The 52,386-nt window shown below is 59.7% G+C and carries 48 protein-coding genes; 31 read left to right on the top strand and 17 right to left on the bottom strand.

Annotated features, from left to right (window positions below; translation table 11 throughout):
- Positions 1-205: 205 nt before the first annotated feature.
- The 3 genes from brnQ to MHX61_RS08580 all read right to left on the bottom strand — a co-directional run bounded on the left by brnQ (position 206) and on the right by MHX61_RS08580 (position 4,904).
- Positions 206-1,606: a branched-chain amino acid transport system II carrier protein gene (gene brnQ, locus MHX61_RS08590; protein WP_239194153.1), complete on the bottom strand. Its 1,401-nt coding sequence runs from the start codon at positions 1,604-1,606 to the stop codon at positions 206-208.
- Between the two features lie 204 nt (positions 1,607-1,810).
- A complete protein-coding gene (locus MHX61_RS08585; protein WP_239194151.1) occupies positions 1,811-2,941 on the bottom strand; it encodes a MalY/PatB family protein in 1,131 nt (376 codons plus the stop codon).
- A gap of 52 nt (positions 2,942-2,993) precedes the next feature.
- The gene (locus MHX61_RS08580) at positions 2,994-4,904 is read right to left on the bottom strand and encodes an ABC transporter ATP-binding protein (protein ID WP_239194149.1); all 1,911 of its coding nucleotides are present in this window, start codon (positions 4,902-4,904) and stop codon (positions 2,994-2,996) included.
- Positions 4,905-5,089: 185 nt separating this feature from the next.
- On the opposite strand from MHX61_RS08580, the gene MHX61_RS08575 reads away from it, so the two are divergent.
- Entirely contained in the window at positions 5,090-5,638 is a 549-nt protein-coding gene (locus tag MHX61_RS08575) for a hypothetical protein (protein ID WP_239194147.1), read from the top strand.
- A complete protein-coding gene (gene idi, locus MHX61_RS08570) occupies positions 5,635-6,171 on the top strand; it encodes an isopentenyl-diphosphate Delta-isomerase (RefSeq protein WP_239194145.1) in 537 nt (178 codons plus the stop codon). Before MHX61_RS08575 ends, idi begins: the two co-directional genes overlap by 4 nt.
- Positions 6,172-6,187: 16 nt before the next feature.
- On the opposite strand, the gene MHX61_RS08565 is transcribed toward idi, so the two are convergent.
- Positions 6,188-7,486, bottom strand: coding sequence for a carboxylesterase family protein (locus MHX61_RS08565; protein WP_239194143.1), 1,299 nt, complete (start codon positions 7,484-7,486; stop codon positions 6,188-6,190).
- A 38-nt stretch (positions 7,487-7,524) separates the two neighbouring features.
- Between MHX61_RS08565 and MHX61_RS08560 the strand changes: the two genes are divergently transcribed.
- Both MHX61_RS08560 and MHX61_RS08555 read left to right on the top strand, forming a co-directional pair.
- Positions 7,525-7,740: a hypothetical protein gene (locus MHX61_RS08560; protein ID WP_239194141.1), complete on the top strand. Its 216-nt coding sequence runs from the start codon at positions 7,525-7,527 to the stop codon at positions 7,738-7,740.
- Positions 7,733-7,972 carry a hypothetical protein gene (locus tag MHX61_RS08555; protein ID WP_204611235.1) on the top strand — a complete coding sequence of 80 codons (240 nt, stop codon included), beginning with the start codon at positions 7,733-7,735 and terminating at the stop codon, positions 7,970-7,972. Before MHX61_RS08560 ends, MHX61_RS08555 begins: the two co-directional genes overlap by 8 nt.
- Positions 7,973-8,009: 37 nt before the next feature.
- Here MHX61_RS08555 and malQ read toward each other — a convergent pair whose 3' ends face one another.
- On the bottom strand, positions 8,010-10,142 hold the full coding sequence (gene malQ, locus MHX61_RS08550; protein WP_239194139.1) for a 4-alpha-glucanotransferase: 2,133 nt from the start codon (positions 10,140-10,142) through the stop codon (positions 8,010-8,012).
- A gap of 85 nt (positions 10,143-10,227) precedes the next feature.
- Here malQ and MHX61_RS08545 point away from each other — a divergent pair, with 85 nt between their 5' ends.
- The 3 genes from MHX61_RS08545 to MHX61_RS08535 all read left to right on the top strand — a co-directional run bounded on the left by MHX61_RS08545 (position 10,228) and on the right by MHX61_RS08535 (position 14,957).
- The gene (locus MHX61_RS08545) at positions 10,228-12,060 is read left to right on the top strand and encodes a long-chain fatty acid--CoA ligase (protein WP_239194137.1); all 1,833 of its coding nucleotides are present in this window, start codon (positions 10,228-10,230) and stop codon (positions 12,058-12,060) included.
- A gap of 252 nt (positions 12,061-12,312) precedes the next feature.
- Positions 12,313-12,993 (top strand): hypothetical protein, encoded by a 681-nt coding sequence (locus MHX61_RS08540; protein ID WP_239194135.1) that lies wholly within the window; start codon positions 12,313-12,315, stop codon positions 12,991-12,993.
- Between the two features lie 551 nt (positions 12,994-13,544).
- Entirely contained in the window at positions 13,545-14,957 is a 1,413-nt protein-coding gene (locus MHX61_RS08535; RefSeq protein ID WP_239194133.1) for a hypothetical protein, read from the top strand.
- A 223-nt stretch (positions 14,958-15,180) separates the two neighbouring features.
- Here MHX61_RS08535 and MHX61_RS08530 read toward each other — a convergent pair whose 3' ends face one another.
- From MHX61_RS08530 to MHX61_RS08520, 3 genes are all read right to left on the bottom strand, one after another.
- The gene (locus MHX61_RS08530) at positions 15,181-16,053 is read right to left on the bottom strand and encodes a hypothetical protein (RefSeq protein WP_239194132.1); all 873 of its coding nucleotides are present in this window, start codon (positions 16,051-16,053) and stop codon (positions 15,181-15,183) included.
- A 228-nt stretch (positions 16,054-16,281) separates the two neighbouring features.
- A complete protein-coding gene (locus MHX61_RS08525; RefSeq protein WP_204611240.1) occupies positions 16,282-17,340 on the bottom strand; it encodes a CNNM domain-containing protein in 1,059 nt (352 codons plus the stop codon).
- Positions 17,340-18,734, bottom strand: a complete 1,395-nt coding sequence (locus MHX61_RS08520) for a hemolysin family protein (RefSeq protein ID WP_239194131.1) — start codon at positions 18,732-18,734, stop codon at positions 17,340-17,342. Before MHX61_RS08520 ends, MHX61_RS08525 begins: the two co-directional genes overlap by 1 nt.
- Before the next feature lie 147 nt (positions 18,735-18,881).
- Between MHX61_RS08520 and hemW the strand changes: the two genes are divergently transcribed.
- The 10 genes from hemW (at position 18,882) to MHX61_RS08470 (ending at position 28,422) form a co-directional block, all read left to right on the top strand.
- The gene (gene hemW, locus MHX61_RS08515) at positions 18,882-20,021 is read left to right on the top strand and encodes a radical SAM family heme chaperone HemW (RefSeq protein ID WP_239194130.1); all 1,140 of its coding nucleotides are present in this window, start codon (positions 18,882-18,884) and stop codon (positions 20,019-20,021) included.
- Between the two features lie 59 nt (positions 20,022-20,080).
- Positions 20,081-21,130: a heat-inducible transcriptional repressor HrcA gene (gene hrcA / locus MHX61_RS08510; protein WP_005324198.1), complete on the top strand. Its 1,050-nt coding sequence runs from the start codon at positions 20,081-20,083 to the stop codon at positions 21,128-21,130.
- Between the two features lie 68 nt (positions 21,131-21,198).
- A complete protein-coding gene (dnaJ, locus tag MHX61_RS08505) occupies positions 21,199-22,350 on the top strand; it encodes a molecular chaperone DnaJ (protein ID WP_239194129.1) in 1,152 nt (383 codons plus the stop codon).
- A complete protein-coding gene (locus tag MHX61_RS08500; RefSeq protein ID WP_239194128.1) occupies positions 22,350-23,108 on the top strand; it encodes a 16S rRNA (uracil(1498)-N(3))-methyltransferase in 759 nt (252 codons plus the stop codon). The genes dnaJ and MHX61_RS08500 overlap by 1 nt, the downstream gene beginning before the upstream one ends.
- Before the next feature lie 23 nt (positions 23,109-23,131).
- A complete protein-coding gene (locus tag MHX61_RS08495; RefSeq protein ID WP_239194127.1) occupies positions 23,132-24,112 on the top strand; it encodes a PhoH family protein in 981 nt (326 codons plus the stop codon).
- Complete coding sequence (gene ybeY, locus MHX61_RS08490; protein WP_239194126.1) at positions 24,109-24,726, top strand: rRNA maturation RNase YbeY; 618 nt, start codon at positions 24,109-24,111, stop codon at positions 24,724-24,726. The genes MHX61_RS08495 and ybeY overlap by 4 nt, the downstream gene beginning before the upstream one ends.
- Before the next feature lie 51 nt (positions 24,727-24,777).
- Positions 24,778-25,626 carry a pyridoxal kinase PdxY gene (gene pdxY / locus MHX61_RS08485; protein WP_239194125.1) on the top strand — a complete coding sequence of 283 codons (849 nt, stop codon included), beginning with the start codon at positions 24,778-24,780 and terminating at the stop codon, positions 25,624-25,626.
- 269 nt (positions 25,627-25,895) lie between these two features.
- A complete protein-coding gene (gene era, locus MHX61_RS08480) occupies positions 25,896-26,933 on the top strand; it encodes a GTPase Era (RefSeq protein ID WP_239194123.1) in 1,038 nt (345 codons plus the stop codon).
- Between the two features lie 6 nt (positions 26,934-26,939).
- Positions 26,940-27,656, top strand: a complete 717-nt coding sequence (gene recO / locus MHX61_RS08475; protein ID WP_239194121.1) for a DNA repair protein RecO — start codon at positions 26,940-26,942, stop codon at positions 27,654-27,656.
- A 10-nt stretch (positions 27,657-27,666) separates the two neighbouring features.
- The gene (locus MHX61_RS08470; protein WP_239194119.1) at positions 27,667-28,422 is read left to right on the top strand and encodes an isoprenyl transferase; all 756 of its coding nucleotides are present in this window, start codon (positions 27,667-27,669) and stop codon (positions 28,420-28,422) included.
- A gap of 25 nt (positions 28,423-28,447) precedes the next feature.
- On the opposite strand, the gene MHX61_RS08465 is transcribed toward MHX61_RS08470, so the two are convergent.
- Both MHX61_RS08465 and MHX61_RS08460 read right to left on the bottom strand, forming a co-directional pair.
- A complete protein-coding gene (locus tag MHX61_RS08465) occupies positions 28,448-28,642 on the bottom strand; it encodes a helix-turn-helix transcriptional regulator (RefSeq protein ID WP_239194117.1) in 195 nt (64 codons plus the stop codon).
- 3 nt (positions 28,643-28,645) lie between these two features.
- Positions 28,646-29,095 carry a hypothetical protein gene (locus tag MHX61_RS08460; protein WP_239194115.1) on the bottom strand — a complete coding sequence of 150 codons (450 nt, stop codon included), beginning with the start codon at positions 29,093-29,095 and terminating at the stop codon, positions 28,646-28,648.
- A 137-nt stretch (positions 29,096-29,232) separates the two neighbouring features.
- Here MHX61_RS08460 and MHX61_RS08455 point away from each other — a divergent pair, with 137 nt between their 5' ends.
- Positions 29,233-29,895 carry a CPBP family intramembrane glutamic endopeptidase gene (locus MHX61_RS08455; protein WP_239194113.1) on the top strand — a complete coding sequence of 221 codons (663 nt, stop codon included), beginning with the start codon at positions 29,233-29,235 and terminating at the stop codon, positions 29,893-29,895.
- 81 nt (positions 29,896-29,976) lie between these two features.
- On the opposite strand, the gene MHX61_RS08450 is transcribed toward MHX61_RS08455, so the two are convergent.
- Both MHX61_RS08450 and MHX61_RS08445 read right to left on the bottom strand, forming a co-directional pair.
- On the bottom strand, positions 29,977-30,396 hold the full coding sequence (locus MHX61_RS08450) for a Fur family transcriptional regulator (protein ID WP_239194111.1): 420 nt from the start codon (positions 30,394-30,396) through the stop codon (positions 29,977-29,979).
- A gap of 69 nt (positions 30,397-30,465) precedes the next feature.
- On the bottom strand, positions 30,466-30,756 hold the full coding sequence (locus tag MHX61_RS08445; protein WP_239194109.1) for a helix-turn-helix transcriptional regulator: 291 nt from the start codon (positions 30,754-30,756) through the stop codon (positions 30,466-30,468).
- A 184-nt stretch (positions 30,757-30,940) separates the two neighbouring features.
- Here MHX61_RS08445 and MHX61_RS08440 point away from each other — a divergent pair, with 184 nt between their 5' ends.
- From MHX61_RS08440 to MHX61_RS08430, 3 genes are read left to right on the top strand one after another with little or no spacing between them, the layout of a single operon-like run.
- Positions 30,941-32,320 carry a glycine--tRNA ligase gene (locus tag MHX61_RS08440; RefSeq protein ID WP_239194107.1) on the top strand — a complete coding sequence of 460 codons (1,380 nt, stop codon included), beginning with the start codon at positions 30,941-30,943 and terminating at the stop codon, positions 32,318-32,320.
- A 2-nt stretch (positions 32,321-32,322) separates the two neighbouring features.
- A complete protein-coding gene (locus tag MHX61_RS08435; protein WP_239194105.1) occupies positions 32,323-32,832 on the top strand; it encodes a hypothetical protein in 510 nt (169 codons plus the stop codon).
- Complete coding sequence (locus MHX61_RS08430; RefSeq protein ID WP_239194103.1) at positions 32,832-33,272, top strand: hypothetical protein; 441 nt, start codon at positions 32,832-32,834, stop codon at positions 33,270-33,272. Before MHX61_RS08435 ends, MHX61_RS08430 begins: the two co-directional genes overlap by 1 nt.
- Before the next feature lie 99 nt (positions 33,273-33,371).
- Here the strand turns inward: MHX61_RS08430 and MHX61_RS08425 are convergent, their stop codons facing one another.
- Complete coding sequence (locus MHX61_RS08425; protein ID WP_239194101.1) at positions 33,372-35,390, bottom strand: TPM domain-containing protein; 2,019 nt, start codon at positions 35,388-35,390, stop codon at positions 33,372-33,374.
- 54 nt (positions 35,391-35,444) lie between these two features.
- On the opposite strand from MHX61_RS08425, the gene MHX61_RS08420 reads away from it, so the two are divergent.
- From MHX61_RS08420 to MHX61_RS08405, 5 genes are all read left to right on the top strand, one after another.
- Positions 35,445-36,032, top strand: a complete 588-nt coding sequence (locus tag MHX61_RS08420; protein ID WP_239194099.1) for a YdcF family protein — start codon at positions 35,445-35,447, stop codon at positions 36,030-36,032.
- A gap of 133 nt (positions 36,033-36,165) precedes the next feature.
- Positions 36,166-36,807 (top strand): ABC transporter ATP-binding protein, encoded by a 642-nt coding sequence (locus MHX61_RS11395; protein ID WP_370658414.1) that lies wholly within the window; start codon positions 36,166-36,168, stop codon positions 36,805-36,807.
- Positions 36,804-38,567, top strand: a complete 1,764-nt coding sequence (locus tag MHX61_RS08415; RefSeq protein WP_239194097.1) for an FtsX-like permease family protein — start codon at positions 36,804-36,806, stop codon at positions 38,565-38,567. The genes MHX61_RS11395 and MHX61_RS08415 overlap by 4 nt, the downstream gene beginning before the upstream one ends.
- A 50-nt stretch (positions 38,568-38,617) precedes the next feature.
- Positions 38,618-39,910 (top strand): deoxyguanosinetriphosphate triphosphohydrolase, encoded by a 1,293-nt coding sequence (locus tag MHX61_RS08410; protein ID WP_239194095.1) that lies wholly within the window; start codon positions 38,618-38,620, stop codon positions 39,908-39,910.
- A 348-nt stretch (positions 39,911-40,258) separates the two neighbouring features.
- Entirely contained in the window at positions 40,259-43,525 is a 3,267-nt protein-coding gene (locus tag MHX61_RS08405) for an immunoglobulin-like domain-containing protein (RefSeq protein ID WP_239194093.1), read from the top strand.
- A gap of 138 nt (positions 43,526-43,663) precedes the next feature.
- Here the strand turns inward: MHX61_RS08405 and MHX61_RS08400 are convergent, their stop codons facing one another.
- Positions 43,664-43,897: a barstar family protein gene (locus MHX61_RS08400; RefSeq protein WP_204611275.1), complete on the bottom strand. Its 234-nt coding sequence runs from the start codon at positions 43,895-43,897 to the stop codon at positions 43,664-43,666.
- A 2-nt stretch (positions 43,898-43,899) separates the two neighbouring features.
- The gene (locus MHX61_RS08395; RefSeq protein WP_239194091.1) at positions 43,900-44,361 is read right to left on the bottom strand and encodes a ribonuclease domain-containing protein; all 462 of its coding nucleotides are present in this window, start codon (positions 44,359-44,361) and stop codon (positions 43,900-43,902) included.
- 211 nt (positions 44,362-44,572) lie between these two features.
- On the opposite strand from MHX61_RS08395, the gene dnaG reads away from it, so the two are divergent.
- Complete coding sequence (gene dnaG / locus MHX61_RS08390; protein WP_239194090.1) at positions 44,573-46,495, top strand: DNA primase; 1,923 nt, start codon at positions 44,573-44,575, stop codon at positions 46,493-46,495.
- An 80-nt stretch (positions 46,496-46,575) separates the two neighbouring features.
- On the opposite strand, the gene MHX61_RS08385 is transcribed toward dnaG, so the two are convergent.
- A complete protein-coding gene (locus MHX61_RS08385) occupies positions 46,576-46,857 on the bottom strand; it encodes a hypothetical protein (protein WP_005324241.1) in 282 nt (93 codons plus the stop codon).
- Positions 46,858-47,013: 156 nt separating this feature from the next.
- Here MHX61_RS08385 and MHX61_RS08380 point away from each other — a divergent pair, with 156 nt between their 5' ends.
- From MHX61_RS08380 to MHX61_RS08365, 4 genes are all read left to right on the top strand, one after another.
- Positions 47,014-47,163 carry a hypothetical protein gene (locus MHX61_RS08380; RefSeq protein WP_239194089.1) on the top strand — a complete coding sequence of 50 codons (150 nt, stop codon included), beginning with the start codon at positions 47,014-47,016 and terminating at the stop codon, positions 47,161-47,163.
- 127 nt (positions 47,164-47,290) lie between these two features.
- Positions 47,291-48,568 (top strand): phosphatase PAP2 family protein, encoded by a 1,278-nt coding sequence (locus tag MHX61_RS08375; protein WP_239194088.1) that lies wholly within the window; start codon positions 47,291-47,293, stop codon positions 48,566-48,568.
- A 103-nt stretch (positions 48,569-48,671) separates the two neighbouring features.
- Positions 48,672-49,853 carry a non-hydrolyzing UDP-N-acetylglucosamine 2-epimerase gene (gene wecB, locus MHX61_RS08370; protein ID WP_239194087.1) on the top strand — a complete coding sequence of 394 codons (1,182 nt, stop codon included), beginning with the start codon at positions 48,672-48,674 and terminating at the stop codon, positions 49,851-49,853.
- A 38-nt stretch (positions 49,854-49,891) separates the two neighbouring features.
- Positions 49,892-50,557 carry a DUF1707 domain-containing protein gene (locus MHX61_RS08365; protein WP_239194086.1) on the top strand — a complete coding sequence of 222 codons (666 nt, stop codon included), beginning with the start codon at positions 49,892-49,894 and terminating at the stop codon, positions 50,555-50,557.
- Positions 50,558-51,278: 721 nt separating this feature from the next.
- Here MHX61_RS08365 and MHX61_RS08360 read toward each other — a convergent pair.
- Entirely contained in the window at positions 51,279-52,043 is a 765-nt protein-coding gene (locus tag MHX61_RS08360; RefSeq protein WP_239194085.1) for a hypothetical protein, read from the bottom strand.
- Positions 52,044-52,386: the final 343 nt, after the last annotated feature.

Below are 52,386 nucleotides of genomic sequence, written 5' to 3'. Positions count from 1 at the left end.
AAACCACGCAAAGCACTCAACTGGCGCACCCCAGCCGAAGTCATGACCAACGCCCTCACACAAACCGGTAGCATCAAACCAAACTAACCATCATCGTTGCAACGACCCCTAGAATCCGCCAACGGTAGGCACACAGAAAACTCCCCTCCGCCTCGGCGCTGCGATGCAGTGCGGAGAGGGAGGGGAGTGAAGCAGGAGAAGGGTACTAAGCCCCGGCGAGGGCCTCAGCCTCGGCCGGTTCTTCCGCTTGTGGGTTGGCGGCGGCGTGCTTCTCGCCGGCCTTGGTGGCGATATCGACAACGAGGCCGATGACTGCCGCGATAGCGGTAGGAACAATCCAGCCCAAGTCCACGGACTGGCCGGGCGCCAGGCTCAAGAGGGGATCGAGTGTGTCGGCGCCCCAGCCCTGGGCGGCGATGACGGACAGAGCCGACCACAGCACCGATACCCACAGCGCCAGGCGGTAGGTCCAGTAAAAGACGACGGACTTCTTTACCACCGGCTGGATCAGGGTGAGGGCGATCAGGGAGATAGCGGGTGGGTACAAGAAGGTGATGAACGGAACCGCGATAGACAGCACCGTATCCAGGCCCTGGAAGGCAAAGAGGATGGACAGCGCGGTAAACAGGCACGCCCATACGTGGTACTTGACCTTGGGCATGAGCATCTCGAAGAAGGCCGAGGTGGAGGTGATAAGGCCCACCGCGGTGGTCATGCAGGCCAGGATGACGATGGCAGAGAAGACTGCCTGGCCGATGGTGCCCATGGTGAGATTGGCGGCGTCGGCAAGCAGGGGCGCTCCCGACTCATAGGACTGGCCGTTAGGAATGGTTTGGCCTACCCACGCCAAGCCTAGATAGATGGCGGCCAGCAAAAAGCCCGCAATAAGCGCGGCGGTGATGGTGCCGTTGACCAGGGACTTGCGGGTCTTAAAACCCTTGGAGCGCAAGGACGCAACAATCACGATGGAAAAGGCCAAGCCGGCAATCGCGTCCATGGTGTTATAGCCCTCGAACAGGCCGGTGACCATGGGGGAAGAAGAATAATCCTCGGTAGGGGTCTGGGGATCGCGGCCGTTGCTAAAAGCGGCCAAAGTGATAAGGACGATCAACAGCGCTACCAGGGCTGGGGTAAGGAACTTCCCCAAGGTATCGATGATGGTGTTCGGGCTCCAGGCCAGCACTAAAGCGATAAGGAAGAAGACGATATTGAAGATGCCATTGGCCATCGTTCCTTCCCAGCCCAGAAGTGGGGTAATGGCGGTTTCCATGGACACGGCGCCGGTGCGCGGCAGGGCGTAGAAAGCACCGATGGCCAGGTAGGCCATCACGGAAAAGACCAAGCCGAAGAGGGCGCCGCCGTTGGAGCTCAAATCGCGCACGGAGCGGCCAGAAATGGCAACGGCAACAATAGCTAGGACCGGAAGGAGCACGCCGGCGGCCAGGAAGCCGAGGACGGCGGGCCAAAAGTTGGTGCCGGCCGAAACGCCCACCATGGGCGGGAAGATGAGGTTGCCGGCGCCGAAGAACATCGAAAACAGCATCAGCGACGCAATTACGATGGTGGCGCCGGGCTTAGAGGTGCTTGACGCAACTGGGGTAGCCATTGTGGCTCCTTAATTTTCCATGTACAGCTAGAATGCGAGGAAGCTTTCCCATTCCGCCGAGGGTGGTGGCGGAGGCGGGGTGCCTCTTCGCGGTCCGAGGTGGCGGGTCACGCCTGTTCGTGTAATGAGACATTACCGCCCACATGGTGAGAAATCAAAGCGTGGGGGTGACGCAGAATACATGGTGGTCCCAGCTGGTTCGGCCTAATCGAGGTCCGCGAAGGCGCGCTCCATGCGGTCGAGCGCTTCTTCCAAGATTTCGCGTGAGGTAGAAAAGTTCAATCGCGCATGACCCGGGCCGCCGGTGCCAAAGGTATCGCCCTCATTAAGCGCTACCTTCGCATTCTCCCGCAACCACTTGGCCGGCTGCGGGTTGCCGCCGATAGCGGTATCGGCAAAATCCAACCACAGGAGGTAGGTGGCGTCCGGCTTGCTGGTCTTTAAGCCGGGGATGCGCTGAGGCAGCTCCTCCACCAACCAATCGCGGGTCTGTCGCAGGTACGCTATTTCTTCATCGAGGAAGTCGCCGCACTTGCGGTAGGCAGTCTCCGCAGCAAGCACGCCTAGAGTGCCCGTGCCATCCTTGGCTACGCCTGTGAGGCCATTCCACGTGTGTACATCGGCCGTGTTGGAGAAAATGATCTGCGCGCACTTCAGGCCAGCTGTATTAAAGGCCTTGGACGTCGCGGTTACCGTGATGGTGCGCTCCGCGGCCGCCGCGCCGAGCGAGGCCACCGGAATATGCCGGCCCTCATAGACCAGCGGGGCATGGATTTCATCGGCCAGGATGCGCGCATCATATTTTTCTGCCAGTTCTACCAGGCCGGTGAGGAACTCCTCATCCAAGACGCGCCCGAGCGGATTATAGGGATTGGCCAGCAAAATAGAGCCCGCGCCCGCCTGGAAGGCACGCTCAATATCGTCGAGCTCCAAGCTGGTCTCGATTTTCTCGCGGCCCGCGGTGCGCGGCAGCTCCAAAAGCGGTGGGTAGGAAGGAACCGGCACAATCACGGGGGAGTCCTCGCGAGTGAAGTACTGTACGCCGAGCAATAGGCCGCGCACCACATCGCCGATCCAGAAAATATGGTCGGAGTTGGGGCGCCAGCCATAGCGCGTGTCATAAAAATCAGCCACAGCCTCGCGCAGCCCCGAGGCCTTGGGTGCTGGGGTATAGCCAAAGGTTTCCTTATCCACCATCTCTTCCAGCGCCTTCTTTATGGCGGGCGCGGTGGGGAAATCGGACTCGGCGATCCACAGTGGCAGGACGTCTTCCTCGAAGACGGTCCACTTGCGGGTTCCGCGGGCTTGCAACTCTTCTAGGCTAGGAAACTCCATGGCCATAACCATAACGCGAAGCCCGCGGCCAACCCAGCGCTTTTATGCGCTTTTATTCATCTGCGTTGTCGGCCCAGCGGGAGGCCTCCTCCGCGTCTTCGGATTCGGAGGCAGGGCCGGAGACAAAACCATACTTCTTCAACCGGCGGCGGTCCGCGGCCGAGGTGGATTGGGTGAGCTTGAGCAACTCGGCATAAATGCCACCGGATTGCGCCAGCTCGGCCGGAGAGCCCATCTCATCAATGCGGCCGCGATCCAGGGTGATGATGGTATCCACATCCGCAATGGTGGACAGGCGGTGGGCAATAATCAGCGTGGTGCGGTCCTTCATTAGCTCATCCAGGCCGGCCTGCACGGCGCGCTCGGACTTGGTATCCAGCGCCGAGGTGGCCTCATCCAGGACCAGGATGGGCGCGTCCTTGAGCATGGCGCGCGCCACGGAGACGCGCTGCTTCTGCCCGCCGGAAAGCTTCAGACCGCGCTCACCAATGACCGTGTCATAGCCGTCCGGGAAGGCTTGGATAAACTCATGGGCATTGGCGCGCTTGGCGACGTCCACGATTTCCTCCTCCGTGGCACCCGGCTTGCCATAAGCGATGTTCTCGCGAATGGTGCCGGAAAAGAGGTAGGACTCCTGGAAGACCACACCCACCGAGGCGCGCAGGCGCGAGGCGGTGAGATCGTCTACCCGGTGCCCCAATACATCCAGGTGCCCGGCCGAGGGGTGGTAAAGGCCTAGCAGGAGATTGACCAACGTGGACTTGCCGCCGCCGGATTCGCCCACGAGCGCCACCTTGTGGCCCTCAGAGGCGGCGAAGGAAATATCCTCCACCACGGGCTTGCCTTCCTCGTAGGCGAAGGAGACGTGGTCAAAGGAGAAGACCGGCGCGCCGGGTGTGGGCTCGAGCGGCGGGATAGGAGTGAGATCCAGTTGCGGGGTATCGGAGCCGGTGGTGGCGGCTACCAGCTCGCGCGAGGCGGTGGGTTCGAGGTCTTCTTCCATGACCTTGAAATAGTCTTTAGAGCCGGCGATCGCGCGCTGGGCAGAGTCGACGATCCAGCTCATCATGAACACCGGCTGCTTGGCCATGGCCACCATCTGCAGCAGCATGACCATGTCACCGAGGGTGAAGTGGCCCTCGAGCGTGCGCCAAAAGACCACCGCATAAATGCCCAAGAAGATTAATGCCATGGCAATCCCGCGGAAGGTATCCATCAAGTGCCACCAGTTGGATTGCGGCTTGGTGGTATCAACCACGCTACGGTAGCGGCGAGCAAAATGGTCGAGCTCGCGGGTCTCGCTCACAAATGACTTGGCCACCTTGACCTGGCCGATGACCTCCGCAAAGCGGCCATTGGCTAAGTCGATATTTTCATTTTTGGTGGCCTCAAATTTCTGCCAGCGCTTCGAAGTCAGCGCCGTAAGCCACATATAGACGGGGAAGAGCAGAGCCAGCAAGATGGCCAGCGGCCAGTAATACCACGCGGTAATGGCCAGCACGGCGACGGTCTGGATGATCATCGTGAAAAAGTTATTAGAAAAGGACTGTACGAATTGCGTGATATTGGCAATCGAGCGATCTAGCCGGGCGATGATCGTGCCGGTGACCTGGTTATCGTAATAGCCTTGGGGAAGTGCCAAAAGCTTGGCAAAGTAGCGGGTGGATAGGATTTGGCGCAAGCGCGCGACCATGACATCGCCGATATAGCCGCCGATATTGCGGAAGAGGGCATTGGCGGCGTCGGCAAGAAAAAGCGCAAAGGCCAAGAGTAAAACGGTGCGCAGCGCAGCGTCGACCGGGCCATCGTTTTGCAGAGCCTCCACGATGGTATCGGTGGCCTGGCGGGTCAAAAAGGGAGAGACCAAAGCCAGCACCGCGGTGACCGCGGCGGCGGCTAGCACGCCGAGATAAAAAGGCCACAGGGCAGAAGCACTGCGGGTGATGCGCAAAATGGAATTCATAAATGACCACACTCAATTCAAAACGGCGGGTAGTGCGCGAATTTAGGAAATAGGAGAGATTTAAGCGACTGCCCAGTATGCCACATGCGGCGTTAACGAGCGTAAATGCCTAAGTTCCGGAAGGAGTAGGCTAAGGTACTTGTGCAGAAATACAACAATCTTCGCGTGCAAAGGATCCATCCACGGTGAAAATTTCTCACACACTCGGCGCGGGCGTGGTCAGCGTTCTCGCCGTGACCCTGACCGGATGTAGCGTTCTCCAGCCGGAAGAAACAGGGCTCGGGGACAATATCACCGTCTCCAGTTCCGAAGAGGCTCCGTATGAGGCCAAGGACACCGACGATAAAGAGGTCACCTCTAACCTGGCCGAACCCGTTGAGGATAAAGGCCTTGGCGTGAGCTGGGAGCTGCAAGGAGTGTATTCCGATAATAACTCCGGTGGCTCCGTGGTGACCATCCTGCTGAAGAATGAAAACGACGTGCCCTTGCCGGTCGACGCCTTTGAAGATCCCACCCTTGAGCGTGCCGACGGCAACGGCGGCTGGGCCAAGATCAACTCCTTGCGCTATGACAAGGAATCTGCCCCAGACGTGGAGCCACCGGGGCTCGATCACCCGTTGGGCGCAGGCGCCTCGGTAAACCTGCAGTATCGCTTTGACGTCACGCCTGGCAACCTGTGGAATGCCCGCTTGCACATTGGCAACGTGACCTGGGTAGGAGACCTTAATCTATGACGGAACTTGTAGTCTTGGCCTCTGCCGCGGGTGAACCCATCGGCACCGCTCCCAAGGCCGAAGTTCATACCACCGATACCCCGCTGCACTTTGCCTTCTCCGCCTGGCTAACCTGCAGCGGCAAGGTGCTGGTAACCCGCCGCGCGCTGGGTAAGCTCACCTGGCCCGGGGTGTGGACCAATGCCTTCTGCGGCCACCCCGCCCCCGGCGAGGAAACCGCCGATGCGGTACTGCGCCGCGCCACCTTTGAGTTGGGTATTGCGCCTGGAGACCTGTCTACCCCGCAGCTTATCCTGCCGGATTTTTCTTATCGCGCCGTGGATTCCTCGGGCACGGTAGAAAATGAAATCTGCCCCGTGTACACGGTGGAGCTTTCTACCGACGCCGCGTGGGAACCCAACCCAGACGAGGTGGATTCCTATCAATGGGTCGAGCCGGCGCAGCTTTTCGCCGCGGCCGATGCCATGCCCGGAGTCTTTAGCCCGTGGATGATTGACGAGCTAGCGGACGATAAATTGCGCGCTGCGCTGTAATTTCGGTGCGCCAGTTTTATAGGTCATCTTCGTCGTAGAAGGCCGCGGCCACATAATCCAAGGTGGCATAGGCTAAGCGGCGCTCGTCCGTATCCAGGTCAAATTCCAGCACGTTATGGTCATCGCCGTAGCTGGGGAATCCGGGCTCGCCAGTGGTGGCAAAGTGGCGCAGCCATTCATTGAGCTCACTGGCGGGGGTTTCCTCGCCGGCCTCGTTTCTGCTTCCGTCAAAAAGAGGGCCCAATTCCGCACAATGCACCGCGGGGGAATGGGTGCGCGTAAACTCCATCATCCACGTCGGGCCTGGGGCATGCGCAGCCACCTGGGCGGCCCACCGGCGCACGGCGGCGTCACCGATGAGACGGCCCATTGGCCGCTGCGGATCCACGTAGTGCGCTAGCTGCCGCCACTGCTTGAAGTGCTCGTGCGATACGCCAAATTTGGGCGAAAGGTAGCTGGTAATAAAACCGGCTAGCGCCATCTTGTCTATGCGCTGCGCGGCGGGCATATCGTAGAACTCATCGCGGGTAGAGGTCACCACGATGGGAATATCCGCCAGCTCCTCGGCCTGCAATGGGGCAGGACCTAAAGCAACGTCGAAGCGGTATTTCTTGCGGAATTTGGCATACCCCTTGGCTAGCGATTCTGGGTCCAATTTCTCCAGAGCTTGGCGCGTTATGGACACACCGAGGCACTTGCGCAGATCCGCCACGCGGTGCTCAAAACGGTCGCGCGGGAATGCTGGCGAGAGTGCCAGTACGCGGCGGAAACCACCCCGGAAGTGATCGCGGCGCGTCAGCCATAGGCTCATCGCTGCACCGGCGGACTGGCCCACCAAAGTGATATTGGTCTTATCCCCGCCAAAGGCCTCGATATTGTCCTGCAACCATTCCAAAGCCAGCAGGCAGTCATCGATGCCGCGGTAGCGGTCCGCCTCATCGCCATCAAAGCGCGCGAAGCCAGCCAAACCGACGCGGTAGCCCACCTGCACTTGAATAACGCCGTGGCGCGCATTTGTCGTACCCGTAAGACGCGGGTCTTCGTGCGTTCCGTGCTCGTAGCGCCCGCCATGGATATAGACCACGACGGGGCACTCGGCGGCGTCGGCAGGCGCGGTAATAGACAGCGCAATGTCGTCTGGATGCGGCTCGCGGGCATCCTGGTCACAGGTGCCCTCTAGTGGCTTGGCGGGGGAGAAGGGGCTGGGTATGGTGCTATAGCGCACCGAGTGGAAATAGTGCAGGCCATCTCGGCGCACGCCGGTAATCCGGCCGGAGGCGGTGGCAACGGTAACGGGTATTTGGGCACTCGACATGTCTGCCAGATTACCGCGAGCAAGTAGGATGAGGTGCCATGGAGTGGTTGACGAGCTTGGGCAGCACGCTCTCGCAGTTTTTGGTGCAGGCGCCCGTATGGATACAAATGATCATCGTGGTGGCTATTGCCGTGCCACTCATGGTGGTCATCGCCTGGTGCCTCATGTGGGCAGTCGATCGCGTGGCCAACCGCGCCGCCGGCGTGATTTCTCAGCAGCGCAACCGCCGCACTAAAGTAGACCACCATGGCTGAGGAAAACAACGAGCGCGCACAGCAGGAACGCGCCGAGCTGCGCGCCAATCCGCGCGAGGGCCTCTGGGACCCCGAGTCCAAGCGCGCCGCCCAGTCTTCCGCCGCAACAGATACACCGGGCGCGCAGCCGATAAAGCGCAAGCGTGCCCTGCCCAAGTCCCGCGTCTCGCTCACGCTGTGGACAATGATCGCCCTCATCATCATTGTCGCGCTCATTGGCCTGTGGACTTAAAGACCCCGCCGATGGAGCCGCGCGGGAAAATCCAGTGCTAGCTCTTGCGGCTGGTGGATTCCAAACGCTGGAAGAATTCCAGCCCAGGAAGATCCTCGATAAGTAGGGCATTACCGGCCGTATCGCACAGCGGCACGCACCAATTGGGATAAAGCTCGTGGGTAGTGCCCGGCTGATTTTGCGCGCGTACATCACCCACCATGTCCACCAAGCTGGTGCACACAAGCGCCGAAGGCGTGCCAGCGATATACCGGTGCAGGGCCACGCTGAGATCCTCCTCCGCGCCGCGGGAGGCGCGCCCATCCGGATCCACGCGGTAATCGCGCTGCGGCAATAAGCCGCGGTCAGCTACCGCTCCCAGCACGCGGGCCTGCCACTCGATGTCATCGCGCTGCTCGTCCTCGACCGAGCAGGTCAGCACGCCTAAGCGCGCGCGGAGCGAAATATGCTCGCCGCGCAGGTACGCCAAGGTTGGCGGCAGATCGTGCGTATTGACCGAGGACAGCGCCAGCTTGCGGTACTTTTCCTGTGGCAGCGGGGAGTAGTCATCATCGTCGTGCTCAAACCATACGATGGATGTTCCCAATACCGCCTTGTGGGCGAGGACATCTTGTACCCATGGCTCCAGGGTGCCGAGGTCCTCACCAATGACCACCGCGCCGGCGCGCTCTGCTTCTAGCGCCAAGATACCCAGCATGGCCTCAAAGTCATAGGAGACATAAGTGCCCGTCAGCGGGCTGGCCATGCGGGGGATCCAGTACAGACGGAATAGGCCCAAAATGTGGTCCACGCGCACGCCGCCGGCATGGCGCAGCACGGTAGAGAGCATTTCGCGCCACGGGGCATAGCCCGCGGCGGCCAGGCGCTGCGGGTGCCATGGCGGCTGCGACCAATCCTGGCCCTGCTGGTTATAGTCATCCGGCGGCGCACCCACCGAGCACTGCGGCGCCAAATACTCAGTGAGGTTTACGGCATCGGCACCGCCTGGGTGCACACCCACGGCGAGGTCAGTCACCAGGCCTAGGCGCATGCCGGCATCGAGTGCGCGCTGCTGCGCGGCGGCCAGCTGCTCATCGCATAGGAACTGCAGCCAGGAATAAAAGCGCGTGAGCGTGTCCATGTCCAGGCCTTCGGCATGGCGCTGGCCCGATTGCGCCGCGGCATCCTGCTGCGCGCACCACGCCGCGAAATCACGCAGTCCACGGCCCTCCTCGCGGGCGTAGCGCACGAAGGCCTCCTCACGCTCCGGGGTGGGCTGGTAATTAAAGAGCTCGCGCAGCACCTGTAGTTTGGCCTCAAAAATGGTATCGCGCTCAATTTCCTCGGCGCTGCGGTTGCGCTGGCGAAACTCCTCCGCCAGCTCGCGCACATCATCCTGTAAGTCCTCTGGCAGGAGCTTAAGCTCCGGGATGGATTCGATGTGCAGGTAGAGCGGGTTGATAAAGCGCCGCGTGGTAGGCAGGTAAGGCGAATTTTCCACCGGCGGCAGCGGCTCGGCCGCATGCAGCGGGTTGACCAGCAAGAAATCCGCGTGCGGGGCGAGTGTTTCTGCCAGCTGGCCTAAGTCCTGGAAATCACCAATGCCCCACGAGAAATCCGAGCGCACCGAATAGAGCTGCGCCATCACGCCGCTAATCGGGCGCTCCACAAATTGATCGGCCGTAGAAAGGCGCGCCGGGGTAATGATGAGCGGGCAGGCATGCTTGCCGATGCCCCCGGACTCCAGCACCAATTCGTGGTAACCCATGGGCAGGTCCCCGGGAATGTGGAAGCTCGCCTCGCCCCAAAGCGTGCCATCGACGTTGGCGTCCGGGGCATCATTGGGATCCTGGTAGACCTCGCGGGTGCCGCCGCCTTCTAGCTCGATGTGTAGGTCGGCCGCAGCGCCAGCGTGGACGTGGACTACAAACCCGCGCTCTAGGCCCTGCGGTGCGACGACGCAGTGGGGGAGGGGCTGGGAGGAGCGGTCCAAGTAGTCGTCGTAAAGCAGCTGCGTTAATGCTGCATCGTCTGGGTCGTCATCGATATTGATGCTCAAGGCGCGCAGGGTATAGATGATGGTGTCTTCAGCGACGTGGACGGGGAAACCAGACTGGGAGGTATAGCTGGTGGCCACACCGTGGCGCTGGGCGAGTTCTTCAAGCAAGGCGCGGGTAGTCACAGGCCACATTGTGCCACGGGTGCAACGCGCCTGCTGGGGAACAGATTGGTACAGTAGGCGGAGATTAATAATTAGCTGTTCGAAAGGACACCGCGTGACCCTGCAAGAAGTCCACACCCCAGCCCAATTTACTATCGAGCCGGGCGAAACCTGCTTGACCGCCCTGATGGACACCGCCAAGAAGCGCCCACATGGCGTGATGTTTACTCGCCCTGCCAACTACGAATGGGTCAACGTCACCGGCAAAGAATTTATCGATGAGGTTTTTGAGGTAGCCCAAGGACTCATCGCCTTGGGTGTGGAGCAGGGAGACCGCGTCGCGCTGATTTCCGCCACCCGCTATGAGTGGTCCCTGCTGGACTTTGCCATCTGGGCCGCCGGTGCGGCCTCCGTGCCGGTCTATCCTTCCTCTTCTGCCTCCCAGGTGCGCTGGATTATTGAGGACTCGGGCGCCGTGCTCGCCATCACGGAAACCCGCGAGCATTCCGAGCTGGTTGAAAACCTGGTCTTGCAAGAAGACGGCGAGCCCAACCTCAAGGGCTCCCCCTCCCAGCTGCGCCGCGTGCTGGAAATTAACTCCTCTGCCATCGATACCTTGAAGTTCGAGGGCCGCGGCGTGGCCACCGAGGAGGTCTACGCCCGCATCAAGGCCACCTCCACCGATGACCTGGCCTCCCTGGTGTATACCTCGGGCACCACTGGTCGCCCTAAGGGCTGTATCTTGACCCATCGGAATTGGCTGGCCCAGACCCGCGGTCTGTGCACCAACCCGATTGGCATCTTCGCCGTGCCGGGCAGCCATACCTTGACCTTCCTGCCGCTGGCACACGTCTTTGCCCGTGCGGTATCCATTGCGGTGGCCATGCGCGGTGCCTCCCAGAACCACTGGTCCGATTTTTCCACCATTTCTATCGAGTTCGCCCGCTCCCGCCCGAACGTCATTTTGGGTGTGCCACGTGTCTTTGAAAAGGTGCGCAACTCCGCTGCCGCTAAGGTGGCCGATTCCGGCATCAAGACCTTGCTTTTTGAGCAATCCGAGAAGGTAGCCATCGAGTACTCCAAGGCTTTGGATAAGCCGGAGGGCCCGGACCGCCTGCTGAAAGCCAAGCACAAGGTCTTTGACAAGCTGGTGTACTCCACCATCCGCAAGGGCGTGGGTGGCAACGTGAGCTACTGCATTACCGGTGGCTCGGCCATGGGCCACGACCTGCTGCACTGGTACCGCGGCATCGGCATCCCGGTCTATGAGGGCTATGGCTTGACCGAGGTCGCCGCCGCGGCCGCGGTGGACTTTGTGGACCAGTCCATCGGCACCGTTGGCCCGCCGATGGGTGGCGTGACCTTCCGCATCAACGATGAAGGCGAAATCTGCATCAAGGGAGATATCGTCTTCCACGGTTACTGGAATAATCCGGAAGCCACGGCCGAGGCCCTCGAGGATGGCTGGTACAACACCGGCGACCTAGGTGAGATTGATGAGGACGGCAAGCTTGTTATCACCGGCCGCAAGAAGGATCTCATTGTCACGGCCGGCGGCAAGAATGTCTCGCCTGGCCCGATGGAGGATATCCTGCGCGGACACCCGCTCATCTCCCAGGCCATGGTGGTAGGCGATGGCAAGCCCTTCGTCGGCGTGCTGCTGACCCTGGATCCGGATATCCTGAAGCGTTGGAAACTGGATCACAATATTCCGGAAAATCGCCCCATGCGCGAGCTGGCTACCGATCCCACCCTGCGCGCGGAGCTGCAGGATGCCATCAACCAGGTCAACGCCACCGTTTCCCATGCGGAGGGCATTAAGAAGTTCTACATCCTCGAGTCCGATCTCACCGAGGAAGGAAACGAGCTGACCCCCACCATGAAGGTTAAGCGCAACGTGGTAGCGCAGCGCTATGCTGCGGCCATCGAGCACCTTTACAAGCGCTAAAACCACACTGCGGGGACACCCGAGGATTTCCCTCGGGTGTTTCTTTTTGCCGTGCTTGCCGATGCCCCTCGGTGCAGCTCACCCCACCACCCTCACCCCAGCAGAGGCGAACCTGCCATAAACCTGTGAACGGCTTCGGAGTGTCGCACGCCCGCGGCGACTGATCTGGCATAGAGTCGTGAAGCGTTACAGTAAACCTCAACCTCTACTAGAGGTTAGAAATGAGACTGCGGAAGGAGTGGCTCGAAGCCAATGCACAAAATCGCCGCCGAGCTGCGCCACCGCGAGCTCACACAAGAAATTTATAATATCGGCGACGAAGTCGCAGAATATCTCGAGCACCTCATTGAAGCCATCGAGGATTGGGACGAAGAGCTGTGCATGGATTGCCTGGCTGAGCTAGGCGATATCGTCGAAGATGCCCGCGTGGATTCTGGTAGGTGCGTGGGCGAACTGATGGGCCTGCGCCAAGCCTTGGTCTCTGGCGTGCGCTCCGGTACCATTTCCGCCGCTTCTTCCGGCGTGAACGACGTGGAAGAGCCGGAACAACTGACGCCGCGCCTATTGGACGAGCGATTCCCCATCTCCAAGCCCATCGTGGTGCACGAGCTGGCTGAGTCCCTGCGCTCTCGCACTCAGGCCGTGGCGGATTACCTCCGCGAGGTAGTTGAGTACGTGCTTGCGCAAACCGACGCCGTGGCCCGCAACCTTGATATGGTCTCCCTGCCGCACCTGTACAAGCGCACCGGCGAGTCCGCCCTAATTGCGGTCCAAGCGTGGAAGCACACTGTGCTCGATACGCACCCAGCCTATGTGCGCACGATGCGCGGGCATAACCCGCCACAGTTCCTAGAGGAACGCGCTCGCATTGCCGCGGTGGTAGAAAAGGTCCGAGCCAAGCGCGAGGCTGCCCGCCGGGCTACAACCGCATAAACCACATAGACTTCCTTGTTTCACGCAAGGGGATGTTCACGGCCACCGAGATTCCCTCTCTCGGTGGCCGTTGAAGTTTTCTGCGCTAGGGTGCCCCAATTCGGGGAAGTATTTAGGGAAAATTTAGGTTAACGGCCGTTCCATATAACTTTTGTTATGCCTGTTCAGTGGTTTGGGTGCTGTATCCAGCGGTATTGTTGCTGGATCAACCTTAAAAATCTAAGTAGAAAATATTCTCAACGCACTGTAGGGCATTCCGCGTCCATGCGAACGACGCGACCTAGCACCATCCACACGCGGCGCGCGCAATTTCATTCTTTAACCACACCTACAGGGAGTTAATCCATGGGCGCACGCCGAACTTCTCGCCTTATTGCAGCGCAGTAGCCGTAGCCACTTTCTCTTCTATTACCGTCGTTCCTAGCGCCGTCGCCGCCGACGACACCACCTTCGTTGAGGAAAGGACTACCGACGATACCGTTAGCCTCAACGGCATCGAATTCGATGAAGACGGCAACCTGCTGGAGGAAAACAACGCCGGAGATAAGGCGATGGAAGAACTCGACGCGGAAGAAGACGCCGCCGAGTCTATTACCCCGTACGCCTTAGACGGCGCGGAAGAGACCGCCGAGGCTCCGGCTTCTGAGGAGTCTGCAAAGCCGACCACCCTCGAGGAACTTGCACAGACCGAAGCCTCCAACGGCGACGTCAATGTCAAGGTGGTCAAGGATGAGCAGAAGGACAAGCTCGTCTGTGAGGTAACTGATGCCCCTGACAAGGAAGGCAACATGCTTGACCTCAAGCTTGCGCTGGCAAAGGCCTTCTACGATGGCGGCGAAAAGATCCTCAAGACCGTCTGGGAAATCATCCCGGTCGTCGGTGACCTGGTTCCGTCCGACTTCATTGACAAGATTTCCGGCAAGACCTGGGACGGCATTGCCAAGCTGGTCGAGGAAGGCGAGAAGGACAAGACCGTTACCTGGGACCTCTCCCGCGCCCAGGGCATGGCCATCGGCCGTATCGATAACGCCGATGCCGATGTTGATATGAATAACCCGGATGCCGCTAAGAAGACCGTATCCGGCCTGCTCAAGTTCGCAGACGGTACTTTTGGCACGGGCGCCAAGGTTATCTTGAAGCTCTTCAATGCAGCCGTTACCATCGCCGGCCTGGTTCCAGGTGCGAGCGTCGCCGGCGACCTGAAGCTGAGCAAGGATCAGCAGGAGAGCATCGAAGACTCCCTGAACAACATCTCCACCGCAGCCTCCAATCTCGCGGCTGTGAACGCCCCAGCCGGCCAGCTGTGCTCCGATATGCTCAACGGCAAGAAGACCAAGAACCAGCCTGCCGAGGAGAACCCTTCCGAGGAGCCTTCCTCCGAGGAGACCACTTCCGAGGCTCCGGCTTCTGAGGATGCTACCTCTGCAGAGTCCACTCCATCCGAGTCTGCAGAAGAGACCTCCACCGAGGAGACTTCCGCAGAAGAAACGACCACCGAAGAGCCGACCTCTGAGGAATCCACCGAGCCTTCCACTACCGAAGCTGCTGTTGTTCCAGGCAAAGACAGCCAGGACGGCAAGGCCGGCCAGGACGGCGTAGATGGCAAGGATGGCCAGGATTGTCAGGACGGTCGCGATGGCCGTGACGGACGTGACGGTAAGGATGGCGAGAAAGGCCGCGATGGCCGCGATGGTCGTGACGGTCGCGATGGCGAGGATGGCCAGGACGGTAAGGACGGCCGCGATGGCCGAGACGGACGTGATGGTCGAGATGGTCGCGACGGCCGCGATGGCATCAACGGTAAGGACGGCAAGGACGCAGACATGTCTTCCGTCGCAGGGTTCTCCTTCCTGGCTGCGCTCGTAGGCGGCGACACGGTGTTGGGCATCCTGTCCACCATTGACTACCTCTACACCCACGGCATGCTGCCGAAGAACAGCGTCCCATGGCGTATCAACCAGTAAGACCTTCCTGTTGAGGCATTAGCTAGAAGCAGTAAAGCCTCCGCGAGCATATGCTCGTGGAGGCTTTTTCTTATTGCGGGTGAAGTTTCGGGGTTCTCTTGCGAGGCATTCGCCATTACCCTCCCTTCGCGCTCACCGGGACAGCGGATTCCGCGGCGAAAGCACCGCTGGTGAGCGCGAAGGGCGGCGGGATAGAGGATGGCGGGAGGCAGGAAGCGTGGACTTAGGCAGAACGGGCGGCTTTTTGTCTGGCGGAGATGGTGGAAATGAGGTCGGTCAGGAAGCGAGTGGGGTGGTCGATGAGCTGTCGCGGGGTATAGCAGAGGACGGTGAAACCGGCCTCGCGCAGACGTCGGTGGCGCTCACGCTGATGGGCAAGCGCCTTCGCGGGGATAATGTCGATGAGGTAGGCGCTGTTGATGCATAGGGCGGTCGTGATGCCGGGCAGCGCGGTGAAGGGCGCCTCGAAGAACATGGGCCAGGGGAAATCGGCCTCAATGAGGAGGGCGCGGGCGAAAGACTCGTAGGGAGAGCGGGAAAGGGAAGAGGCGTGGTGGATTACGGCGCGGACGATGCGGCTATTGCGCACTCGGCCCATGCGGGCAAACTCTTCCTTGAGGTCTTCTCGGCTGAGGCCGGAACGCAAAGCCGAGTCGGCGGCGATGAGGCCGTCGGTGAATCCGTGGTAGCGGGCGACGTCGATAACCGCGCGGGCCTTGGAAACGCAGCGGGTGCCGTCCACGAGGACGGGCTCGGGAAGTAAAGCTTTGCGGTAGATGCGCTCGGGATGGCGGCGGTCCTTGTGGGGAAGCGTATTGGTGGGAAGGGCCATTTCAATCTTTTCCTCGGCCGTGGCGATGACCCACAGTCCGTGCACGCGGGCGGCAGACTTGGAGATGAGCACCGCGGTATAGGCGCTGCGGGCGGCGGCGATGGCGCGCAGGCGCAGCTGGGAGGGGAAATCGAGGCAGTGGTAGTGATCGCGCCGGACTGCGATACGCGGTGCGAGTTTGAGGTAGGTGCCGTTTTTCAGGTCGGTCCAAAAGGTGGGGTGGTTGATGCGGATGGAGTCGATATTGGTCAGTGGTGGTGTCATGCCTCCTAGAAAAGGGCAGGCTGCCGGCCGGCGCGAGGAGGTGGCGGCCGGGCCTGTGGATAACGAGGCGGCCGTGAAGGCAGAGTGAGCGAAGTGGCGGCTGGGAAAGTTACGGCCACAGTTATCCACAGCCGGGGGCAACATCCCTTGCGCGCGGGTGCGAAAACAGCAAAGCCCGCGCCGGCCACAATGAAGCGGGCAGGGGCGCGGGCGAGGACGCGGCGAGAACTAGACGGCCGGGGGAGGGGTGACCTTATCTAGCTGCTCGGTAATCTGCGGCCACAGCTGGCCCATGATGTCGTCCCAGGTAAGGATCCACACGGCGTTGTCCTTATCGGCCTTGCCCACCATGACGAGCTGCTCGTTGCGAGCGCGCATGTGGTCCAAGGTCTTTTGCACGGTGGTGGAAGAAGACACGGACAGGGCAGGGCGGGAGAACTCGAGAACCGGGGTCTCTGGTTCTGCCAGCAAGGTATCGCGCACGTGGACCACGCGGGGGACGCGGGAGTCCTTAGGGAAGACCAGCACGCGCATGATGTTCTTGCGTACGACGAGGTCTTGGAGGTCGTCCACGGTGGCGTCGGAAGGCAGGGGCACTACCTCCGAGCCGTGCTCGCGGGCCATGGCGCCCACAGTGGAGTTTTCCAACTCGATGACATCAGAAATCTGGTTGGCAGACTCATCGTCCAAAGCGCCGGTCTCGCGGGAGTGCTCGACCAAGGTGCGCAGGGTTTCGGCGTCGTAGCCGGCCGCACCGGCGCGGTCGACGGGCTCTTCGCCGGCCATGGAGACCATTTTGTTAGCCATGACGTTGATCCACTTCAGCAGCGGGCGGAAGATCCACACGAAGCCGCGCGCGGGGACCGCGATGAACTGCAGGGCGGTCTCCGGGTGGGTAATGGCCCACGACTTCGGCGCCATCTCACCGAGTACGAGGTGGAGGAAGGTGACGACGAAGAGGGCGAGGAGGAAGCTGACGACGTCGGCAATGCCCAGCGGCAGTCCCGCGGCTTCTAGTGGTGCCATGAGCAGGTGGTGCACCCAGGGCTTGGTTACAGCACCGAGCACAAAGGTGGCGGCGGTAATGCCCAGCTGCGCGCCGGCGAGCATGATGGTCAGCTCATTGAGCGAGCGCAATCCGGCGCGGGCGGTACGGGAGTTTTCCGCATCCTCTTCCAAGCGGTTGCGGCGAGCGCCCATCAAGGAGAACTCGATAATCACAAAGAAGCCGGAAGCGGCGATGATAAGGAGGGTAACGAGGAGGTTAAACCACCACGATTCGGTCATTATGCATCCTCCTTCTTATCGGCATCATCGGAGTGGTCGGAGTAATCCTCCACCAACTCGATGGCGAGCACGGACGGTACGTGGCGGTCCACCTCTTGCACGCGCAGGCGGAGGGAGCGGACGGGTGCTTCATCGTGGTCAACCCAGTCATCGGGTTCGGCCTCGAGCTGGATGGTGTGTTCCTCGCCTACCTCAGGCAGAGCACCGGAGTGGGCAATGACGAGGCCGGCGACAGTCTCAAAGTCGCCCTCAGGCAGGTCGTGGCCGATGGCGCGCTCGATCTCATCAATCGGCGTATCGCCGTCGACCAACCAGTGGGATTCGTCCTGCTCGGTGATTTCCTCGGTTTCTTCGATATCGTGCTCATCGGTGACATCGCCCAAGATTTCCTCGGCCAAGTCCTCCATGGTCACGATGCCTACGAAGCCGCCGTACTCATCGATCACGCACGCCATCTTCTGGTCGCTATCGCGCAGCTCTTCCACCACATCCGGCAGCGGCATCAACTCAGGGACCACGACGGCCTCCTGCATGATGCTGGTGGCCTTGGTGGCGGCGGGCAGGTCGCTTCCCAGGACGTCGATAAGATGCACCACGCCGATTGGATTGTGCTCATCGTCGATGACGGGGTAGCGCGTGTGGTCGGTAGACATCATCTCGCGGACCTCACCGAGGGTGGTGTCCGGGTCAATGACGTCCACGCGGGAGCGCGGAATCATGGCGTGCTCCACGTCGTGCTCGGGGAAGTCCAGCAGGCGGTCGAGCACCATGTAGGTATTTTCATCCAGATCGCCGGCCTCATGGGAGGAATCCACGATGGATTCCAGGTCATCGGCGGTGGCGGAGGAGTCCACGTCTTCTACCGGTTCGATGCCAAAGACCTTAAGGATGGCATTGGAAGAGTACTCGAAGAAGTGGATGAGCCAGCCAAATAGTCGCAGGTAGAGCTGCGTGGAGGCGGCCAGCCAGCGCGCCGTCTTCATCGGTGCGGCGATGGTGTAGTTCTTGGGGAAGAGCTCCGCAAACAGCATCGTCGCAATCGTGGAGATGAAAAGTGCCGCGATGGTACCAACGGTGACTGACACTGCGGACGGAACGCCGACGCCGCCAAGCAACGTACCCAGTCCCTGGCCCACGAGCGGCTCGGCCACATAGCCGATGAGCAGGCCGGTAATCGTAATGCCGAGCTGCGCTCCGGATAGCATGAAGGAGGTCTGTTGGGTAATGGCCAGCGCACGTTGCGCTGTCTTATCCCCCTCAGCAGCCTGGGTCCGCAGCTGTGTGCGGTCCACGGACATATAGGAAAATTCTTGGGCCACGAAGTATGCATTCGCGACGATGATGAGGCCGATGACTACGAAGCCGGCCAGGATCATCACAATAGCCGATAACATGATTTACTCCCCACCGCCTAGAAGGTGGCAGGGACATCGACTGGGAGGTTCCACTGAGGGTGCCTTTCTACTAGGGAAGATGGAAACATACTACATGCTTAACCCCCATTTCAGCCATTTTGTTCCCCGCCTATTAGGGTTTTATCCATGACTGAACCCTTCGGGCTGTATATTCACGTTCCCTTCTGCGCCACTCGCTGTGGCTATTGCGATTTCAATACCTATACTCCGGGCGAGTTGGGCAGCCCGCGCGATCTTACCGGACCCTATCTGGATGCCTTGGACCGCGAGCTGGAGTTGGCGGCCGCGCGCGTAGGCCGCCCGGCCGAGACCGTCTTCATCGGCGGCGGCACGCCTTCTTTGCTGGGCGGGCAGGGGCTGACCCGGATCCTCAATACCGTCCGCTCCACCTTCGGCTTGGCGCCAGGGGCGGAGGTCACCACAGAATCCAACCCGGAGTCCACCTCACCGGAGTATTTTGCCCAGCTTGCCGATGCCGGCTATACCCGCATCAGCCTCGGCATGCAGTCCGCATCCCCCGGCGTTCTCCAAGTCCTGGAACGCGCCCACACCCCCGGCCGCGCCTTCGCCGCTGCTCGCGAGGCCCGCGCCGCTGGCTTCGAGCACGTCAACCTGGACATGATCTATGGCACGCCCACCGAAACCGATGACAACGTGCGCGAGACCCTCGATCGCGTGCTAGAAACCGGCGTGGACCACGTCAGTGCTTATTCGCTCATCGTAGAAGACGGCACCCGCATGGCGCGCAAGGTCAACAAGGGTATCCTGCCCGCCCCCGATGAGGACGTGCTGGCTCGGCGCTATGAGATGATTTCCTCCACCCTCGAGGCAGAAGGCTTTGAGTGGTACGAGGTCTCCAACTGGTCCAAGCCCGGCGGCGAGTGCGAGCACAACCGCATCTACTGGGTAGACGGCAATTGGTGGGGCGCCGGCCCAGGCGCCCACTCGCATTTGGGCAACGAGCGCTTTTTTAACGTCAAGCACCCCTCGCGCTATATCGATGCCCTCGGCCGCGACGAGCTGCCCATCAAAGAAACCGAGACGCTTACCGACGCCGACCGCCACATGGAGAAAATCATGCTCGGCCTGCGCCTGCGCGAGGGCATCCCGGAGGCCTGGCTCGATGCCCACGCCGCACCCACCCTCGAGCGCTTCATCGGCCGCGGCCTGCTCGAGCGCGCCGACGATCGCGTACGCATCACCAAGCCCGGCCGCCTGCTGGCCGATGGCATCATCACCGATCTCCTCGTCTCCGAAGAAACCTAATCCTCCTCCCGTCTAAACTTGAAAGCACGTGAAATAGCCAAGCGAATAGGAGCGCCATAGTGTCTACCTCAACCGATGCCCGCCGCAAGGAAGTCCTGCGCGCCATCGTGGCGGACTATATTGCCTCCCAGGAGCCCGTTGGCTCTAAGTCGCTCCTAGAGCGCTACCAATTGGGCGTCTCCTCGGCCACCATCCGCAATGACATGGCCGTGCTCGAATCTCAGGGCCTTATCTCCCAGCAGCACGCCAGCTCCGGCCGCGTGCCCACCCAGCAGGGCTACCGCCACTTTGTCGACTCCCTCCATGAGGTCAAGCCGCTGTCGGCCCCGGAGCGCCGCGCGATGCTCAACTTCTTGGAAGGCGGCGTCGACTTGGAGGACGTGCTGCGCCGCTCGGTGCAGCTACTGGCGCAGGTGACTAAGCAGGCGGCCGTCGTCCAGCTGCCCAATCTCAAGGTCTCGCGCGTCAAGCACTGCGAGGTCGTGGCGCTGTCCCCGGTGCGCCTGCTGCTGGTGCTTATCACCGATAACGGCCGCGTGGACCAGCGCAATGTGGAGCTCGATGAAATCATCGACCAGGACCAGACCTTCCGCCTGCGCGACATCGTCAATAGCGCGCTAGTGGGCAAGACGCTTACCGACGCCTCCGTGGAGCTCGCCCACCTCGTCGACGACGCCCCCTTGGACATCCGCCACCACGTGCTCAAGGTGGCCACCACGCTCATCGAGACCTTGGTGGAGCAGCCCTCCGACCGACTGATTATGGCCGGTGCCTCCAACCTGACGCGCGTGGCGCGCGAGTTTCCGGAAGGTTTGCCCAAGATTATTGAGGCGCTCGAAGAGCAGGTCGTCGTCCTCAAGCTGCTTGCCCGCGTTCCCGATCTGGGCAACGTCTCCGTGGTTATCGGTGAGGAAAACGAGGAAGACCAGCTGCGCCAAGCCTCCGTGGTGGCTACAGGCTATGGCCTGGGCACCGGCGATGAGGTGGCTACGCTCGGCGGCCTTGGCGTAGTGGGGCCTACCTTTATGGATTACTCGGGAACAATTTCTAAGGTCTCTGCCGTTGCACGGTATGTGAGCGAAATTTTGGCCGGCGAGCAGTGCGAGTAAACTGGCTGGCCGCGCATTATTTTTCAAGTTAACCCCAACAAGACGAATTAGAAGGAATATCTCTTACAGTGGCTCGTGACTATTACGGCATCCTCGGTGTTGATAAAAACGCAACTGACCAGGAGATTAAGAAGGCCTACCGCAAAATGGCCCGCAAGTATCACCCGGACCTGAACCCGGATGATGAAGCCGCCGCGGAAAAGTTCCGCGATGCCGCGCTGGCCCAGGAGGTCCTGCTGGATCCGCAAAAGCGCCAGATCGTGGACATGGGCGGCGACCCCATGGAACAGGGTGGCGGCGGTGCCGGCGCCGGTGGCTTTGGCGGCTTCGGTGGCGGCGGCCTCGGCGATATCTTCGCCGAGTTCTTCGGCGGCGGTGCCGGCGGTTCCCGCGGCCCGAAGTCCCGCGTCCAGCCGGGCAACGATGCCCTGCTGCGCACCCGCATCACCCTGGAGGAGGCCTACACCGGCCTAAAGAAGAAGGTCACCGTGGATACCGCGGTGCTGTGCGATAGCTGTGGCGGCACCGGCTCCGAGTCCAAGGCCAAGCCGGTTACCTGCGATAACTGCAATGGCATGGGCGAAATCCAGGAGATGCAGCGCAGCTTCCTGGGCAACGTCATGACCACTCGCCCGTGCCCGAAGTGCCAGGGCTTTGGCGAGGTCATTACTGACCCGTGCAACCACTGCGCCGGCGATGGCCGCGTGAAGAAGCGCCGCGATATCACCGTGAATATCCCGGCAGGCATCAATGATGGCATGCGCATCCGCATGGCCTCCCAGGGCGAGGTCGGCCACGGCGGCGGCCCAGCCGGCGACCTCTACGTCGAGGTCCACACGGAGGAGCACCCCGTCTTCCAGCGCAATGCCGATGACCTGAACCTCACCGTGCGCGTGCCGATGATTGACGCCGCCTTGGGCACCAACTTCACCATCGATCAGCTAAGTGGCGAAGAGCTCACCATCGATATCGAGCCGGGCACCCAGCCGGGCGAGTCCATCAAGGTCGATGGCGCCGGCATGCCGCGCCTGCGCACCGATGGCTACGGTAACCTCTTTGCCCACGTGGACGTCGTTGTGCCGAAGGACCTGGACCGCAAGACCCGCGAGTCCCTGGAGAAGATCCGCAACTCCCGCGACGAGGGCGCGCGCGTACGTACCACCGGCGACGGCCAAGAGGAATCCTTCTTCAGCCGCATTCGCGATAAGTTCCGCCGCTAATGTCGCTGCCCGTCTTCATCCACCCGGACCTTTCTGCCGCGCGCACCGGCGAGGCTTTCAGCTTCTCTGGCCCGGAGGCCCGCCATGCCGTGACAGTCAAGCGCATGGGGGAGGGCGAACGCCTCGAGCTTATCGACGGCACCGGTATCCGCCTCACCCTCACCATCACCGCCGCCACGGGCAAGGACTCCCTGGAGGGCACGGTCGAGTCCATTGTGACCATGCCTGAGCCCGCCCCGCGCGTGACCGTGGTGCAAGCCATCCCGAAATCTGAGCGCGCCGAGCTCGCCGTGGATCTTGCCACTCAGGCCGGCGCCGACGAGATCATCGCCTGGCAGGCGGATCGCTGCGTGGCCAAATGGGACGGCAAGAAGGCTCCCAAGGCGGTGGCCAAGTGCCAGGCAGCTGCGGATTCCGCGGCCAAGCAATCCCGCCGCGCCCGCCTCCCTCAGGTGCGCGGCCCGCTGACCACCTCGCAGCTCGTTCAAGAGCTCACCGGTGGCCGCGACGGCGCTTCCTCCAACGCTCCCACTGTGCTCGTGTTGCACGAGGAAGCAACAGTCTCCATCAAGGACGTGCCGCTGACGGACAATGTCGTCCTGCTCGTCGGCCCCGAGGGCGGCATCGGCGACGCCGAGCTCGATCGCCTCAAAGAAGCCGGCGCCATGCCCATCAAGCTTGGCCCGGAAGTGCTGCGTACAGCGAGTGCGGCAATGGTGGCGCTGGCGGCAATCGGCATGCGCACCGAGCGTTGGTAGGCGGCGCTGGTAGCCTAAAGCACGTGCCTATCATCACGAAGAAATGTGAGCTAGATTCCGCCTACGTCAGCAGCGTGCTAGGTAGCGCGGACGATAACTTGCGCGTGCTCAATAACCGCCTGGATGCGGACCTTTTTGCCCGCGGCAACGTGGTCACCGTCACCGGTCCCGATTATGAAGTGGCTCGCGCCGCCAAGATCCTCGATGAGCTCGAGGCCATCGCTCGTCGCGGCCACGCCGTGTCTACCGATACGGTCAAACACACTATGGACATGGTGGCCGTGGAGGCGCCGCAGTCGGTCTCGGCGGCGCTGGCGGCGGACATCGTTAAGCGCCGCGGCAAAGCCATTCGCCCGAAGACGGTGGGGCAGTCCGAATACGTGCAGGCCATCGACGATAATACCGTGGTCTTCGGCATCGGCCCGGCCGGTTCCGGCAAGACGTACCTCGCGGTAGCCAAGGCCGTGCAGGCGCTACAGACCAAGCAGGTCTCGCGCATCATTCTCACTCGCCCTGCCGTGGAGGCAGGGGAGAAGCTCGGCTTTTTGCCAGGCACGCTCAATGACAAGATTGACCCTTACCTGCGCCCGCTCTATGACGCCCTGCGGGACATGCTCGACCCAGAAATGATTCCTAAGCTCATGGAGGCCGGCATCATCGAGGTCGCCCCGCTGGCCTATATGCGCGGCCGCACGTTGAACGATGCCTTTGTCATTCTTGACGAGGCCCAAAACACCACGCCCGCGCAGATGAAGATGTTCCTGACTCGCCTGGGCTTTGGCTCCAAGATTGTGGTCACCGGCGATGTCTCCCAGGTAGACCTTCCACACGGCCAGGTCTCCGGCCTGCGCATCGTGCGCCGCATCCTGCGCAACGTGGAAGATATTCACTTCGCGGACCTGGGTTCCAAAGACGTGGTGCGCCACCAACTGGTCGGGCGCATCGTCAATGCCTATGAGACCTTTGATAATAAGAAAGCCGCAGAATACGAGGGAATGGAATGAGTATCGAGTTTCTCAATGAATCCGGCTTCGAAGGCGTTAACGAGGAGATGCTGATTGACGTCGCCTCTTATGCCTTCGGCGCCATGGACATCAACCCCGATGCCGAGTGCACGATCACCTGCGTGGATTTGAAGACCATCGAGGATCTCCACGTGCGCTGGATGGATCTGGAAGGCCCCACCGACGTCATGAGCTTCCCCATGGACGAGCTCACCCCGGGGGCCATCGCCGGTGGCGGCCGCCCCGATGCCGCCGATCCAGGCCCGGCCATGCTGGGCGATATCGTGCTGTGCCCCGAGTTTGCCCTGCGCCAAGCAGAGGCCGCCGGCCATTCCTTAGGCCACGAGCTTGCCTTGCTTACCGTGCACGGCTGCCTGCACCTTTTAGGCTATGACCACTCCACCCCGGCTGAGGAAAAGGAAATGTTCGGCCGCCAGAACGAGCTGCTTGCGGATTGGTACGACGACCTCGCCGAGCGCGGTGTTGCGTATCAGCCCAAGCCTTCTGGTCCGAAGGCTTTTCCCGATGCCGCCGAGCGCGCCAACCTGGACAAGCAGGTTCCTGGTGGGGGCATCCCTGCGGTGGGAGAACCACAAGATTGCCCGGAAGAATAATTTTTCGGTTTCTTTTGTGAGCGCGTGCGCCGCGTAGCACAATGGAAACCTATGACTATCCTTTCCATCCAGTCCCACGTCACCTACGGCCACGTTGGTAACTCCGCGGCCGTCTTTCCCCTGCAGCGCGCCGGCCATGAGGTATGGCCGGTCCACACGGTGAACTTTTCTAATCACACCGGCTACGGCGACTGGGGCGGGCCGATGATTCCGGCTAGCGATGTCACCTCCATCATCGATGGCATTGAAAAGCGTGGCGCCTTCCCACAGATCGACGCCATTCTTTCTGGTTACCAGGGTGGCGCCGATATTGCCGACGCCATCGTGGAAACCGTCCGCCGCATCAAGGCCGCCAACCCCAAGGCACTCTATGCCTGCGATCCCGTGATGGGCAATGCCAAGTCCGGCTGCTTCGTCTCCGATGAGATCCCGCCGCTTTTGCGCGACCGCGTCGTTCCCGTCGCCGATATCATTACCCCCAACCAATTTGAGCTGGGTTACCTCACCGATTCCGAGGTCGGCACCCTGGATGAAACCCTCGCCGCAGTAAAGAAGGCGCAGGAAATCGGCCCAAAGACCGTGCTGGTTACCTCCGTTAAACGCCCCGAGACCCCTGAAGACCAGATTGAGATGCTTGCCGTCGACGGCGACCGTGCCTTCCTAGTGTCCACCCCGCTGCTGCCGTTCAAGCGCAACGGCTCCGGCGACGTCACCGCCGCCTTGTTTACCGGCCACTACACCGAGACCAGCGACGTCAAGGAGTCCCTGCGCCGCACCGCCTCTTCCGTGTATGACTTGCTGGAAAACACCTACGAGGCAGAGACCGCTGAGCTCCAGCTCATCCAATCCCAGGACGTATTCGCGCATCCGCGCATGCAGTTCGACGCCGAGGAGCTTTAAACCCTACGCGGCCCCCGCTTTGGCGCGTGGGGCCTGTGAAGTTTGGCCTCCTAAAGTTAGGTCCATTCTGATCGGGCCGATCTGAGGAAAACTACCCCTCAGATCGGCCTTTTCGCCCTCAATTCAGCCTGATCTCTTTCGACTTTTCTCCTCCGCTCCCTCAAGCACCCGCACCTACGCCCGGACCAAGACCCCATGCCCCAACACAGCAGCAAAGAAGCATTAGAACTAATCGGAGATCTTGACTCCGTGGGCTATTATTGCGGGTAATGAGTTCTGATTTTGATGCACAGTTTGATGCGGCATTCGAGGGCCTGCCAGCAGACCCCGATGATGCCGTGTCGGAAGGCGCCGAGAATACGGCAGCCCCGCTTGATTATTCGCAATACACCGATACCCCGGAGGGTTTCCGCTCGGGCTTCGTATCCTTTGTCGGGCGCCCGAATACCGGCAAGTCCACGCTGACTAATGCCCTGGTGGGACAAAAGATTGCGATTACCGCTGACCAGCCGGAGACCACCCGCCACACCATTCGCGGCTTGGTGCACCGCGAGGATGCACAGGTCATCGTCGTAGATACGCCGGGCCTGCACCGCCCGCGCACCCTGTTGGGTGAGCGCCTCAACGAGGTAGTCAAGGATACATACGCTGATGTGGACGTTATTGGTCTGACCATCCCGGCCGATGAAAAAATCGGCCCTGGTGACCGCTGGATTTTGGATAACGTGCGCTCCATTGCGCCGAAAACGCCGATCATCGGTATCGTCACCAAGCTGGATAAGGCCAGCAAGGACCAGGTAGGCGCCCAGCTTCTGGCCCTGCACGAACTGCTCTCTCAGGATGACCCGAATGCGGTAGTCATACCGGTGTCCTCCAAGGAGGGCGTGCAGCTTGATGAGCTGGTGCAGGTCATCGTGGATCACCTGCCAGAAGGCCCGAAGTTCTACCCGGATGACCACATCACCGATGAAGGCCAGGAAAAGCGCATCGAGGAACTCATTCGTGAAGCCGCCCTGTCCGGCTTGAAGGCGGAGCTGCCACACTCGGTGGCGGTGCAAGTCGATGAGATGCTGCCGTCGCGCACCCGCGAGGGCGTGCTGGATATCCACGCCATTTTGTACCTGGAGCGCCCCGGCCAAAAGCGCATTATCGAGGGCAAGGATGGCCTGCGCTTCCGCCGCATTGTGGGCAACGCCCGCAAGGAAATTATTAAGCTGCTGGGCCAGAACGTATACCTAGACTTGCGCATTAAGGTGCTGAAAAATTGGCAGTCTGACCCGAAGTCGCTGGGCAGGCTCGGGTTTTAAACCACTATGCGCGAGAACTATCGTGACCGCGCAGTGGTCATCCGCACCTACGACTTTGGCGAGGCCGATCGCGTCATCGTCCTCCTCACCCGCGATCACGGCCTCGTGCGCGCGGTGGCCAAGGGCGTGCGCCGTGCCAAGTCGCGCTTTGGTTCGCGCCTGCAGCTCTTCGTCAACCTTGATGTTCAGCTATATGTGGGCAAAAATCTAGCCACCATTTCCCAGGCGGATACGGTGGATTACTTTGGCGCGCGCCTCATTGAGGACTATGAGCGCTATACGGCTGCGTGCGCGGTGCTGGAGTCAGCAGAGCGTCTTGCTTTTGCCGACGCCGACCATGACCCCTACCTCTACGAATCCGTCACCGCGACCTTGGAGCAGCTGCAAACGGCAGACCCAACCATGACGCTGGATGCCTTTTTACTGCAGGCGATGGCGCATGCCGGTTGGGCGCCGAGCCTTTTTAACTGTGCCCAGTGCAACCGGCCCGGCCCGCACCACGCCTTTCACCCGGCAGTCGGCGGAGCGGCGTGCCACGAATGCCGGCCTCCGGGTGCCGCGGAGGTGGATCCAGAAACCCTGCATCACCTGTGGCTTTTATCGCATAACTATCCAACGAATCCCACGAATGCGCAAAAGCAGGAGGGGCATCGCCTAGCGCGGGCGCACCTGCAGTGGCACATGGAGCGCAATGTTTCCGCATTGCAGGTTATGGAGCAGTAGAATATAGCCTGTGATTACGCCAGACCCGAACCGCACTTTGACCCCGCCGAATATCCCGGATGAGTTCCTGCCGCGCCATATTGCGCTGGTCATGGATGGCAATGGCCGCTGGGCCCAGGAAAAAGGCATGAAGCGCACCGAGGGGCATAGGCGCGGCGAAGCCGTGCTTCTCGACGTCGTCGATGCCTGCCTTGCTGCCGGCGTTCCCTACCTTTCCGCGTATGCGTTCTCCACGGAAAATTGGCGCCGCAGCCCCGAGGAGGTCCGCTTCCTTATGGGCTTTAACCGTGACGTGTTGCGCCGCCAGCGCCAGTGGCTCAATGAGCGCGGTGTGCGCGTAGTGTGGGCCGGCCGCCGCCCGCGCCTGTGGCGCTCAGTGATTAAAGAGCTCGAGGCTGCCCAGGAGCTGACCAAGGACAATACCAAGATGACCTTGGCCATGTGCGTCAACTACGGCGGTAGGGCAGAACTGGTGGATGGCTTTAGGGACATCGCCAAGCAGGTTGCAGCCGGCGAGCTTAACCCGCGCGATATTAAGGAAGAGACCATCGCGCAGCACCTCTATGATCCGGACATGCCGGATGTGGATCTCTTCCTGCGCCCGTCCGGGGAGAAGCGCACCTCCAATTTCCTGCTGTGGCAGTCCGCGTATGCGGAGATGATTTACCAGGATAAGCTCTTCCCAGATTTCACCCCGGAGGACCTTTTTGCCGCTATCGAGGAATACGCGCGGCGCGACCGCCGCTTCGGAGGCGTTAAGAAGTAACGCGCAGCACCGAAGCGGTGTGCGTTTATACCTCGGGGATAAAGATATCCTCGATTGAGCAGGAAAAGTGGCGCGCGATCTGAAAAGCGAGGGGGAGCGAAGGATCGTAGCGTGCCTTTTCAATACTGATGACCGTTTGGCGCGAAACGCCTAGCTCGGTGGCCAAGCCCTGCTGCGAGAGTCCTTGGCTCTCGCGAATCTCTTTTAGCCGATTGTCCATGGCTTAGCTCGCTGCCCGTTTGTGGGCAAAGTAGCTAATACCAAAAGTCCCGGTGACAAAGACTCCCAAGATGATAGTGAGCAGGGTGCCGGAAACCTGAAACTCCCAAAAAGAAGAAACAACGCCGAGGCCACCAATGCCAAAAAGCATGGCGTGCAGGGTGTTTTCCGAGGCCTGCGAATACCAATGGGATTCGATGGAATTTTCCGGATCGGGTGTTGCCCCACGGATGGTGTCCCGATCCACCATGAATAGCCAGCTAGCCGTCGTAGCAACAGGCAGTAGGCACAGTGCGTACACGGCAAACGCTAGTAGGGGCGAATCATCGTGTACGAACGCGGCCATGATGGCGCCGGCGACTGCAGCAAGGCTCACGCCAGCTGCAACGGATAGTGTGATGAGTTTGGTTTGCGTGCCGCCAAACTTGGGGCGGCCAAAGCGAGTGGTCTGCATGGGACCTCCTGTAGTAAACGATTGTAAAGCGTGCTTGACACACACTGTATGTCAAAGGACCTTTACTGTAAAGGAAGCTTTACCATTTTGAGTAAATTCATTCTTAAGGATGAATGGCAGCCTTTTAGGGTAGGGGCATGGCAGTGGATAACATCAGGTTGAAAGATGCGCTTATCGGAATAGCGGCCGTCATTGCAATGGATGTCCTCTTAGTGACGACAGTTTTTGTCATGATGAAGGCTGGTTTAACCACGGGTGGACTGGGCACGATCATGCCCATTGCGCTAGTTCTTTCAGTGGTAGTGCCGACGGCTGGGTTGGTGTACTACCTCAAACGGCGGGGAATTAGTCTCGGCTTTCTTCCATTGGGCCGGCGTGGTTGGCACTTATTGTGGCAGGTTCCTCTCGCTATTTTTGTAGCTGGAGTCGCAGCCGCGATTGTGGGGCCGCTGATGGGGATATCGCCCTCGGAAAATACATCTGCAGCAGATGGACGCGGTGTAATGGTGGTCGTTTCTTTGGCTTGCTATCTTTTGCTGGCACCGCTGGTGGAAGAAATTGTGTTTCGCCGCCTGCTGATGGGGTATCTAGATCGCAGTGTCCCAGCCTTTGCCAGCGTGATCCTCAGCTCATTGATATTTGGTCTCGCCCATATAGCGCCGCCGGTCATGGTGTATGCGACGTTTATAGGAATGGGGTGCGCGCTAGTAACCCGCTTTCACAATTCGCTGCGCGCAGGATTTGTTTTGCACTTGGTCAATAATGTGGTCGTGCAGTTGATCGCAATCTCGGCGTTATAGCCTTAGGTCGTGCGTTGCCACTGTGCGCCACAAGAGAAAGGGCTAGGGGAGGAGCGGCTTCGCTAAGCGGTGTGAAGGTGCTTAAGCGGAAGCGGCGCAGTTGCTGCAGACCCCAAAGACCTCGGCATCGTGGCCGGTGAGCTCGAAGCCGTACTCCTTGGCCACGGAGGTGGCCCACTTTTCAATGGGACCGCCATCGATTTCCTCGGTGCGGCCGCACTTGGTGCATACCAAGTGGTGGTGATGGGCGTCGGTATCGCAATGGCGGTACAGGGTTTCGCCATTGGGCATGTGGAGGGCGTCCACTGCATCGATATCGGTCAGGGACTGCAGGGTGCGGTACACGGTGGTCAGGCCCACCTTCTCCTCACGCTCCTGGAGCTCGTGGTAGATCTCCTTGGCAGAGGCGAATTTCTCCATTTCCCGCAGTATCTCAACCACTGCGGTGCGCTGCTTGGTATTGCGCGCGCCTAGTTTGGGAATACTGTCGTATAAAGCCATGACCGCAATATTATCAGTGCTTTTTCAACAACTGCATAGTCAGGCGGCTTTATATGCAGGGGTGAGGGGCTAGGAGGCGATCTTGGCGGCGTCGGCAAGCAAGCCCAAAACCTGCGGGGCAATAAGAGAGTACGTAACCTCGCGCCCGCTGCGTTCGGAATCAACAATGCCCGCCTGCTTGAGCACGCGCAGGTGCTGGCTGATGAGCGGCTGGGACTTACCAGTGGCCTTTACTAGCTCGTGCACGTAGTGATCGCGCTCGGCCAAGCGGGAAATGATTGCGATGCGTAGGGGCGAATCGAGGGCAGCGATAACGCCGGCAGCCGCAGAAGTATTTGGGGCCTTGTAAGTGGTCGTCATAGGGAATGTCACCTTCAATTAAATACCTATTACCTGTCGGTTACTCTTATATTACCCGATACGTGCAATAACTCGTATATATTTCAAATTAAATTCATGCCCCAATCCCACCGCCGGGAAGCGCTTCGGGTTAGACTGAACGAGATTGTCAAGACTGTCCCCTACCAGAGGAGTCCGAAAACTTATGGCATCCGTCATCGATACCGTTGTAAACCTGTGTAAGCGCCGCGGCTTGGTCTACCAGGCAGGTGAAATTTACGGCGGTTCCCGCTCCGCGTGGGATTACGGCCCTCTTGGTGTAGAGCTCAAGGAAAACATCAAGCGCCAGTGGTGGCGCCACATGGTGCAGTCCCGCGCTGACGTCGTGGGCGTGGACACCTCCGTCATCCAGCCGCGCCAGGTCTGGGTATCGTCCGGCCACGTCGAGGTTTTCTCTGACCCGCTGGTGGAATCCCGCCACACCGGCAAGCGCTACCGCGCGGACCACCTGATTGAGGCCTACGAGGAAAAGCACGGCCACGAGCCAGAAAACGGCCTGGCAGACATCAATGACCCAGAGACCGGCCAGCCGGGCGACTGGACCGAGCCGAAGGCCTTCTCCGGCCTGCTCAAGACCTTCCTCGGCCCGGTGGACGACGAGCAGGGCCTGCACTACCTGCGCCCAGAGACTGCACAGGGCATCTTCGTCAACTTCAAGAACGTGATGACCTCCTCGCGCATGAAGCCGCCGTTTGGCATCGCGAATATTGGCAAGTCCTTCCGCAATGAGATCACCCCAGGTAACTTCATCTTCCGCACCCGCGAGTTCGAGCAGATGGAGATGGAGTTCTTTGTCAAGCCGGGCGAGGACGAAGAATGGCACCAGTACTGGATTGATGACCGCTATAACTGGTACGTGGACCTAGGCATCAAGGAAGAAAACCTGCGCCTATACGAGCATCCGAAGGAAAAGCTCTCCCACTACTCCAAGCGCACCGTGGACGTGGAGTACGCCTTTGGCTTCAAGGGCTCCAAGTGGGGCGAGCTGGAAGGCGTGGCCAACCGCACTGACTATGACCTGTCCGTTCACGCCAAGGGCTCGGGCGAGGACCTGTCCTACTATGACCAGGCCAACGACGAGCGCTGGACCCCGTACGTCATCGAGCCGGCTGCCGGCCTGGGCCGTTCCATGATGGCCTTCTTGGTGGATGCCTACGATGAGGAAGAGGCCCCGAATGCCAAGGGTGGCACCGATAAGCGCGTGGTCCTGCGTCTGGACCGCCGCCTGGCACCGGTCAAGGTAGCCGTCCTGCCGCTGTCGAAAAAGGAAGAGCTCTCCGAGCCCGCCCGCAAGCTGGCCGATAAGCTGCGCGCCTACTGGAACGTGGACTTTGACGTCTCCGGCGCCATCGGACGCCGCTACCGCCGCCAGGATGAAATCGGCACCCCGTTCTGCGTCACCTTCGACTTCGACACCCTCGAGGACGATGCCGTAACCGTGCGCGAGCGCGACACTATGGAGCAGGAGCGCGTGAAGCTCGATGACCTCGAGGCTTACCTCGCCGCTCGCCTGATTGGGTGCTAGTAATGCATTACACCAGCTGGGATCGCTCCGACCGTGCAAAACCCGTGCTCTTGGCCGAGGAAGGCCCAGAGCAGCTGGGCGTATTCTCGGAGCATTCCGCGGAGGTGGACGGCCACTTCTGGCGCACCGAGGTCAGTGATCTCGGCGCCTCTGCCACGCTTGCCGATGGCTCCATCTACCGCCTCGCCGGCCGCCTCGGCCGCGATAAGCGCTTAGAGGCATCGCTCAACGGCCGCACTTTTCACTTCATCAATGAAAACAGCGGCGACTGGATCATCGATGACGTCGACGATGAAAAGGTAGGGCAGTTCACCGCCCGCAACTCCGGCGTGCGCAAGGCCATCCTGGAATTCGAGCACGATGCCGAGGGCCTGACCACCGCGGAAATCGCCGGCTTGAGCTGGTTTACCCGAGTTATCCTTGATGCCAATACCCAGGGCAAGGCATGGGCCTGGATCATCACCTTGGTCCTGGCATCCATCGTCGCCCTCGTCGCGCTATTCGTCCTCTAATGACTGCGCAGTGGACCTGGCGCGCGGGCGCTCTCACCAACGCCGAGGGGCACGAGCTTGCCTCAGTGCGCGACGGCGTGCTTGCCACCGCGGCCGGCGAGCGCCTCGCAGTAGAGTCCTCGCTGGATTCTTCCTCCCCGCGCTTCTTCCTGCGCGCGCAGACCGACCCGGGCGAGGATTTCTCGGTCACCCAGGCCGGAATCACCGTCACCCGCCTGCGCGCGACCTGCGCCGACCGCGAGTACCTGCTGGAGCGCCGCAATCCCTTCCGCCGCGAGCGCCGCATCGTGGCCCGCGGCACGGGCGCTGAGGTTGCCAGCACCGCGCCGGCCGGCGACGGCCTGCGCGTGAGCGTGGGCGAGCTGCCCGAGCTCGACGCCATCTTCTTGAGCTACGCCTGCGCGCTTCTCGACGCCACCCCGCGCTCCCTCCGCACCTAGCCCAGCGCCGGGGAGCCGGGCCACCCGCGCGCGAGCCTAGAGCCGGGCTGGAGGACGCTGCCGGGCTGCCGGGCCGTGCAGCGGGCTGGGCGAGGTGAGCTAGAAGGAGCCGCCGCGGAAGCCGCCTCCGCCGCCACCGCCGAAGTCGCCACCGCCAAAGCTGCCTCCACCGAATCCGCCGCCTCCGAAACCACCGCCGAAGCCGCGGCCACCGCCGAGCATCTGGCCGATGACCACGCCGGTGACGATATTATTGGCGGCATTGCCCATCTGTTGGCGCTGCTGCCGGCGGCGGTGCTCATCCATATCATCCTTGGCGCGCTGCAACGCCGCCTGGGCCGCGGCCACCGCCTCGCGGGAGGACTGCAGCGCGGCGCGGATATCGCTGCGCTCGGTGTGGAGGGCTTGGGCGTGGAGACGTTTGGCGTCGGCAAGCGCGGTGCGCGCACCCGAGCCGATGATGCGACCGCGGGAGGAAATGAGGTCTTCTGCGGCCTGGATATTGGATTCCGCTACGGAAATCTGCTGGCGGAAAAGGTCTAGCTGGCGCGCGTGCGTGGAGGTCTTTTCGCGCACGCGGTCGAGCGCCTCATCCAGCTTGGTATCGATGGAGGTCAGAGCAGTGTGCTGGCCCAGCGGGTCCTGTTGGCCGTGGGCCTTGGCATCGTTAACCGCGCTGCCGGCGCGGCCGAGCAGCTCCTCGAGCTTGTCCCAATCCGCGGTGGTTCCCTGGGCCTTGCCTTGGCGCTCGAGCTCGCGGGCCTTGTTGATCTCGCCCTCGACCTCGGCGATAAGCGCCTCGAGGTTGCCGCGGGCGGTGGCGATATTCTCCTCGGCGTTTTCCACGCCGGAAATGAGGCGATCCGTCATCTCGCAGGCGTGCTCGATATCGCGAATCAGTCCGACCAGCGGGCCTTGCTGGCCGGCCGGCTGGGCCTGGACCCTACGGGCCTTGTCGAGCAGTTTTTCGGCCTCATCGAGGGACGCGGCGGCAAGCTCGGGGTTATCGGCAATGGAGGAGAGCACGTGCTCGTCATAATTGCTCTTCAGCCCGGCCAGCGTGGACTCGGCCTCCGGCAGGCGGGCGCGCAGGCCCACGGTGCGCTGGGTGAGCTCGTCCAACTTCTCATCGGAATGAATGAGCAGATCGCGCATCTTGGCAAACTCCTCGGCCTGCGCGTCCAGGGCGTCATCGGCCTGGCCACAGGAGGAGACGATTTCCACCAGCATCTGGCGGCGCTCGGCCGGGGATTCCGGCACGGCATCATCCAGGCGCTGGCGCAGGTGGAAGGCCTTCTGCAAGGTAGAAGTGGAGTGGTTCATCGCCTTGGTAAAGGGGCGCACGCGCTCTGGGCCGAACTCGGAGAGCGCGATATTGAGCTCCTCCTTGCCGCGGCGGATGGACTCATCGGTAGAGACCAACTCCTCCTGGGCCAGCTGGTCCAAAGTCTCCAGCGGCAGACGGCCCAGCTGATCGGTATCGCCCGGGGCGATTTCGCGGGCCGACTCCAAAGTTTGCGCATTATTCTTCTTGGTATTGCGGCGCGAGTAGTACATGATTCCGCCACCGGCGGCGACGATGGCGGCCGCGCCACCGCCCAGCCACGCTAGGCCGGAAGAATCGGAGGAGCTGGAGGAACTGGAGTTACCCAAGGCGGCGTCGGCAAGCGCGAGGGCGGAAGCACCGTACTCATCGCTGGCGAGCTTGTCATAAGCGGCGTCATACATCTGGTCGAGCCGGCCCTTAGGCCAATCCTTGCCGGTCTGCACTCCCATCTTGCGGTCATTGATGGAGAGCGCATAGACCGCGGAGTTCGGCCCCTTGTCCTTGACCGTCGCTGCGGCAAAGGTTTCCGGATCCGTGCCTAACTCATCGGTGATGTAGACAAAAAGGGTTCGGTGCTCGTCTTTTTGCAGCTGGCCAATCTTTTCTCTGAGTTCGGCCTTTTCTTCGGTGCTTAATACGCCCGCATCATCGGTGACCTTGTCCTGGAGGGTTGCAGTGCCCTGCGCCACCGTGGTGGTCTCGGCGGCAAAGGCAGACCCCGCACCGATAGAGGTGCAGCCCAAAATGAAAGCGGCGATGGCCGCGTGGCCCAAACGTGCACTCAAATTCATGCCCACCACTTTACCGGCTACCCTTCGCCCTCCGGCGGGTAGTGTAATAGGGCAGTGAAGTACGCAATTGTTTTAGGAACCGCCCAATATGACGGCCGCCCCTCCCGCATTTTGGCCGGCCGCCTGCGCCACGCCGGTGAGCTCGCCACGTCCGAGGGACTGGAGGTCATTACCGTGGGCGGCAAGCTGCCTGGCGATAGGTTTACTGAGGCCGGCGTTGGCCGCACCTTTCTGCGCGAGCATTTCCCGCACCTAACCGTGCATGCGGTGGAGGAGGGGATGGATACCCGCAGCTCCCTGAAAGAGGTCAATGAGGCCTTCGCGCTTTCCGACGCCACCATCATCACCGATCCCCTCCACCGCCTGCGCACCGCACTCATCGCCCGCCAAGAGGGCATCAAGGCCACCGTCTCCGGCACGCCGTACTACCCGGCCGCGCGCTTTTCTAAGCCGTGGTGGCGTTACCTTGCCCACGAAACCGGTGGCGTGGCCTATGCGCTGGTGGCCGGCCTCTTACCGCCGCGCGGCGCCGCGGCACTGCGCAATGGTTTCTACCGCGTGGAGCAAGTGTTGCGACCCAATCAGAAGTTGCGGCATCAGACGATCCAACAGGAAGATAGGGATACTTTTCCACGGCGATAAGAAAGATCGCATGATATTCTGCAGGCTGACGAAACATTTCTAGGGGAGAAGGGTTTCTTTTCCGCTACATCAGGAAATAACACCGAGCCATGTTGGTCAGCGCTGAAATGCTACGAAGCCTCAGGAGGAAAGCGTGTTAAAACTGGAAAACCTATCTGTGAAGCTAGGCAGGAAAAGTAGTCCGCTATTCTCTATCAACTCTGTGCATGAGCCGGGGACCCTTACTTGGATTCGAGGTACCTCTGGGTCCGGCAAATCGACGCTGCTTCGCGTTATCTCTGGACTCCAGAAGCCAACATCAGGAACCGTCAATATTTTCGGACATGATTTATGGAGCTCATCCGCTCGAAACAGAGATAAATTTCGAGCTAATTCGATGGGAATAGTGTTTCAAGATTCCGGCGTAGTGCCCTGTTTGACAGTCGCCGAAAACCTTTCCTTCGCGCAAGGGCTAAGCGGAGTAACTGCGGACTCGGACGCTAATGGCTCTTTGCTAGCTCAACTCAATATGAGTGAATACGGAGCCTCTCTACCGCACGAGCTTTCAGGGGGACAACGCCAACGTGCGGCCATAGCAACGGCAATGTCTAAAAAGCCCCAACTCGTTTTCGCAGACGAACCGACGAGTGCATTGGATGAGGACAACGCATATTCAGTGTTGCGATATCTGCATAATTACATTGTAAGAAACCACGCAATCGCCTTGGTAGTTTCCCACGATGACCGTTTAGCGCAGTTTTGTGATCAGGTTTTGGAAATCGGGGTAAACCAATGAATTTTCGCGCTGTGGAAGCGAAGATCCGTAAAAGCACATTTGTGGAGAGTATCCCGCTACTAGCTACCTCGTTTGTGATCATCTTCTTTGTCTGCCTGTTAGTCTGCACTGTAGCGGCGGACAAAGTAGCCGAATCTATGGCAATGGGGCTGATGTATTCGGCTCTCGTATCGATCATTCCCTTTACTCTGGCACTCAAATACAGCTTAAGGCATGTGGTGGAGGGGAGGCGCCACCACTATGAGGCCCTTCGTTTATTTGGGTTAGCATTAAAACGAATTCGGCGAGCGTTATTTCTTGAGCTACTTATAGTTTATTTTTTCTTTTCAATAGTTAGCGCAGTTCTGGTTCCAGTGCTAATGAAGCCAATCTTCCTGGTTCTATATTCGGGTTTTGGTATTGATCTTCCACAAGGACTTCCTTCACCGCTGCTCGTCGCTGTGATCTCATGGTGCGCGATCACTTTCCTGAGTTTCGTTCCTTTCCAACAGGAGACGAGAGTTTTGGAAGATTTGAGCCAAGGCCCAGCTCGCATAGATCCAAATCCAAGGAATCCGCGGGCTGCAGAACTCCTTCGATATCCTCTAGGGATAGCGGCCAGTGTTGTATTGCTGGTGGGATTTGTGGCGATGCCCCAGGCGGATCCGTCTAGTAGGTGGCCGATGATTTTCGTCTACTGCGTCCCCTTCTTGGTGAGTGCTGCTTCTGTATTTTTCTACGCAGTTGTCTTATATTTCGCCGAATATCTCTCCCTCAAGATTAGGGGATGGGATCCTCCGATTTTAGGAGTCCGGTATGCGCGGTCTTTTATCGCCGCTACTACATTGCGGGTCTCTTGTGTTTTTATCTTGTTTCCCATCATTCTTTTTATTGTGAATGATTCAGCCCTCTACTCAGCAAGAGAAGAATTGGCTGACAATGTAAGGGACGTCTATGTAGGGGCGCCGCAGGATGGACAAACTTTCGGCACCTCCGCCGCTAAAAACTTTTGTCAGGACCACGCCGCAGATTGCCTAGGAGTTCTTAGCTGGGTTCCTGCTGTCCAAGACTCGGGAGAGCTCCAACCTTCCACTATGGAAGACGGAGCTGTCTTTGCACTAGTAGAAGATAGGAACGGAGCAGTAGGTTCCTTGGTCAAAGACCAAGGAGTAGTTGAGACGGACCCCCGATCTCCATTTGATCAAACGTGGATGCGGCCATGGGATAAATCCTTTAATGCTGAAGCAGATCCTACTTGGGGAGCGGGCGAAAGGAAAGATGAAGGGTATGCTGTAGCAATTTTTTCGAAGCAAGTCGAATTGAGCGACAGTCAAGAGATGGAGGTTGTAGGTGCTCAGCAATGGGCAGAAAACCTACCTTCAACGTTGCTTTACGGTCCAAACGGTACTGGTACAAGCGAATTTATCCCGTTGTTCGCCTACGTGATTGTTGGGGGAGCAGTTCTCATATTCGGACTGGCGTTGGCTCAACAAGGTCGGCTCATTCGCTTCACTAAGACCATTTGGGAACAAGGCGTCTCAGTTGCTGAAGCGCACAGGAACAGGAAATTGGCTAATTGTTTGCCTTCGGCTTTTGCTTTGGCCTTATCGCTAGGATCAGCCGCTCTACTGGGCACATATATGCATTCTTATATATCGCATAAACTTGTACTGCACTTTCCAGCTGTCCCGTTTGGACTCATACTTTTCCTGGTGGTAGTTGTGGGCTTGGCTGCTGTGGGCAGCAACTTTGTGAAAGGCCCGCAGCCTGCTAAAAACTAGGCGGCCACGTTGCTCACCCCAAAGGCCAGTTCCCGGAATATGCTTGGGTCGTGTCCTATTCTTATTCCGCGCCCGACTTCGCCCGCCTGGCCGATGAAAAGCCGAAGGGCTCCGCTTTCCATACCGTGGAAGAACATCGCGGTGTATTCGCCCGCGACCGCGCCCGTGTGCTGCATTCGGCAGCCCTGCGGCGCTTGGCCGATAAAACTCAGGTCGTCGGCCCGCGCGACGGTGATACCCCGCGCACCCGGCTGACCCACTCCCTGGAGGTCGGCCAAATCGCCCGCAGCATTGGCTCCGGGCTCGGCCTCGATCCCGATCTTTGCGATATGGCCGGTCTTACCCATGACATCGGCCACCCGCCCTATGGCCACAATGGCGAGAATGCGCTCAATGAAGTTGCCCTTAACGGCTTCGAGGGCAACGCCCAAACCCTGCGTATCCTCACCCGCTTGGAGCCGAAGGTCATCGTGGACGATGCCCGCGGCGAACCCCAAAGCTTTGGCCTCAACCTCACCCGCGCGGCCCTCGACGGCGCCTGCAAGTACCCGTGGACCAAGACCAACCCGGATGGCACCACCAACCGCAAGTACGGCGCCTATGACGAGGATGCGCACCTTTTAGACTGGCTGCGCGAGGGCCATACCGATAACCGCAAGTGCATCGAGGCCCAGGTCATGGACTGGTCCGATGACATCGCCTACTCCGTGCACGACGTGGAAGATGGCATCATCTCCCGGCGCATCTCTTTGAACGTGCTCTGGGACTTGGTGGAGCTGGCCCAACTGGCAGAAAAGGGTGCCAAGGCTTTCGGCGGCACCGCCGATGAGCTCCTAGAAGCGGCCGATAGCCTGCGCAACTTAAGCGTCATCAACGCCATCGGCGACTTTGACTATTCCCTGCGCGACTATGCCAACCTGAAGAAGATGACCTCGGAGCTCGTCGGCCGCTATGTGGGCGCGACTGTTGGCGCCACCAGCGAGGCCAATGCCGAGCTCATCGCCTCCAATAGCCTTGGCCGCATGCACGGTGACCTCGTTGTGCCCAAGCAAGCCGAGGCCGAGGTCAAGCTGCTTAAAACCATCGCCGTCCTCTACGTCATGGATGTGCCCGCCCACCTAGCCCGCCAGGACCGCCAGCGCGAGCGCATCTACCGCGTCTACGATTACCTCGTCGCCGGCGCCCCCGGCTCCCTCGATGCCACCTTCCGGCTGTGGTGGGAGCAAGCCGATTCTGATGCCGCCCGTGACCGCGCCATCATCGACCAGATTGCTTCCATGACCGAGTCCCGCCTCGAGCGCCTGGCCCGCCGGAGTGCGGAGCTGTCTGGGTTTTTGAGTTAGAACAAGCTTGGATTGTCCTAGGTCTGCGACGCTCACAGTGTTCTATCGCGCTTGAAGGATCGTACTGGAGAGTCACCGTTTCAGCTCGGGCAAATTTCTATGACCTAAACAATGCGTAGCTCGTTAGGCCTGAATGTTCTGCTTTTCCCTTTTCTCTGTATTTAGACGCGACCTAACTTGGAAAGAGGAAGGGAAATAATTCCTAGCCAAAACATTTGAATCGCGTTCATTTTGGCGTAACTATTCCGACAACCTTACGTAAATCGGGCGGCCTACTCTAAGTCCCATTCGCTTCTACTATGACTGGACGCGAACTCTCTCCCATTTACCAAGTATCAAGGAATTCTCGTGTCTCAACGACGTTTTTATAAGGCCGCTCTGATCACCTCCATCAGCCTGGCCGGTTCGAGCCTAGTGGCTCCCGCATTCGCTTCTGCTCAATCCCTGCCTAAAGCAGATATATTCGATATGGCCCTAGACGATGAGGCCATCACCAACTCCGCCTCCGAAACCGAGCCGCTAACCATCGGTGCGCCCTCGGTGGAACAGGACAGCGTGCTTGAGCGCCCTGTCGCTCATTTCGACGGCCGCAAGGATGCTGTCGGCTTCGATATCGGAGATAAGTTTGACCAAGTAAAAGACGGCTTCACCGTGGAGTGCGTTTTCCGCTATGACGGCGATTTTGACGGCAACGAAAAGAGCCTGTGCGCTAATAAAGAAGCCGGCGGTTGGGCCATGGTCATCTACGGTGACCAGCTGACCTTTACCGTTAATGCCAACGGCGGTTATAAGAAGGCCCAACAGAAGATGGAACCGGGCCAGTGGTACCACGCGGTCGGCGTATTCGATGGCCACAAGAATGAGCTTTATGTCAACGGCGAGAAGGTCGCCGAGAACACCGGCGCCACCGGTGATATCAAGAAGCCAAAAAGCAATTCCACCGCAGTGATGATTGGCGCTGATTCCGGTCCAAATAATAGCGCCCAGTTCTATTCGGACGTAGCGGTCAGTGAAGCACGAGTTTTCTCTAATCCTCTTAGCGCGCAAGACGTGACGGCCCTGTATGAGGATTCAAACTTAAGCACAGACAAGAAGGCAGAAATCACCAGCTCCACCCCGAGCTCTGGTGACCACCTGACCAGCCCGGTGACCTTCGATGTCGAAGTAAATGATGAAGCTCTCATCTCCCGCGAGCTCACTTACACCTTAGATGGTGAGGAGATTGAGCGCGGGCAGGAAATCGGCACTGGTCTTAAGGAAGGCAACCACGTCATCGAGGTCGAAGGCCACGATGTATTTGGCAATCAAATCTCGCAGTCCATAGATTTCACTTCCGGCAACTTGCCGGGCGCTGCCGGAACCGATTCCACTCCTACTAGCAACGGAGCGACCATCTCCGCCCGCGCAGAAAACCCGAGTGGTGGGGATGTGGAGACCACCTTCACTGAAGCCGATGTCAGCGTAGCGGAGAAGGGCTTCCAAGGCACCTTCAAGGAAATTCCTGAGGACCTGGATTTTGAATACCAGGAGGGGGAGGACTTCGAGAAGTCTTTGAATCCGTCCAACGAAGAGGCACAAAAGTCCGCTTCTACCGAGAACATGCCTTTCCAGCGCTTTGACCTAAAACTCAAGGATGCGGAGAAAGACACTCACGATCTCGCCTGGTCCGGCGCGGTGGATCCCAAGCGTGCCGTTCGCCTCATGGCGTGGAACACCAAGACCTCTGCGTGGGAAAAGCTCGCGGAGTCTCGCGGTGTATCCGAGGATGAAGTCAGCCTGAGCGCGCAGGTAAATGCTGACTTTGTCGATGGCGATACCATCCACACCATGGTGGTGGGCTATGACGTCTTTGCAGATGATCTCAATGAGCCCGTCAACGAGGAATTCGCAGATGCCAACGACTATGACTTTGCCATCGCGCACCACACCGATACCCAATATCTCTCCGAAGGTGCGGTAGAAAAGGCCACGGCAGAAGAACGCAAGAAATGGGAAGAGGGCTATACCGCCGCCACCAAGTGGATCGCAGATAATGCAGAAGAGCGCAAGATTGCATACTCTGCACACACCGGTGACCTCATTGAAAACTGGCGCGTAGCAGGCGAGGACCGTGCCAACGCCCAGAAGGAATTCGAGGTCGCATCTAAAGCACAGAAATACCTGGACGATGCCGGCGTGGTCAACGGCGTGCTACCAGGTAACCACGACAACATCAGTGGCGAGGATGTCGGTGCAGGCAACCTGTACAACGAATACTTTGGCCCAGAGCGCTACGAGGCACAGCAGGGAAAGGGCAAGTGGGCCAAGGAAGATGCTTCTTATCACCCTTATGCCGAGGGCGATAATGACAACCACTATGACCTCTTTACTACTAACGGAATGGACTTTATCGCCCTGCACCTGGGCTATGACGTCACCGAGGAAGAGGCCGCTTGGGCCGATAAGGTACTCAAGCAGTACCCAGACCGCAACGCCATCGTGCTTACCCACGCCTACCTCAAGCCATCCAATAGCCCTAATGGACGCAACTCCGACTTCTCCCACGATGGCGTGATGGTCTATGACAACGTGATCAAGAAGAACCCGAACGTCGCTTTGGTCCTGGCCGGTCACGAGCACGGCGTATCCATTGTCACCCGCAAGGATGTAGGCCACACCAATAATCACGTGACCGAGCTATTAGCGGACTACCAGTTCTACGAGGTTGGCTCCGATGAACTGGGTCTGACTGAAATGGGCAAGTACGACGGCGATACCGGCCTTCGCTTCGGTTCCAGCTACCTACGTCTGTTGCAGTTTGATCTGAAGAACAATGAGATGGTCGTGGATACTTACTCGCCGTTGCTCGATGATCATAACGCTACCGAGTACGACGATCGCCAGCGCTATAACGGCCATGAAGATGAATTCCGTGTGCCGATTCAGTTCAAGACTCGCAAGACGGACTTCCAGACCAACTCCATGGTTGCGCTGACCGATACCGGCAAGGAAATTGGTAAGGACACCGCTAAGTCCGGCTGGCCTACGAGCACGGTCTACAAGGACCTCAAGGCAGGACAGACCTACGGCTGGTATGCCACGACTGCCGACGCCTCCTCCAAGGACACCAACAAGCGCGGCATCGTCCGCCAGTTCGGCGTCTTCACCGCGCAGGAAAATACTGCAGATAACGCAGCTCCTGAACTTATCGTCCCCAGCGAGAAGCTCACCATCTCCCAGGGCGCAGAGGCCGATCTGACCAAGGGCGTGAGCGCCAAGGACAAAGAAGACGGTGATCTCACCGACAAGGTGAAGGTTATCGGCAGCGTGGATACCTCCAAGCCAGGCACCTATTCGGTGACCTACGCAGTCACGGACTCTGCTGGAAACCAGGCTCTTGCTTCTCGAGTCGTAAAAGTCACCGCCACCGACGGGAACCACAACACTGGCAGTAGCTCCAGCTCCGAATCCTCCTCGAGCAGCTCCAGCTCGAACCAGGGAAGCTCTCATCGCGTGCTCCCTGCCATCTTCGGTGCCCTTATTGGTGCTGTGGGCGCCACCGGAATCATCGCGGGTATGCTGAACTACTTCGCGCCGGAGACCATCCAGAAGCTGAAGCGAGCCTTCGGGTTCTAAAGCGCACAGCACCTTTGCCGGTGCTAGAGCTAAAACGCCCGGTGGTACGTGAATGAAAAAGCCGAACCGAGGATTCATTTCCTCAGTTCGGCTTTTAATCGGTGTACCCACCGCGATTGGTAGGGGGCATGAAACCGGCTAGCGCACCAACTTAACGCCCTGATCCTCCAAAACGGTGGCAACACCCTCCAACTCCGCGTCCGCGATTTTCATGTCGGAGGCAATGATGACGCTGGTGCGCTGCTCGCGTAGGAAGTCCGCGAGGTCATCGAGGTTGCGTGGCCCACAATCTTCGCAGCCGCGAGTGCGGCCTAGCGCGTTGAAGAAGTCCGCGCGGGTGCGGATGTGTTCAGTAATGAGGATGCGTTGCATTATTACTCCTCCGCGTCCGGGATAGAACAGAAACTTTCATAGTGGTCATCGGTGTAGTACCACACGTCCGGGTCGGTCTCGCTGCCGCCGCCGGTGATGATGCGGCGGGCGCCGCGGTTCTTGCTGCCCGGGGTTTCTACCGTGTATTCGCGGTAGTAATTCTTGTCCTGCTGCGGCAGGCGTCCCTCGTAGTTGCCAAAGCGGGCATTGTCATTATCCGGGTAGTCATAGGGTCCACCGGCCAAGATATCGTCCGCGGTGTCCTTCGCCTCGGCGGGGAGGGAGGACATCTCGCAGGTATCGGCGTCTCCAGCCCTAGCGCCACCTGCGGACTCAGACGGCGAAGAAGCAGAGGAATCATCATTGCCGCCGAGGTCGAAGCCGAAGTAGCCTGCAACGACGGCAAGCGCAAGGCCGCCGAGGGCTACTGGGAGCGATTTCTTAGACGCTTGGGACTTGGGCATACCTTCATTCTTGCAGGTGCAGCGACAAATACCGAAATCGGCCGGCGCTCCCAACAAGGCCAAAAATTCCCCCGTCACGGGGGTAGGTAAAGGCATGCGGAATATACCCCATCAGAGGGTAATTTCCGCCCAAACCGTGAACCCAGAGGCACCACACCATCCTGGCCCAGCCATTTGAACATTCCCGCCGCGCGCGGGGTAGTCTGTACGCATGGCAAAAGGCAGAATTCCGGACAGCGACATTCAAGCTATCCGTGAACGCGCGCCTTTAGAAGAGATCGTGGGCGAGTACGTTCAGCTCAAGCCCGCCGGACACGATTCGCTCAAGGGCCTGAGCCCATTCAAGGATGAAAAGACCCCGTCCTTCCACGTGCGCCCGCAGCGCGGTTACTATCACTGTTTTTCCACCGGCAAGGGCGGCGATGTCTTTAGCTTCCTGATGGAAATGGAGCAGGTCTCCTTCCCGGAAGCGGTGGAAGCGGTAGCGCAAAAGATCGGCTACCACATTAACTACCAGGGCGGCTCCACGGGCGCGCGCAATGAGAAGCCTGGTACCCGCCAGCGCCTCATCGCTGCGAATAAGGCCGCGCACGAGTTCTACCGGCAGCAGTTGGAGACGCCGCAGGCGGCCACCGCACGCGATTTCCTGTTGGATCGCGGCTTTTCCCGCGAGGTCATCTATGACTTTGAGTGCGGCTATGCGCCGGAGGGGTGGGATACCGCCACCAAGCACCTGCTGCGCTTGGGCTTTTCCTTCGAGGAGCTGGAGGCGGCCGGTATTTCCAAGATGGGCAAGCGCGGCCCCATTGACCGCTTCCACCGCCGCCTGCTGTGGCCCATCAAGGACCTATCTGGCAACGTGATTGGCTTTGGTGCCCGCAAGCTTTTCGACGACGACAAGCTCGGCAAGTACATGAACACCTCCGAGACCATGCTTTATCGCAAGTCCAAGGTGCTCTTCGGCCTCGATTTGGCCAAGCGCAATATCGCCGATAACCACCAAGCCGTGGTGGTCGAGGGATATACGGACGTCATGGCCATGTACGCCGCCGGCGTGAAGACCGCAGTGGCATCGTGCGGCACCGCCTTTGGCGGTGAGCACCTCCAAGTGCTGCGCCGGCTCATGCTGGATGATTCCTACTTCAACGGCGAGCTCATTTATACCTTCGACGGCGATGAGGCAGGGCAGAAGGCCGCCATGCGCGCTTTTGATGGCGAGCAGAAATTCACCGGCCAGTCATTCGTCTCCGTGGCGCCAGACGGCATGGACCCGTGCGATCTGCGCCTGCAGAAGGGCGATGCCGCAGTGCGCGAGCTCATCGCGGACCGCATCCCCATGTTCGAGTTCGTCATCCAATCCGTCATCGCGGAGTACCGCATCGATACCGCGGAGGGTCGCCTGCAGGCCCTGCGCCGCGCAGTCCCCGTGGTGGCGCAGATCCGCGATCAGCCCTTGCAGCGCGAGTATGCCCGTCGCCTTGCCGGTTGGGTGGGTTGGGCCAACCCAGAGGAGGTCCTCCAGCAGGTCCGAGCGGAGGCGCGCAAGCCCAAGAAGGCCGAAAAACCCACGATCCGCCGCTTCGACAACGCGAAGCAGCAGCCGGCGCAGCAGGACGTGCCGATGATCCATCCGCCGAGCCCCAAGGAAACCCATCTGTGGCCACAGCGCGAGGCCCTCAAGCTAGCCTTGCAGATGCCGCAGGTAGCGGGCTCGTACTTCGATGGCATTACTGCCGACGCCTATACTAACGACGCCTACCGCCTCGTCCGCCAGGCAATTTCTACCGCCGGTGGCGCCGCCCACGGCGCGTCCATGCCCGCCGTGGAATGGATCGCCGCAGTAGCCGGCGAGATGCAGGATCTCACCGGCCGCAACTTTGTCTCGGAGCTTGCTGTAGAGGCCATTTTGCCTACCGACGTCGGCCCCGAAAAATACGCCGACTCCGTCCTGTCCCGCCTGCAAGAAACCGTGGTGGGCGATCAGATTGCCCAGCTCAAGGCCCGCCTCGGCCGCATGCGCCCCTCCGATGATGAGGCCAGCTATAACTCGCTCTTCGCTGACCTCGTTGCCCTCGAGCAGGCCCGCCGCGAGCTTAATGACCGCGCCTTTCGCGGCACGCCTCCCCAGGCATAAAAATCTCCCCTCGGCGCGAGACCACATCGTCGCTTCGCCGAGGGGAGGGGAGGATGCCTAAAGGCTAGTCTGCAATCGGCCTAGTCCTCATCGGGCTCATAAATGCGGTCCGCATTGTCCACCTGCGATCCGCGCAGCCGGCCCTTGCCCTTGCGCTTGGAGGAGAGATCGCGAACCTCGCGCATGCGCGGTTCTGGGTCCAGGCGATTGGCTACCGCCTTGCGTGCCGAGGTGACGGCGGACTTGGTCACGGGGGAGTTGACGGCCTTTTCGTAGGCGCCCTTGATCTGGTGGTAGCGCTTGCGGCCTGCTTTGGTGCCAAAAACGTATCCTGCTGCGGCGCCGAAGACGAATTGGATCATTGCTTAGCGTGTCCCCTTATTCCAGTGCGAGTAAAAGTTCCCCACCAGCCTACCTCGAAGCCTTGCCGCGCGCCGCCAGTCACGAGTGAGGGGTAGGGCTAGCCCCGCATTGGACTAGCGCTTTTCATGGCGCGGAATACGCGCTAGTTTAAGTGTGTGGAAAATAACAAGCGCAGGGATTCGGCGGCGGCCTCAGCAGTAGCGCTGGCCGCGCTTTTTACCGCAAGCATTTCTGCGGAATCCTCCGGCCACCAACCGGATGCCGCCGCGGCGCACCAAGGCGCCAATTGGCCTGAAGAGCGCTGAGTGGTGACCGCAAAGGTCTACCCGCCAATCCACGATTGTGCATGCGAGTTTAGCGTCGCGTTCACTTCCCCTTAACTTTAGCTAGATATTATTCGTGGGAATTTGATGCTAGCAAAAGGTTTCTACGTTGAACTATCGGAATAATCTCCGCCCCGCAGTCCGTGGGCTCGCCCTGTGCGCGGCTACTGGGCTGACTATAGCCCTCACACCGTCGGCCACAGCCCTACCCGTATCCGTGCCCCAGCTGCGCGAGCCCGTCACTCAGCACACCACCGGCGCAGCCCCAGTACAGCACCCCGGTGCCCCGGTTCCAGAGCCCTTTAGCACGGACTATATCGCGGGCTTTGAATCCGATGTTTCGTCTTATCAATTTGGCAACTACTGGCAGGTAGTCCAGCTCTTTGACCACATCAAGGCCCAGCCAGAAATCCGCCAGGAAAATATGGACAAGGCCGTAAGTATCAATAACGCCGCAGCCGGCGACCCCGCTCTGATCCGGCGCGCGCAGGCCGACGCCAAGGCCAGCTCCACCAGCGTGCTCAACGCCGTTTCTGATTCCATGGGCAAGAACCTAGGCGGTGCCTTCCGCGCCGCCTTGGCCGAGCACCGTCTGCCCAAAACCGAATACCTCCTAGGCAATGGCTACGCTGCACGCGCAGGCGGGCTGGCCAATTCCACGATGTCAGAGAAGTATTACTTCAACTATCAGCGCCCGTACCAGCGCGCGCCGCAGGCGATTAAGCGCTACGACGATGGCTCCAAGGACCTCTATCCCACCTCGCCAGCCTTTCCTTCGGGACATACTAATCAGGCAACGTGGATTACCACCCTGATGTCCTTCATGCTGCCCGAGGTAGGCCCACAGCTCATGCTGCGCGGCGCGGAAGCCGGCAACCACCGGGTAGTCCTGGGCGTGCATTACCCGCTGGATGTCATCGGCGGGCGCATGACCGGCCAGGCTGCCGCGGCCGATCGCTTAAATGACAAGCGCATGCGCAACGCCCTGTGGCAAGCCTCAATGGAGGTGCGCCAAGAAATCAAGTGGCGCACTGGCAAGACGGTGGAAGAATTGGTAGCCCAGGATAGGGAAGAGGGCACCGACTACCGCTCCACCCAGGATGCAGTCGCCGAATATTCGAAGTTTATGGACTATGACTTCACCCCGCGCTACCGCACCGACGCCCCGATGGTCGTCCCACAGGCCGCCCCAGTGCTGCTAGCTGCATCCCATCCAGAGCTCAGCTGGGACCAGCGCGCCGAGGTGCTACGCCAGACCGCGCGCCCTGCCGGCAACCCGCTGGACTGGCAGGCAGAAGGCGGCTCCTGGCAGCGTCTCGACCTAGCCCGCGCCATGGCTGCCACGGTGACCATCACCCCGGACGGCGCAGTGAGCGTCAGCGGCTAGCAGGTTCTAAAACCTAAGCAGCCCTAAAATCTGAGCGGGGGTACGGGTTTCCCGCACATGGTTCAATGAAGAAGTATCTCCATTACTCAAAAGGAAGAGAATAATGACTAAGCCCAAGGTAATGACCATTTATGGCACCCGACCGGAAGCTATCAAGGTGGCACCGGTCATCAAGGCGCTGGATAAAGATGAGCGCTTTGAATCCATCCCGGTCTCTACCGGCCAGCATAAAGAGATGCTGGAACAGGTCAACACCATGTTTGGCATCCAGCCGAAGCACGATCTGGAGCTCATGAAACAGGGACAGGGGCTTAACGAACTTGTCTCCCGCGCCATTGCTGGATTGGACTCCATCATTGAGGAAGAAAAGCCGGACGTCATCATCTCCCAGGGCGATACCTCTACCGCTATGGCTGCAGCGCTTGCCGGTTTCCACCGTGGGGTAAAGATCGTTCACCTCGAAGCCGGTTTGCGCACCGGCGATATCCACTCGCCGTTCCCGGAAGAAGCTAACCGTAAGCTCATTGGCCAGGTAGCCGAGCTGCACCTGGCTCCAACGGAAGGCTCGATGGAGAACCTGCGCCGCGAGAATGTGCGTTCCAAGGACATCGTGGTCACCGGTAATACCGTCATCGACGCTCTGCTCGAAGCAGCATCGTGGGATACGAAGTTCGCGGACCCTGCCCTGCAGGAAGCCGCAGACTCCGATAAGCGCCTCGTGGTGGTTACGACCCACCGCCGCGAGAACCTTGAGGCGATGAAGGAAATCGGTGGTGCAGTTAAGGACCTGGCAGAAGCCTATCCAGAAATTAACTTCGCACTGCCGCTGCACCTCAACCCCAAGGTGCGCCAGGCTGTTCTGCCAGAGGTCGAGCACCTGCCGAATATCATCATCACGGATCCGTTGCCTTATGACCAGTTCACGCAGCTACAAAACCGTGCCACCATCATCCTGACTGACTCCGGCGGAGTCCAGGAGGAGGCACCAGCATTGGGCAAGCCGGTGCTAGTCATGCGCCAAAACACCGAGCGCCCCGAAGCCGTCGTTGCCGGCACGGTTAAGCTGGTGGGCACTAATCGCGAGCTCATTGTGGCAGAGGCAAAGCTTTTGCTTTCCGACGCCGCCGCATTCGACGCCATGGCCAACGCCGTCAATCCTTATGGTGACGGCAAGGGCGCGCAGCGCGCTATTGCGGCTATCGCAGAGTTGACCGGGGTAGGCGAGCGCGTAGAAGATTTTCTGCCGGAGGCCGATTCCTCTAAGGGGCCCCAAGGCGAGGAATAAGCCGCGCGCATGGTGGCTATAGCGGATATTATAAAAGTATGAAACCGCTGGAAATCCGTTGTAACCACCAAGAGCGTATGAAGGCCGCAGACATTTTAGGAGATGCGCTTTCGGCAGGGCAGATTGACCTCGATGATTTTGAAAAGCGCTCGGCTGCGTGCGTCGATGCAACGACCCGCGCTGAGCTCATCGAGCCGCTGGCTGACCTTGTAGAGAACCCAGAAGTTCTCCTTTTTGGGCAGGAACGAAAAATCGCAAAGCCCTATGCGGGCCAGCAAGAATCCAAAGCCATCGCCACGGTGGAGCAGGCTATCCGCCAGGTGCAGCCGAGCGTGCAGGAGACCCGCTCCCTTGCGGTGGGGATTTTCGGCGGGTCCACTGTCAGCGGTGGGGCAGTAGCTCGTTCCCTGACAGCCCTGGGCTTTTTCGGCGGAGTGGATATTGATCTCACGGGCGTCGCCCTGCACAGTCGTACTACCACCATCAACGCGGCGGGCGTCTTTGGTGGCGTCGATGTCTATATTCCCGAAGGCTTCCGTGTCCACGTCAGCGGCGTAGGCCTTTTTGGCGGACATGACCTTAAGGTAGAGAACGGCGCCATCCATCCGAATGACCTCCCGGTAGACGCTCCAGAAATCAACGTCAATTGCTACAGCCTCTTCGGCGGCGTAGAGGTGCATGTGGGACGCCGCTATGGCGGGTAGCTATACAATTGTTGGCCCTGACAGTCTCTCGTTGACTGGACTGGGCCGCATCTGAATAGTGCAGGGAGCACTTTTCGTGTGGAAGGAAAACCCACACAACTAATAACCTCATGGGGCGCTGTAGATAGCGTTGACTACTCACTTCCACGCGCCGACGATAAGCGTGAAAGCCTCTGCACCAGTAGTTGGCCGCGTGAGATAGCAGCCTATTAGAAGCCTAAATGTCTTTCTAGCGCACCTGTAAGCCCACTCCCACTTCGAAGAATTCTCCGGCACCGTAGCCAAGATTTACAGAAAATCGGTGGATCTAGCTCGAGTTGCCCTTGTGGCCAAGACGGTGCCGACTTCATTTCTCAACATCGAAAACGCTAACAAGAACGCCTACATAGATTTATGCAGGCTCGGCTCAGCTCAATCTAGGTGAGTACCTCTTGGAGTTAACACCTTTCGGCTGCCGCAAACCGCTAGTCACGGCCTGCGGTTTTCGCGTCACCTCTGACAGGACTGAGAATCAGCAGCATTCTTAATACAACGCTTAGGCCTAGTAGTAAAACCGCCTAGTGGCATCGCCAGCCCGATAGCACTTAGGCTTCCAGCCAGTTGAATCTACCTAAGAACAGGTTGCCCAAAATCGGGGCTTAGAGTACTGGATTGCCGGAACGAAAGGCAGCCAAACTGGCACTTGATGATTCTATTTCCCGGGTTACGGTGCCTTAGACCGCTACGAAGCCGAGCCGGCTTGTTTCAGAGCTTGGTACCAAGTCTTAGGCCTATTTCTGGGCGGCGCTTGTTCGAACCCCAGCTCTTCCAACGAGGACGTAGACGGGGAGATAGAGGCTTCTAAGACCTGCTTCAGAAGAGCAGAATCAGGAGGTGTGTGACCGCGCCCCCAGCGCCCCATTAATAACCACATGTTGTTATCGGGTTCGGGGGTCGCCCGTAACCACGGTGCGAGGTGGCGATCTCTGTGTAGTCCGTCGAAGGTATTTTGGAGGAAGATAACGCGGTTGGGAAAGCCATGAGAGTATAAAGACCGCAAATCAAAAGTGATTGGTGAAGATTCAATGTCGGGAACGTCCCAGGCAACATTGGCGTAAGCTTCGACCGGGCTAGAGGTGTATTCGGCTATATTCGTCTGGGGATTCACGGTAATGGCTGTAGAACCGGGGAAATGCCAAGAATAATAGAGGGACGCGAAACCTCCGCCGGAAGCACCAAAAAATATCATCTTCTGGTCCCATCCAAACGAATAGGAGACATGCCGCAATATACCGGGAAGATCAGCTTGCAACCACTGAGTTCGGTTACCGGCAAACCATCCTAGATCTAACCTGAGGGCAAGTGACGGATCGGAGACGAATATGAGATTAGCATTCAGATGGCGAGTGATCCGTTGCCCAGAAAAGAGTGGGTAGTGTTTAACTTTGCGCCGGTAGATAGCTGCGTGGAATAAGACGAGAGTTGTGTCTGAACCGCGGTTCACCACTTTAATATCGAGCTCTCCTTGGCCGTACCGAATCGTGGAAACCCCTTCAAGGGGGGGAAGGATGAGTAGAAGTCAAGCAACGAATCGAATTTGTGATGGGGAGAGAAAATATCGCGGCGGGTGAGCATAAGGTGTGAGGTGGTTCCTAAGGAGAAGCAGGCTAAACAATCTACTGAAGTATACTACTTGGCTCGATCGATAGTACGTAGTCCCGAGTTCTCCGAGAGTGTCTGATGGTTTGTGTGTGGGAACCGATCCCGCATAAGGAGATAAGCCAGAATGACTACTGTGACAAGACGAGATCCGGCCGATAAGGCCAAGATTGATGCGATTGAAAAGAAGC

The organism is Corynebacterium sp. ACRPF (assembly GCF_022347395.1).
Classification (GTDB): domain Bacteria; phylum Actinomycetota; class Actinomycetes; order Mycobacteriales; family Mycobacteriaceae; genus Corynebacterium; species Corynebacterium tuberculostearicum_D.
The sequence above is the reverse complement of the archived record's forward strand: the minus strand, read 5'-3'. Positions and strand labels throughout refer to the sequence as shown.

Coding starts and splice junctions, on each gene's coding strand:
- brnQ (WP_239194153.1), bottom strand. CDS start 1,606: ATGGCTACCCCAGTTGCGTCAAGCACCTCTAAGCCCGGCGCCACCATC.
- MHX61_RS08585 (WP_239194151.1), bottom strand. CDS start 2,941: ATGGAGTTTCCTAGCCTAGAAGAGTTGCAAGCCCGCGGAACCCGCAAG.
- MHX61_RS08580 (WP_239194149.1), bottom strand. CDS start 4,904: ATGAATTCCATTTTGCGCATCACCCGCAGTGCTTCTGCCCTGTGGCCT.
- idi (WP_239194145.1), top strand. CDS start 5,635: ATGACGGAACTTGTAGTCTTGGCCTCTGCCGCGGGTGAACCCATCGGC.
- MHX61_RS08565 (WP_239194143.1), bottom strand. CDS start 7,486: ATGTCGAGTGCCCAAATACCCGTTACCGTTGCCACCGCCTCCGGCCGG.
- MHX61_RS08560 (WP_239194141.1), top strand. CDS start 7,525: ATGGAGTGGTTGACGAGCTTGGGCAGCACGCTCTCGCAGTTTTTGGTG.
- MHX61_RS08555 (WP_204611235.1), top strand. CDS start 7,733: ATGGCTGAGGAAAACAACGAGCGCGCACAGCAGGAACGCGCCGAGCTG.
- malQ (WP_239194139.1), bottom strand. CDS start 10,142: ATGTGGCCTGTGACTACCCGCGCCTTGCTTGAAGAACTCGCCCAGCGC.
- MHX61_RS08540 (WP_239194135.1), top strand. CDS start 12,313: ATGCACAAAATCGCCGCCGAGCTGCGCCACCGCGAGCTCACACAAGAA.
- MHX61_RS08535 (WP_239194133.1), top strand. CDS start 13,545: ATGGAAGAACTCGACGCGGAAGAAGACGCCGCCGAGTCTATTACCCCG.
- MHX61_RS08530 (WP_239194132.1), bottom strand. CDS start 16,053: ATGACACCACCACTGACCAATATCGACTCCATCCGCATCAACCACCCC.
- MHX61_RS08525 (WP_204611240.1), bottom strand. CDS start 17,340: ATGACCGAATCGTGGTGGTTTAACCTCCTCGTTACCCTCCTTATCATC.
- MHX61_RS08520 (WP_239194131.1), bottom strand. CDS start 18,734: ATGTTATCGGCTATTGTGATGATCCTGGCCGGCTTCGTAGTCATCGGC.
- hemW (WP_239194130.1), top strand. CDS start 18,882: ATGACTGAACCCTTCGGGCTGTATATTCACGTTCCCTTCTGCGCCACT.
- MHX61_RS08500 (WP_239194128.1), top strand. CDS start 22,350: ATGTCGCTGCCCGTCTTCATCCACCCGGACCTTTCTGCCGCGCGCACC.
- ybeY (WP_239194126.1), top strand. CDS start 24,109: ATGAGTATCGAGTTTCTCAATGAATCCGGCTTCGAAGGCGTTAACGAG.
- pdxY (WP_239194125.1), top strand. CDS start 24,778: ATGACTATCCTTTCCATCCAGTCCCACGTCACCTACGGCCACGTTGGT.
- era (WP_239194123.1), top strand. CDS start 25,896: ATGAGTTCTGATTTTGATGCACAGTTTGATGCGGCATTCGAGGGCCTG.
- recO (WP_239194121.1), top strand. CDS start 26,940: ATGCGCGAGAACTATCGTGACCGCGCAGTGGTCATCCGCACCTACGAC.
- MHX61_RS08465 (WP_239194117.1), bottom strand. CDS start 28,642: ATGGACAATCGGCTAAAAGAGATTCGCGAGAGCCAAGGACTCTCGCAG.
- MHX61_RS08460 (WP_239194115.1), bottom strand. CDS start 29,095: ATGCAGACCACTCGCTTTGGCCGCCCCAAGTTTGGCGGCACGCAAACC.
- MHX61_RS08455 (WP_239194113.1), top strand. CDS start 29,233: ATGGCAGTGGATAACATCAGGTTGAAAGATGCGCTTATCGGAATAGCG.
- MHX61_RS08450 (WP_239194111.1), bottom strand. CDS start 30,396: ATGGCTTTATACGACAGTATTCCCAAACTAGGCGCGCGCAATACCAAG.
- MHX61_RS08445 (WP_239194109.1), bottom strand. CDS start 30,756: ATGACGACCACTTACAAGGCCCCAAATACTTCTGCGGCTGCCGGCGTT.
- MHX61_RS08440 (WP_239194107.1), top strand. CDS start 30,941: ATGGCATCCGTCATCGATACCGTTGTAAACCTGTGTAAGCGCCGCGGC.
- MHX61_RS08435 (WP_239194105.1), top strand. CDS start 32,323: ATGCATTACACCAGCTGGGATCGCTCCGACCGTGCAAAACCCGTGCTC.
- MHX61_RS08430 (WP_239194103.1), top strand. CDS start 32,832: ATGACTGCGCAGTGGACCTGGCGCGCGGGCGCTCTCACCAACGCCGAG.
- MHX61_RS08425 (WP_239194101.1), bottom strand. CDS start 35,390: ATGAATTTGAGTGCACGTTTGGGCCACGCGGCCATCGCCGCTTTCATT.
- MHX61_RS08415 (WP_239194097.1), top strand. CDS start 36,804: ATGAATTTTCGCGCTGTGGAAGCGAAGATCCGTAAAAGCACATTTGTG.
- MHX61_RS08400 (WP_204611275.1), bottom strand. CDS start 43,897: ATGCAACGCATCCTCATTACTGAACACATCCGCACCCGCGCGGACTTC.
- MHX61_RS08395 (WP_239194091.1), bottom strand. CDS start 44,361: ATGCCCAAGTCCCAAGCGTCTAAGAAATCGCTCCCAGTAGCCCTCGGC.
- dnaG (WP_239194090.1), top strand. CDS start 44,573: ATGGCAAAAGGCAGAATTCCGGACAGCGACATTCAAGCTATCCGTGAA.
- MHX61_RS08385 (WP_005324241.1), bottom strand. CDS start 46,857: ATGATCCAATTCGTCTTCGGCGCCGCAGCAGGATACGTTTTTGGCACC.
- wecB (WP_239194087.1), top strand. CDS start 48,672: ATGACTAAGCCCAAGGTAATGACCATTTATGGCACCCGACCGGAAGCT.
- MHX61_RS08365 (WP_239194086.1), top strand. CDS start 49,892: ATGAAACCGCTGGAAATCCGTTGTAACCACCAAGAGCGTATGAAGGCC.